This is a genomic window from Rhizobium sp. AN6A, assembly GCF_900215635.1.
Taxonomy (GTDB): Bacteria; Pseudomonadota; Alphaproteobacteria; order Rhizobiales; family Rhizobiaceae; genus Agrobacterium; species Agrobacterium tumefaciens.
Window position 1 is genome coordinate 1,915,328 of the sequence record NZ_OCNC01000004.1, and the last position, 53,809, is coordinate 1,969,136.

Consider the following 53,809-nt stretch of genomic DNA (forward strand, 5'->3'; position numbering starts at 1 on the left):
CCCTTAAATCGCGATCGATTTGAAGATGGTCATGTCCGAATTGAACTTTTACGGCACCCTCTGGCCGTTACTGCCAAAGCGGCCTTTTCATAGTATGGTTGTGATGATCTTATAAGGACAGTTTCAAGGCGCAACAACTGCTTGATGGCGATGAAGAAAAACCGCTTCATGAAAGTTGCCGCACCCGTCTGCCGCCCGCTTGAATGCGGCATGAGATTGTTTTACGTTGACGTTAACGTCAGTTATTCGGTGTTGGCGTCGTTTTTCAACAGGAGGCAAGAATGAACGAAGTCGTTGACCAGATCGCCGCAAAGGCGGGCATAGACCCTGCGCTGGCCGAAAAGGCTGTTGGCATGATTCTGGGTTTTCTCCAGCGCGAGGCGGCAGATGGTCCGATCGCCCGCATGATCGAAGCCATTCCGGGTGCCAGCGATCTCGTGGCACAGTATAATGGCGAGGGCGCCGGTGGCGGCGGTCTGCTGGGCGGCCTGATGAGCGCGATCGGCGGCGGCGGCATCATGGGTCTCGGCCAGCAACTGATGAGCCAGGGCATCGGCATGAGCGAAATCACCACGCTCGCCAAGGAAACCATCGCCGTTGCTCGCCAGCACGCGGGCGATGAGACTGTCGATCAGGTGATCGCTTCGGTTCCGGGCCTCAGCCAGTTCGCGTAAGGCGACATTTTATTCCATAACGGGGCGCGGCGGCTGTTCATTGAACCGGCGCCGCGCCTCTTCTATTTCCGCATGGTGGGTTTCCGCCCATATCCACACGCCGCAAAAGGCGCTGCCAAGGGTCTCGCCGAGAGACGTGAGGCCATAATCCACATGCGGCGGAATGACGGGGTGCACGGTGCGGCGCACCAGTCCGTCGCTTTCCATCTGCCTCAGCGTTTTCGTCAGCATCTTCTGGCTGATGGTGCCGACCAGCCTGCCGATCTGCGTAAAGCGAAGCGTGCCATGCTCTTCCAGCACCTCAAGGATCAGCATCGTCCATTTGTCGGCCACTTTCGCGATGATATCCTCAACCAGCGCCTCGATGACCGGATCGGTTTCCGTGGGCGGCGGAGACTTGCGCCTGTTCTCGATCATGGGATCGGCGGCATACCGTTTCATCTCACACTCTCCTTTGGGTAAGTATAATTCTTTTGGGTGCCTACTTACGAATGGAGAGTATAGCCGCTAATTTCCTGTCATCCAACAGGCAAAGGATTTTTCGATGAAAACGACAGGCAACACCATTCTCATCACCGGTGGCGGCTCCGGCATCGGGCGGGCGCTGGCGGAAGCATTTCACCGGCTGGGCAACAAGGTCGTCATTTCCGGCCGCCGCCAGAATGTGCTGGATGAGGTAACGGCCGCCAATCCCGGCATGGCCGCGATGGTCATGGACGCGACCGACGCTGAAGGCATCCGCTCTTTCGCCGACAATCTCATCAAGACACATCCGACGCTCAACGCCGTCATCAACAATGCCGGCATCATGCGGCCGGAGGACATCTCCTCGGCCCCGAACTATCTGGACACGGCGGAGGAAACTATCGCCACCAACCTTCTAGCGCCCATTCGCCTGACGGCGGCGCTGCTGCCGCATTTCCTCAAGCAGCCCGAAGCGACGGTGCTGACGGTATCCTCCGGCTTGGCCTTCGTGCCCATGGTGGTCACCCCAACCTACAGCGCCACCAAATCGGCCATCCATGCCTATTCCGTCGCACTTCGCGAACAGTTGAAGGAAACCTCGGTTGAGGTCATCGAAATCGTGCCGCCATATGTGCAGACGACGCTGATGGGGGAAGGCCAGGCAAGTGACGAAAGAGCCATGCCGCTCGAGGCCTTCATTTCGGAAGTGATGGACATTCTTGGCGGTCGCCCGGATGAGAAAGAAGTGGTTGTGGAACGCTGCAAGCCGCTGCGTTTCGCCGCGCAGAACGGCAATTTCGATCAGGTGTTTTCGATGGTCAACGGCATGCATCCGTAAAGGCCCGGCCCTGTCTCGGACGCACCGTTTGTGATAGCGTGACGCTCTTTAAAGGGAGCGCCAGCTTTTCATGGGCAGCCGTCAATTCCTCATGCCGAAAACCGCCATGCCGGGTATTGCTGCCGTGGTTGCGGATAGCGACCGCTCTTTTCCACGTCACATGCACGACCAGTTCGGCATCGGCCTTGTGGAGCGCGGCGCGCAGAAATCGCTGAGCGGGCGCGGCATGGTGGAGGCTGAAGCCGGCCATGTCATCACCGTCAATCCGGGTGAGGTGCATGACGGCAGTCCGCTGGGAGAGGGTGGGCGCGCCTGGCGGATGATCTATCTCGACATCGATATCGTGCAGGCCGCCATTGCCGATATCATCGAAAAGGATCACGGCACTTTCGAGTTCGCCTATCCCGTCGATACAAGGCCTCTGGCGGACCGGTTCCGCACGGTTTTTTCGGCCATGACGGCAACGGATCGGCCGGGGGATACCCTTCATTGCGACGAGACCCTGCTGATGCTTCTGGCGGGAGCGATGGAGACTGCGACAACGCGGAGCGAACCGGCGGCAACCGGCAGCGCAAGACGGGCGAAAAGCAGGATCGATGACGATCCCGCCCGGCCGTTCCGCCTTGCTGATCTGGCGCAGGAGGCCGGTATCAGTCAGTTTCGCTTCCTGCGCTCTTTTGCCAGGGCCACGGGGCTGACGCCGCACAGCTACATTCTCCAGCGGCGCCTGCATCTGGCAAGGCGTGCACTGGCCGAAGGCGCACCGCCCGCCGAGGTGGCCTTTTCCGCAGGCTTCTCCGACCAGAGCCACCTGAACCGGCTTTTCGTGCGGCAGTTCGGGGTGACGCCCGCGGCGTATAGGGCAGCCGTTTCGTAGCGCAGGTTGGGGTAATAGGGCTACAGACGCGAGCCTCCAAGCATCAACGCTGCAATTTCATCCAAGACCCCCGCGCCGGACACAGTCATGCTCCTGTCCTCCATTCAACGGGACTTGCAGCATCCATGACGCCCGAATTCCTCATCACATCCCTGATCATCGCCGCTTCTCCCGGAACAGGCGTGGTTTACACGCTGGCCGCTGGCCTATCCCAAGGGGCGAGGGCGAGCGTCGTCGCGGCTTTCGGCTGCACGCTCGGTATCGTGCCGCATCTGCTGGCCGCCATCACCGGACTTGCCGCCATTCTGCACGCGAGCGCCCTGGCCTTCGGCGTGATCAAATATCTGGGTGTCGCCTACCTGCTCTACATGGCGTGGAACACGCTTCGGGAAGATGGGGCGCTGAAGATCGACGACAAGCAGGAGCACCGCAAGGCGGGGCGGGTCATCGGAGAGGCTATCCTCATCAATCTCCTGAACCCGAAACTGTCGATCTTCTTTTTTGCGTTCCTGCCGCAATTCATCGCGCCGGAGGAGGTTTCTCCGACGTGGCGCATGGTCGATCTCGGGCTGATCTTCATGGCCATGACGTTTCTGGTCTTTGCGCTTTACGGCTGTTTTGCCGCCTCGGTCAGGCGGCAGGTTGTGGCGCGCCCGGCCGTGCTCACCTGGCTGAGACGCAGTTTCGCCGCCGCGTTTGTGGCGCTAGGGGCGAAACTGGCGTTGACGCAGCGGTGAGACCGGACCGGGTTCACGCAGTCAATCGTCCCAGTCGGGCGCGAGGTGACCGGGGTTGACGATGCGGCCATCGGGTTTGGCAAGCGCGTGGATCGCCTGCATTTCCTCTTCCGAGAGCGCAAAATCGAAAATGTCGAAATTCTCCTTGAGGCGGCTTTCGGTCGCGGTCTTGGAGAGCGCCACGACATCAGGCTGCTGCACGGCCCAGCGCAGCGCCACCTGTGCGGCCGTCTTGCCGTGCCTTGCACCAATATCCTTCAGCACCGTATCATCAGGCACCTTGCCATCCGCCATCAGATAATAGGCGGTGACCGAGAGCCCGTGTTTGCGCGCGGCCGCAATCACCTTCGTCTGGTCCAGATAGGGGTGGTATTCGATCTGGTTGGTGGCAAGCGGCGTGTCGGAGAGTTTGACCGCCTCTTCCGTCAGCGCCACGTTGAAGTTGGAAATGCCGATATTGCGCACCTTTCCGGCCTTGCGCACGTCGTTCAGCGCGCCGATCCTTTCCGCCAGCGGCACATCGCTTTTCGGCCAGTGCAGCAGCAGGAGATCGACATAATCCGTCTTCAGCTTTTGCAGGCTTTCATCGACGGAGGCGAGAAAATCAGCGTGGCGATAGCGGTCCACCCAGACCTTGGTGGTCAGGAAAATATCGTGCCGGGAAATGCCGGACTTTGCGATCACGTCGCCAACCGCACCTTCATTCTTGTAGATCTGGGCCGTATCGACATGGCGGAAACCTAGTTTCAGCGCCTCCGGCAAAATGCGCCTGATATCCTCTTCCGGAATGCGGAAGGTGCCGAAACCGAGGGCGGGAATGTTCGCGCCATTCGCGTTGACGTCATACATGCATGTCTCTCCTGTTTATTTCAAACATGGCCGGCAAGGACTGCCGGATGGGGAAGCGGTCTTTTATTAACTGGTGTCCGCGCCATTGGTTTCAAGCATCTCGCCATTGCGAGGCGCTGTGCGCGAGGCTACCAGTCGATGGTGAAACTTCGTAGATGGCATGATCGGAATGTAGAGGAACCACGCGTGTCGCGCTCACAACGGCTTCTTGATCTGTTGCAGATCCTGCGCGCCCACCGCATGCCGGTCAGCGGTACGGCGCTGGCCGCACAAACCGGCGTCAGCCTGCGCACGCTTTACCGCGACATAGCAACGCTTCAGGCGCAGGGTGCTGACATCGAGGGCGAGGCGGGTGTGGGTTATGTGCTGCTTCCCGGTTTTCTGCTGCCGCCGCTGATGTTTTCGCAGCAGGAGATCGAGGCGCTTGTGCTCGGGTCGCGATGGGTCGCGGGCCGTGCCGATGAGGGGTTGGCGCAGGCCGCCCGCGCCGCACTCGTCAAGATCGCCGCCGTTTTGCCCGATGCCCTGCGCGAGGAACTCGATAATTCCACCCTGCTTGTCGGCCCCGGGCAGGCCATGGCCACCATCCACGTCGATCTCGCCGCCATTCGCGATATTATTCGCAAGGAGAGCAAGGTCGTGATGACCTATCGCGACGAAAAGGGAGAATTGACGGAGCGGGTGATCTGGCCCTTCGCGCTCGCTTTTTTCGATCTGGTGCGGGTCGTGCTGGCATGGTGCGAGACGCGGCAGGATTTCCGCAGTTTCCGGGCCGACCGCATCGAGAGCGTCAACCCTCTGGACATGCGTTATCCCCGCCGCCGCCAGTCCCTGCTGAAGGAGTGGCGCGAGCGGGAAAAACAGCGAAGGCAACAAAATCATGCTGACAAAAACTGACAGCATGGGAGGCTAGAACCTGTTCATCCGCAACTCAAGGAGAACAGCCATGACCCACCCCGATTTCACCATTCTGTACGTCGACAACCCGCCGGCCAGCACGGAATTTTATAAAGCCCTGCTCGACGCAGAGCCGGTCGAAGCCTCTCCGACATTCTCCCTGTTCGTGCTTCAAAACGGCATGAAGCTCGGCCTCTGGTCAAGGCATACCGTGGAGCCGAAGGCATCGGTAACGGGCGGTGGCGGCGAGCTTGCCTTCCGCGTCGAAGGTGATGCGCAGGTGGATGAAGCCTTCGCCGACTGGAAGGCAAAGGGCATCGCGATTTTGCAGCAGCCCGGCACGATGGACTTCGGCCACACATTCACTGCCGCCGACCCCGACGGCCATCGTCTGAGGGTCTATGCCTTCGCGGGTTAGAGATAATGCGTTGAGGCCGATTGGCTAAATAGTGCCGTAGCCATGTCGTACTCTAAGCTCTCCTCATCCCTGTGCTTGTCACAGGGATCCAGCCGCCGCGCGTCTGCGCGGCGAGAGAGCCTTTTCAGCCCAAGGACTTGGGCTGGCTGGATTCCTGTGACAGGCACAGGAATGAGGGGAGGCGAAAACTACGCTACTTCTTCACCGCCACCACGAACAGGCGCGGAAAACGCAACAGCAGCCGGCCGTCCGCCATGGGCGGATAGGCGGCTGCGATGCGCCTCGTATAGTCGTTGAGGAAGGCCTCGCGGTGTTCCTCGCCGGCGGCGGCAAGATAGGGGCGCAGACCCGTGCCCTTCACCCATTCCACAATGCTTTCCGCATCCTTCATGGGGTGGTTGTAGATGGTGTGCCACACATCCACCCGCGCGGATTTCGGTGTCAGCGCATCGAAATAGGCTGATGGCGCGGGCAGGGGTTTGCGGCGCAATCTGCCATCCGCAAACGTGTCCTTCCAGGGGCCGTCTGCTCCCGTTTCCTCCATGGCGCGATGTGTCGGCTCCTGCAGATTGTCAGGCATCTGCACGGCAAGCACGCCGCCGCTTTCCAGCTCGTCCATCAGCTGCGAAAGAACGGCAAGATGATCCGGCACCCATTGGAACACCGCATTGGCATAAAGCAGGTCCGCCTTCTGGCTGGGCCGCCAGTTGCCGAGATCGGCCTTGCCGAAACGGGTGTTGGGCAGCCGGTCCGCCGCCTTTTCCAGCATGTCGTCGTCGCTGTCGATGCCGGTGATGACGTTGACGCCGTAACGATCGGTCAAAAGCTCGGTGGAATTGCCCGGGCCGCAGCCCAGATCGTAACCGTTCAGCACGCGCTCCAGCGGCACCTGCGCCAGAAGATCCCTTGCCGGGCGTGTCCGCTCGTCTTCAAATTTCAGATATTGCTGGGCGGACCATACCATGATTTTCTCCTGCTGACGTGTCGCATTCGGATGGGCGAACAAGAATGGTAAAGGGCGTTGCAAGCGCCGTCAGACTGCCAGCATCGCATGGGCGAAATCGCCCCGCCATCATCCAATGCATGAATTATTGTGATGGATCTATTCATCAACCTTTTGTTTCGCCTCACAAAACGTCTTTGTCAGGGCATGCATTTGTTATTTTCCATCAAAATAAGACATGGCGGCAATTAAAACTTGACCTCACCCGGTCAGAGGCATTCACTCCCGCCGATTTCAGAGCATTGCCAGCAAAAGTGCGAAGCGGTTTTGCGTGCGGCAATGTGGCAGGACGAAAAAGATGGAGCTCTTTCGCTTTTGCAGAAAGGCGGAGATGCTCAAGACAGGAGACAGTCATGACCGTCGATACCGCACCCCGATCAACCACCTGGACCTATGTTGATGGTCAATGGCTGCCCGGCAATCCGCCGCTCATCGGCCCGACCTCGCATGCCATGTGGCTGGCCTCCACGGTGTTTGACGGCGCGCGCTGGTTCGATGGCGTGGCTCCCGATCTCGATCTGCATTGCCAGCGCGTCAACCGCTCGGCCACCAACATGGGCATGAAGCCGACCATGACGGCGGAAGAGATCGAGGCATTGGCGCTGGAAGGCATCAATAAATTCGACGGCAAGACCGAAATCTACATCAAGCCGATGTATTGGGCAGAACACGGTTCGCCAGGCAGCGTCGTCGCGCCCGATGCCAATTCCACCCGTTTTGCGCTGTGCCTTTTCGAAGCGCCGATGAATGCCGGCGCATCGCTGACACTCACTGTCTCGCCGCTGCGCCGTCCTTCACCGGAAACCGCGATGACGGATGCCAAGGCCGGTAGCCTTTACCCCAATAGCGGCCGCGCCATTCTGGAAGCCCGTGCACGCGGTTTCGACAACGCCCTGATGTGCGACATGAACGGCAATGTTGCTGAATCGGCATCGTCCAACGTCTTCATGGTCAAGGACGGCGTCGTCTTCACCCCGGTTCCGAACCGCACCTTCCTTGCCGGCATCACCCGTTCGCGGGTGATGGGCCTTCTGCGCCAGGCCGGTTTCGAAGTGCGCGAAGCGACCTTGTCGGTCGAGGATTTCCGCGGGGCCGATGAAATCTTCTGCTCGGGCAATTATTCCAAGGTTTCCCCTGTTGTGAAACTGGATGACCGCGCATTGCAGGCAGGCCCGGTCGCCCGCAAGGCGCTCGATCTTTACATGGATTGGGCACGTCTCGGCGCAGACGTCTAGAGCGCCGTGCGTCCTGCCGGACGCTCTGACTCTCTTTAATCTGCCCATCGTTACGGACGAAAATCGAGTGTGATTTTCTGTCTGGTGGGCAAAGCTGACAGGTATTTCGATCAGGGCCATGGCAGGCGTTCGGCTTGCCGTGGCCTTTTGTTTTTGCAGTGCAGTATTTTCCCACGAAAACTGAGGGGAATTTAATCCAATTTTAGACAAACCGCCCGTAGTTTGCAGCATCTTCCCTTCCGGCTAACGAGGGCCGCCAGATGTCTTTCAGCATTCGTAATGTACTTGTAGGATTTTTTCTTACCATCAGCCTCGCGCTGGCCGGTTTGGTCGGAAACGAGTTGTGGCGGTCGGCCAATCGCGCCGGCACCTTTTCAGAGGTTGCGCAACTCGTCTCGCTCGACAAGCTTCTTTTCAACGCTCTTTTGAATTTCCGCAGTGAACGCGGCGACAGCGCCACGGCACTGACGCTCGATCCGTCGAAATCGACGGGCAGCGTCGCCAGCGTGCAGGCCGCACGCCAGAAGGTGGATGCTGCCATGACGGCATTCCTCACGCAGTCTTCATCGCTTGAAGACACGCAGCTTCAGGCACCGCTGAAGCGCGTGAAAGATGTCTACGCGCAGTTCGTCGAATTGCGAAAGAAGGTTGACGCCAATGTTTCGCTGCCGCTCGACCGGCGCGAAGGCGGGCTCGACAAAACGGTCATGGCGCTCGGTGGCGATTTCCTCGCCTCGCTCGAGGCGGGCTCGACGGCGCTTGAAGGCACCGTTCGCTCTCTCGATCAGGGCCAGACCGGTTTGATCCAGTTGCGCTCCTACGGCTGGTCTGCCCGTGCCCTTGGCGGCAGCGCCACCGTCATTCTCAACGCTGCCGTTGCCCAGAACCGTCCACTGACGGCGCAGGAAATGCAGCAGCTCGGCGCATTCGATGCCGGTGCGGCTTTCGCCTGGAAAGCGACCGGCGATCTGGCAGCGCATGAATCGACGCCGCAATCGCTCAAGGATATCTACGCCACGGCGGACAAGACTTACTTCAAGGGCGATTTCAGCACGCAGCGCGCCAAGCTCATCGACGATCTCATGAATGGTCGCACGCCTGCCTTCACCATGGACAGCTGGCGCACCACCGTCACCGAAAACCTCGGCACGATCGCGAAAATCGCCTCTGCCGCCATGGATGTTCTGGACGCAAATGCCGCACAGGCCAAACAGGACGCCTTCATCGATGCGATGATCTATCTTTTCGTCTTCATCGCGACATTGGCGCTCTGTATCCTCTCGCTTGCCGTCATCGTCGGCCGCGTCACCCGGCCGATCAGCCGCCTGACCAACGCGATGATGGAGCTTTCGGGCGGCAATCTTTCGATCGATGTCGCCGGCGCAAAACGCGGCGACGAGATCGGCGAGATGGCCCGCGCCGTGGAAATCTTCCGCGAGGCGGCAATCCGCAACAGGCAGCTGGAATCCGAAGCCCTGGCCAACCGCGAGCGGGCCGAGCGGGACCGTATCGAGTTGCAGCAGCGCGCCGAGGCCGAGGCCGAAGAACGGCTCAATCAGGCCACGGGTTCACTGGCGGGCGGTCTTCGCCGTCTCGCTTCCGGCGACATGGTCTGCGAGATCGCCACGCCGTTCGCACCGCAATTCGAGGCGCTGCGGCACGATTTCAACAGCTCCGTCGTTCAACTGCGTGAAGCGCTGACAAGTGTCGGCCAATCCGTGCAGACGGTAAATGGCGGCGCTCACGAGGTTTCGTCGGCATCCGACGATCTTTCCCGCCGCACAGAGCAGCAGGCTGCCTCTCTGGAGGAGACCGCAGCCGCGCTGGAAGAGATCACCGCCAATGTTTCGGCCACCTCCAAGCGGGCAGGCGATGCGCGCGACACGGTGCGTGAGGCAAGGGCAAAGGCCGATCTTTCCGGCAAGGTGGTGCGCGATGCCGTCTCGGCCATGGAACGCATCGAGCATTCCTCGCGCCAGATCGGCCAGATCATCGGTGTTATTGACGAAATCGCCTTCCAGACCAACCTTCTGGCGCTGAATGCGGGCGTCGAGGCGGCGCGGGCGGGCGATGCGGGCAAGGGTTTTGCAGTCGTTGCACAGGAAGTGCGCGAACTGGCCCAGCGTTCCGCCAAGGCCGCCAAGGAAATCAAGCAGCTCATCAACACGTCAGCCGTCGCGGTGGGTGAGGGCGTGAAGCTTGTCGCCGATACTGGCGTCGGGCTTTCCGAGATCGAGCAGCTCGTACTGTCCGTCAACACCCATATGGACGCCATCGCCACCGCGGCGCAGGAACAGTCCGCCGGTCTCTCCGAGGTCAACACCGCCGTCAACCACATGGATCAGGCCACGCAGCAGAACGCCGCGATGGTCGAGGAAATGAATGCGGCCGGTGCGGGTCTTGCGCAGGAATGCGCCAATCTCCAGGCTTTGTTGGCGCAGTTCCAGCTCGGCCAGCAGACCTCCGCATTGCGCGAGACGGCAAGGCACATGCGAGAGGCCGCAAGCCCCGCACGTGCACCCGTCGCCCAGCCGTCCAGATCCCGCCCGGTCACTGCTTCGCGTGGCAATGCCGCGCTGGCCGTGAAGGGTGATGACTGGACGGAGTTCTGAGTTTTGCAAGCGTTGCTCGCGTCATCGGATGGCGCGAGCAATGCTGGTGACGAAGCATCCGACACACTCAACGTCGTGCTCTGGCCTGCCGCTCCGAACCGGACACCAAAAGAAAAGTAGCGTCATCAGATGGGAAGGCAAGTCGGGCCAACCACGCCGACGTCATCCTCGGGCCTGTCCCGAGGATCTGCAACGTATTGATTTTATTCGACGTGTTTAGATCCTCGGGACGGGCCCGAGGATGACGTCGCGAGAATGTTGACCCTCCACGACTGACTTCAAAAGGGGGGCTGCGGGTCGTCCGGAATTTAAACCGGACAGCAGTGGGACAAGCCCAAGGATGACGCTGAGGCGGGCGCACTATTCGCCATCAGAGGCGATGGCTGGCTTGCCCTCGCAACCCGGCGCAGGCCTCACCGTTTCCGCACATCCGGCAATGCGGCAGCGAGCGCCCTTAGTGGCGCGGTCATGTGCTTGTCGCGTCTGAGGGCAAGGGCGATCCGCCGTTCGAGCGGCGGCTCGAGCGAGCGCCATTCAAGCCCCGATGCAGCACCTTCATGCTCCATCGCCATGCGTGGCACGATGGCAAGGCCAAGGCCCGCGCCTGCCAGTTTCTTGATGGCCTCGACGCTGCCCAGTTCCATGGCGGGTTGCACGGTGCGGCCGGTTGCCGAAAACCATTGATCCACGAGCTTGCGCGTATTGCCGCCCTCGTAAAGCAGCAAAGGCTGTGTCGAAAGCGTCTCGGCATTCAGGATTGTTGCGTCGCTGATGGTGCCATGCGGGAAAACCGCAACCAGTTCATCGAGATGGATGTCGCTGATGTCGAGGCTGCGGCCGCTGGCCGGCAGGGCCACCACCGCCGCGTCGATCGTATTAGCTTCGAGAAGCCTCAGTATATCGTGGGTATTGCCGGTCTGCACGACGATGTCTATCCCCGGCATCACCTGGCGGATTTTGCCCAGCACTGGTGGCAGAAGATAGATGCAGGCGGTGGCGCCCGTGCCGATGCGCAGGCGTCCCGTCACCCCGCTGCGATGAGGGGCTACGGTGTCGATGGCATGCGCCACTTCTTCCGCAATCCGTCTTGCATGGATGAGAAAGTCCCGGCCTGCCGCCGTCGGCTGCGCGCGCCTGCCGACCCGTTCGATCAGCCGCACGCCGAGCTGCTTTTCCAGCAGCCGGATGTGCAGGCTGATGGCCGGCTGCGTCAGCCCCGCCTTGTCGGCTGCGGCGGAAAAGCTGCCGAGATCGGCGACATCCATGAAGCTGCGCACCTGCCGCAGATCGAGGTCCATCATCAAAGAAAACCTTATCGTTTGTATAAGACAGATAATCTTTATTTTGACTGAGCCGCAATGCACAATAATGCCGTGAATGACCACAGGACACGAGAATGACCCTTCCCACAATTTCCAGCCTCACCATCCGCCCCTGCGAGGAGGCGGATATTCCAGCCATTACCGAAATCTACCGGGATGCCGTGCTGCATGGCCGCGCCAGCTTCGAGATCGATCCGCCAAGCGTGGATATGATGCTTGAGCGCCGCCGACTGCTGGTGGAAGGCAATTACTCCTATCTCGTCGCCGAAATCGACGGAAAGATAGCCGGATATGCCTATGCCGGCGCCTATCGTCCGCGCCCGGCCTATGGTGCTGCTGTGGAGAATTCCGTTTATATCGATCCGGCCATGAAGGGCATGGGAATTGGCCGCAAGCTGCTCGATGCGCTGATCGAGGATGCGACTTCGCGCGGCTTCCGGCAGATGATTGCGGTCATCGGCGATAGCGCCAACGCCGCCTCCATCGGTGTGCACCGCGCCGCCGGTTTCGAGCATGTCGGCACATTCAAGTCCATCGGCTGGAAACACGGCCAGTGGCTGGACACGGTGCTGATGCAGCGCGCGCTGGGCGATGGCGACACCACGCCCCGTTTCTGAAACCTCAGGGCTTGGTGGAGCCGGGGATTTCAACCTTCAGCGTATCGCCGGCTAGCTCGCTGCCGAGTTCGACGGCCTTGGTCTTCTTGTCGTAAACGCAGATATGGCTGATCGTCGCATCCGCGCCCCCATTCTGACCGGTGAATTTGGCCTTGCCGGTGAGGACGGCGAGACCATAATTCTCGCTGCCCACCGGATCGACCACCACCTTGGCGTCCTCGATCATGTCTTTGCCGGCGCCAAGGCACGCCGTCTGCACATCCGCCACGAATTCCTTCCACGCATCGTCAGACGATGCCACGGCGGGTAGCGCCAGCGAGGAGAAGGCGGCGAGAAGCAGCGCGCGCTGGATCATGGGGCGGGTCATGGAATTTCCTTCCTGCAATTTCATCAAAAGCGAACCGATAGGGTGGAAAACGGTACGCCAGGGTTGTGAAACAAATGTGGTGGCGGCTGGCTTGAGAGGAATTTTCTCTTTTGTCGGAACATTTTGATATTTCACAGGTTGCCCAAACAGAGGTTCGCTCCTATGGTCCGCTCACAAGGTTTCTAGGAGCGGTAACCCGCTGCAAAAAGGAGTAAAAAACCATGGCCTTCGAACTTCCTGAACTCCCATACGACTACGACGCGCTTGCACCATACATGTCGCGCGAGACGCTCGAGTTCCATCACGACAAGCACCACAAGGCATATGTCGACAACGGCAACAAGCTGGCGGCGGAAGCCGGTCTTTCCGACCTTTCGCTTGAAGAAGTCGTGAAGAAGTCCTTTGGCACCAATGCTGGTCTCTTCAACAATGCTGCCCAGCATTACAACCACGTCCATTTCTGGAAGTGGCTGAAGAAGGACGGCGGCGGCAACAAGCTGCCGGGCAAGCTGGAACAGGCATTCGCCTCCGATCTCGGCGGTTACGACAAGTTCAAGGCTGATTTCATCGCTGCCGGCACCACGCAGTTCGGCTCCGGCTGGGCATGGGTTTCCGTCAAGAACGGCAAGCTCGAAATCTCCAAGACCCCGAACGGCGAAAACCCGCTGGTTCATGGCGCAGAACCGATCCTCGGCGTCGACGTATGGGAACACTCCTACTACATCGACTACCGCAACCTGCGTCCGAAGTACCTCGAAGCCTTCGTCGACAACCTCATCAACTGGGACTACGTCCTGGAGCGTTACGAAGCCGCTTCCAAGTAAGTTTTGCGGATTGTAATTTTCTGAGCACCCGGCCCCCCAAAGGCCGGGTGTTCTGCTTTTGAGGTCGACAATCCAGCGTGTCGCTCCTACTTGTCACAAGCCTGTCATCCGCCCGGTTTATCGCGGCGCATCATGACTGAAAAAACCACACCGCTCTTCTCATTCGGCATCGTTGCCGATCCCCAATATGCCGATGCCGAGCCCCGCCCGGATATGGGCCGGTATTATGCCGAAAGCCCGAAAAAGCTTGGCGAAGCGATCGACGCCTTCAATCGCGAGGAACTGGCCTTCGTGGTGACGCTGGGCGATATCATCGATCGCGGTTTTGAAAATTTCGATGCGATCCTTGGCGTCTACGAGCAGCTTCGCCACCCTTCGGTGATGCTGCCGGGAAATCACGATTTCGCCGTTGCCGCCGAACACCTGTCCGCCATCCATGCCCGCCTCGGCATGGCGTCGCCCTGGCACGATTTCACCATCGGTGAGATACGTTTCGTGGTGCTTGACGGCAACGAGGTCAGCCTGTTTGCCCCGCCGCCCGGCGATCCGCGCCGCACGCTGGCGCAAGAGCGTCTGAAGCGCCTGCAAGAGGTGGGTGCGATCAATGCGCAGGACTGGAATGCGTCGCTCAGCGACGAACAATTCGAATGGCTGCGAACCGTTCTGCAAAAGGCGGATGCGGCGGGTGAAAAAGTGGTCATTTTCTGCCACTATCCGGTCTATCCGGACAACGCCCATAATATGTGGGATGCGCCCCGCATCCTTGATCTTCTGGATGTACACCCTTCGGTCGTCGCATGGTTCAGCGGCCATAATCATGAGGGCAATTACGGGGTGCAGGGCAACACTCACTTCGTAAACTTCAAGGGCATGGTGGATACGCCCGACCAGAACACCTTCGCCATTGCCGATGTGTTTGCCGACCGAATCGTCATCCGCGGTTTCGGGCGCGAGGACGATAGGGTGCTGGAGCATTTGCGGCATAACGCTGCCGTGCTTTGAAGCGAGCACAACCCTCTCAACCGTCATTCCTGTCTCTGTCACAGGAATGACGGTTGAAAGAGGGTCGCCGACACAGAACGAAGGTTGAAAGACGCGCTAAATCAGTTGCTTTTACGCGCCGGCTTGATTCGTCGTTCGTTCCGAAGTCCCCAGCTGATTGCTCTGCCAGCCGCTCATCCACAATTGCCGCAACCTTTCGCCTTCCATCTTGAAAAAGCTGCCGGTTGTCTTGCAGGTCAGAACGCGGTCGGAGCGGAAATTGCGGATCGCTTGCCTGAGCTCGCACCATGCGACGATATTGGTCGTCTCCGAATAATAGATCATGGCGATGGGCCGGATCTGTCGCCGGGTCTCCGCGCCGGTTTCATCGCCATAGGTTATGTCCAACCGCTCCTCGTCGCGCACCGCCCGCCTGACCATGGCAAGATCGACGCCGGCGGGTGAGGGCGCGATGCTGCCCCAGGCGTGCAGGGCATTGGCCGACAGGGTTTTCGACAGGGGTTCGGGCAGGGATGCGGCAATCTTGTCGCTGACCTTTTTGGCCGCCTGCCGCAATTCGGTATCGCCAGTGCGCGCGACCATGGCGAGTGCAAGCACGATCGCCTCCGTCTCCTCGATGGAAAACATCAGCGGCGGCAGGTTGAAGCCGGGACGCAGGATGTAACCGACGCCGCGTTCGCCTTCGATCGGCACGCGCATGGTCTGAAGGGCCGAAATATCGCGATAGACCGAGCGCACCGTGACCTCCAGTGCCTCGGCAATGGTCTGCGCGGTGATCGGCCTGCGCGCCACCCGCAGGATCTGGATGATCTCGAACAGTCTCGATGCCTTGCGCATTGCCGTTTTTCCCGGTGGTTTCCCAACGCAACTGACACAACGCTGTCAGTTGGCTTTTCCTATAAGCAGCAAAACACATTGAGAAACATGAGTTTTCCCGAATGTGTCGCAAACTGTCTTGGGAGATACTGACATGAGTTACGCCGAAAATCTCTGGCTTTTCTTTCTGGTCCTGTTCGGCATCATCATCCTGCCGGGCATGGATATGCTGTTCGTGCTGGCAAGTGCGCTGACGGGTGGAAAAAGAACCGGGCTTTCCGCCGCAAGCGGCATGAGCGCCGGCGGCATGGTGCATTCGCTTTACGGTGCGTTGGGCGTCGGCATGCTTGCCGCCTGGATGCCGTCGCTGTTCCTGCCGCTGCTGGTCGCCGGCGCCGCTTACATGGTCTGGATCGGCGTCGGCCTGATGCGCAGCGCTATCACCGTCAATGGCGATGAGGCGCAGGCGAGCGCCTCTGTCAGAAAGGCGTTCTGGCGGGCCGTGCTCACCTGCCTTTCCAATCCGAAAGCCTATCTCTTCATGATGGCGATCTATCCGCAATTCCTCAAACCGGACTATGGTCCAATCTGGATGCAGGGGCTGGTAATGGGCGCGATGGTGGCCATCACGCAGTTCACGGTCTATGGCGCTCTGGCGCTGACGGCGGATAAAAGCCGGGCATGGCTCGTTTCCTCGCCTGCCGCGACGATTTTCATCGGCCGCGCCGCCGGTTTCATGCTGATTGCCGCAGCCCTGGTTACGCTTTGGGAAGCACTCTCCTAGACTTCTGTTTTCTTGGGGAAATTCACTGCAATGTGACTTCTTTTCGCCATGCGGAAAGGGCATCCTCGCGCCGTTATCGCGCGTTCGGCATCTGCCGGAATCAAGGAGAGAGTGTATGAAACTGAAAACCATCGCGGCGGCCATGCTTTTCGGCTGTCTTTGCGCCGGAGCGGTCTACGCTGCCGGCGAAGTCGAAAAACGTGAAGGCATGATGAAGCAGATCGGCGGCTCCATGGGTGCGCTTGCTGCCATCTCCAAGGGCCAGAAGCCTTATGACGCCGAAGTCGTAAAGGCTGCCGTGACGACCATCAGCACCAACGCCAAGGCTTTCCCCGACCAGTTTCCCCCAGGCAGCGAGACCGGCAGTGCTGCGGCACCCGCGATCTGGGAAAATTTCGATGACTTCAAGTCCAAGGCCGCCAAGCTCGGTGCCGATGCGGACAAGGTTCTTGCCAGCCTTCCGGCCGATCAGGCAGGTGTGACCACCGCCATGCAGACCCTCGGTGCCGATTGTGGTGCCTGCCACCAGACCTACCGTCTTAAGAAATAATCCTATTAAGAACGCCGCTTCCCGGCGGCGTTTTTTCAGCGGGAATGACGCCTGATCTCATCAGGTGATAATGGGGAGAGGGGTCATGGCCTCCATTTGGACGAAGCTCGCGGGCGGGATCGCGGTGGCGGCCATTGCCGGTTTCGGCATTTTCGCCTGGGTCACTGCGCCTTTGCGTCAGGCACCCAGCCACTGGGTGAGCCTTGGCGAGCCGGACCTTGCCAATGGCGAAACGCTGTTCTGGGCGGGCGGCTGCGCAAGTTGCCATGCGGCACCAGATGCCAAGGGCGATGCGCTTTTGACGCTCTCGGGCGGGCAGGCGCTGAAAAGCCCCTTCGGTACCTTTCATGTGCCCAATATTTCCTCCGATCCTCAGCATGGCATTGGCGGCTGGACGCTTTCGGAATTCGGCGATGCGATGACGCGCGGCGTCGGCAAGAACGGCGAACATCTCTACCCGTCCTTCCCTTACGCCTCCTATGCCCGCATGACGCAGAAGGACATCAACGACCTCTTCGGTTATTTGCGGGTTCTGCCCGCCAGCCAGAATGATGCGCCGGATCACGAACTGCCGTTCCCCCTCAACATGCGCATGGCATTGGGCGGCTGGAAATTCCTCTATTTCGATACATCCGCGCCACCCCGCGTCGAGCTTGCCGATGCCAATGCCGAATTGCTGCGCGGCCAATATCTGGTGGAAGGCCCGGGCCATTGCGGCGAATGCCACACGCCGCGCAATGCGCTTGGCGGTTTTCTGGATGGCAAATGGCTGGCCGGTGGTCCCAATCCCGAAGGCGAGGGCCGCATTCCCGATATCACCCCCGGCTCGCAGAGCGTAGGAAGCTGGGAGGCGGCCGATATTGCCAACTATCTGGAAACCGGCTTCACCCCGGAATTCGACAGCGTCGGCGGCTCCATGGTCAAGGTCCAGCAGAATATGGCGCATCTGACCGCCGATGACCGCAATGCGATCGCCGCCTATCTGAAGGCCATCCCGGCGCGGTAGCCCTTTGCCGTCATGCCTGACTTGATCCGGCATCCAGCAACAGTGCGCAATTCTCACGCCGGCCTGCCATTGACTCCCACCCGCACCCATCGGATAACGATCCTGTGATGGTTCCTTCCGGGCGTTCCGGAAGGTGAAAAGGGAACACGATAGGGAGACATCCTCATTCGTGGCTGCCCCCGCAACTGTGAGCGGAGAGCCTGAAACGAAATGCCACTGGTAAGCATCTCGCCGGATATGGGCGAGGGCAATGCCGGGAAGGTGTTTCAGGTTTTGACCCGTAAGCCAGGAGACCTGCCATCACAGAAATGTCCATGCCGGCGGGGTGTCCGGAAGAGCGGAATTTCAGGGTGGTGGCGCTTGAACGTGCCGCCCTGTGTCAGTCTCGTATCCCCGTGGTGAAGTGTATCGCATGCGGCTGCACGGCGTTTTGCCGTTCCGCCGCGTCTAAAGGCGCGGGGTCGCGCCGTAAGAGGGGTCACCATGTCCATCAACCAGAATACGGCAAATGCCGCCGTTTCAGCAAAAACGGGCAGCTTCGCGCAATCGCTGACGGCGATCGTGCTTGGCCTGTTCGTCGTCGGTTTTGTCGGCTTTTCGCATGTGGAAGCCGTTCACAACGCCGCGCATGACACACGTCATGCCAATGCTTTCCCTTGCCATTGAGGGGGAAAGCATGTCGTTCTTTCGCAATATCGTTTTTACCGCCGTCCTCGTCGGCATCGTTGGCGGCTTCGCCGTTTCGGCCATGCAGGCTTTCGGCACCACGCCGCTGATCCTGAAGGCGGAAACCTATGAAAATGCCGGTGGCGAAGCGCCCCACAGCCATGATGCTCCGGCCACGACCGGCGCTGCCATTCCCGCGCACGAACATAATGAGGAAGCCTGGTCTCCGGCCGACGGCTTCGAGCGCACCGCCTATACGGTCGCCGCCAACGTGCTGACCGCCATCGGTTATGCGCTGGTGCTGACCGGCCTCATCTCGCTGCGCGGCACCAATGCCGGCTGGCGCGAAGGCCTTTTGTGGGGTGTGGCCGGTTTTGCCGCCGTCATGCTTGCGCCGATGATCGGCCTGCCGCCGGAACTGCCGGGCAGCCCGGCCGCCGCGCTTGAGGCGCGGCAGATCTGGTGGCTTTCGACGGTTGCGGCAACCGCAGGCGGCATTGCGCTGATCGCGTTCCGGCGCGAACCCTGGACAATCGTGCTCGCACTGGTGTTGATCGTTGCACCCCATGTGGTGGGCGCGCCCCTGCCGCCGGAAGGTGAACATGCGCTGGCACCGCTGCCGCTGGAACGCCAGTTCATCGTTGCCGCCACCGTGACCAGCTTTGTCTTCTGGGCCCTGCTCGGAACATTGAGCGCGTTCTTCCTGAAACGCTTCCAGTCGGCTTGAAACCATGCAGGACGCAGCCGAATGGAGTGACGAACTCGATGCGCTGCGTTTTGCCGTTCCCGGTCACGGCGCTTCCTGCGCCGTGCATCGCCTTGCTTTCAAGGCAGTCCTCGGCGTCAGCCCGGAACGGGAAGCGGCGCTCGCCTATTTTCATGAGAATGAGGCTGCCTTTACGGCCGCAGCCCTTGCCAAGATAAAACGCTCGGCTTTGCCGGCCGGTCGCAGTCTGCATCTCAACAGCCGCGATATCCGCCGTGCGATTGCGGGGGAGGGAGCGGAGCCTGCGCCCCGCGCGTGCAGGGTGCTTGATCGCGGGTAATGCGCGATATTGTCTGGACGCTCATGCTTTGCGCGCCGTCATTCCTGTGACAGGCACAGGAATGACGATGAGAGGATCTGCAAAACTCTCGACACCAAGGTGAGCTTCACCGGTGTTCCGCCGTAAAAACCTGAAGTTCCGCCTCGGCTTCCGGACCAAAGAGGCCGAGGTGTTTCAGAATTTCCACTGCGAAACTGACCGGTGCACTGCCGGCTGCGGTTACGATGCCGCCATCGCTGACCGCCTTCGGCTGGTCGCGATAGAGCGCTTCGCCGCGATAGGACGGATAGGCCTTGTGAGAGGCGAGCGAATTGCCGGTATGGGCGACGTCATCAAGGGCGCCCGTGCCTGCAAGCGCGCTGGCAGCCGCGCAGATGCCGGCAACCAGTCGGCCCTTCTCGCGAAACCGCTGTACCAGCCCGCCAAGATCGGCAGCCGTTCCCTTTTCCCAGCTGAGGCCGCCGGGAATGACGAGCGCATCGATGTTAGCAGGATCAAGCGCGTCATAGGATGTGTCGGGCGTAACGCTGAGCCCGCCCATTGAAACCACGGGCTGGCCGTCCGGGGTTGCGTAAACGATCTCGACGCCGAGATAGCCGCGCGCGGCGGCAGCAAGCAGCGCCGGTTCCCAGTCCGCAAAATCCTGCGCAAGCGCAATGGCAATCCGTGTCATGGCCGTCTCCGAAGGTTGCAATCAGGCGATAGACTGCATGTAGCGCATGCCGGTGACCGGGCGCGGCGCGAAATCCATGCTTTCGTAGAAACGATGCGCGGCGACATTGCCGGTCGTGGCGCTGACGGAAAGATAGTCGCAACCGAGGCGCTTGGCGATATCGCGGGCGCGGGAAACCAGGTGCTGGCCGGTGCCATGGCCGCGGTGACCGTCACGCACGAAAAGATGGTGCAGCTCAAGCCCGCGGCGGCCTTCCTGCGCCTTGTAGAGCGGCAGCATCAGGGCGTAACCGATCAATGCGCCGTCGGCTTCCGCCACCAGCCCATGCACCCAGGGAAGCGGGCCGAACAGGTCGCGTTCCAGTTTCGCCGGCGTAATCGCCGCCGCATCGCCATGAAAGGTGGCAAGCAGGGTGATCATCTCATTGAGCTCAGGCAAATCGGTCTTGCGTGCGCCACGAATGATGACGACGGGCGGTCTTTCCAATGTAAGGGAACTATCTTCGGTCATTTTTCTGGTCCTTCGGTTTTATCGGTGCCGTCAGGACGCTTGAAAAACAACAAAGCCGCCTGACGGCGGCTTGTTGACAAAATGATCTGTCGAGCCGCCCTTTACAGGTAGGCCCAAAAGTACGAGCAGGAGATGGGTGCGCGTTCGTTGATCATGTCCATGCAATGCGCTCGAATCTGAAATCTGTCAAGCCTGCTCTTCAGCATCAATGCTCCCCTTCGCACATGCCATGGTCGGAAAGCGCGCGGATGACATAACAATCCTCGATCGAATGACCATGGCAATGGGAGACGATACGTTCCAGCTCATGCTCGAGCTTTTTGAGGCTGGTGATTTTTTCGCGGACATGGGCGAGGTGTTCGGCGGCAATGCGATCCGCACCCTCGCACGGCATTTGCCGGTGCTGGCTGAGCGCGATCAATTCTCTGATGGCGTCGATATTGAGCCCGATATCGCGGGCATGGCGGATGAAAGCCAGCCTTTCGAGATCGGATTTTTCGTAACGGCGCTGGTTGCCTTCCGAGCGGTCTGCCTCGCGGATGAGGCCCATCTGCTCATAATAGCGGATCGTCGGAACCTTCACGCCGGTACGTTTGGACAATTCACCGATGGACAGCATTGCCTTCTCCATATCCTCAAGAGCAGCCGGGACAAGAACGAACCGGATGCTCTAGTCTCTAGAGATATAGCTTTTCAGCCTGCCGTTCAATGGGTGTCAGGCGGCGGCATCCACGCCGAGTGCCTGCGCCAGGGCTTTGAGAACTTCTGTCTCGATGCTGGCGGCGGCGTCAGGCTGCACGGATGCGGCGATATCTACCGCCGGTTCGGTTCTGGCCTGTGCGCCGCTGTCGAGGTTCCAGAGTGCTGCGGCAAGGCCGGCGGAAACGCTGGCGGCAGCGGGTGCGGCGGAAACGGCAACGCTCTCGGCGCTGGAAATCGCGCGGTGTGCCGCCCGTGTCAGTTCCAGCAGGGCCTCGGTGGTTGCATTGGTTTCCCTGGTCTTTGCCGGCTCAAGGGTCCGGACCGGAGTTGCGTAGCTGCTGGTTGTTGCTGCGATAGTCGTCATGACTGAGTCCCCTAAGTTTCATGGGGTATTTTTAGGGGTCGAAACATTCGCGAAGATTGCGTCGCGCAGGGCTTGAACCAAAAAACATCGCAATATAGTATACCCCCCTATAGTATATGAGGTACTCATGTCCCATACGATCCGCAACAAGGAGAAGCTTCTCGCTCGCATCCGTCGCCTCAAGGGGCAGATGGAGGCGGTGGAGCGTGCCCTGGACGATTCCAAGCCCTGCGGCGAGGTGCTGCAATTGCTGGCCTCGGTGCGCGGTGCGCTTTCCGGCCTGACGGGGGAGGTGATGCAGGAACATCTGCATGAGCACGTCGTGCACGCCGAAAATGAAGACGAGCGGGCGCGTGCGGCGGAAGAGTTGGCCCAGGTGCTGAAGACCTACATCCGCTAACCTCTCTCCCAAAAGTGTCCGCGGCTTTGGGAAAAGACATGCGTGAAACAGAATATTCCAGGATCGAACAGGATTAGCGACATGACGACGACATCCGAATTTTCCGCAGCGTCCGGCCACGACCATGTTTTCCTAGGCCGGAACCATGAGCGCAATGAAAAGCGCGTGTGGATGGTGATTGCGCTGACCACAGTCATGATGGTGGCGGAGATCGTCGCCGGCCACTGGTTCGGTTCCATGGCGCTGACGGCGGATGGCTGGCACATGTCCACCCATGCGGGCGCAATGCTCATCTCGGCGCTGGCCTATCTCTATGCCCGGCGCGAGGCGCGCAATCCGCGCTTCACCTTCGGCACCGGCAAGTTCGGTGATCTCGCCGGTTTTGCCAGCGCCATCGTGCTGGCGGTGGTGGCGCTGCTCATCGCCGTTGAAAGTGCGATGCGGCTTTTCAATCCTGTCCAGATCGACTTCAATCAGGCGATCCTCGTCGCCCTCATCGGTCTTGCCGTCAATCTCGTCAGCGCCGTGCTGTTGAAGGATGACCACGATCACGGCCACGGGCACGCACATGGTTCGCATGCCCATCACGGCCATGGCAGCCACGCCCATCACGATCACGGCTCGCACGCGCATCACGGCGAGCACGGTGCGAAGGGCGGCAGGGACAATAATCTGCGCGCAGCCTATCTGCATGTACTCGCCGATGCGCTGACTTCCGTTCTCGCCATTGTCGCGTTGCTGCTCGGCAAGTGGAACGGCTGGTCCTTCCTCGATCCGTTGATGGGTATTGTTGGCGGTGTGGTGATTGCCCGCTGGTCATGGGGACTCATTCGCTCCACGGCAACGACGCTGGTTGATGCGGTTCCGCTGACGGAGGACTTGCCGCAGGAAATCCGTGAAAGCGTGGAAACGGAAGAAGATCGCATCACCGACCTGCACGTCTGGCAGGTGGGGCCGGGGCATCACGCCGCCATTGTCGCCATCCACTCGCAGGTGCCGAAGGCACCGGCTTTCTACAAGCAGAAGCTTGCAGCCATACATGAACTTTCACATGTAACGGTGGAGGTCAGCCCGGCAAGGGCCTGATCGGAATCAACTATTCGTATTCGGAATAGGCGCTGCGCACCCATTCGGCCTGCGCTTCTGCCTTGTCCTCGTCGGAGGTTGCAGCCGGCGTGTGGGCCGGCGCGCCGCCATTGCCGACGGCCCACAGCACGTTGGCCAGCGAACGGGAAAGAACGGTGCTGGAAACGGTCGGGTTGCCGGGCCCGCGTTTTACGGCCTGTTCCTCGGGCGCGTTCTGCGCGCTGCCGGGCTTTTCGATGTCGCGGACACGAGCCTGATAGTTGTATCCGCCAATATTGCTTTCGATCTGCATGCCAGTGATTCCGCGTTCAAAAGTTAACAAATGGTTAACGGCGGCGGCTTGCCCGAAGCTTGCGCTTGCTGCATTGCAATGTCGTTCCCGGCTTGACACGTGGCAAAGGGGTGCTTCGTTTTTGCATGGCTGGACGGGAAGGCGGGCATTGCCGGCCTTGCCCCACACTTCGCGTCGTGCTCGCCATTGCGACCCTGTTGTGCCGCTCAAACTCTGGCGCCAAACACCCCACTCCCGTCATACCGGCTCTAGGCCGGTATGACGAAAGAGCGTTTGGACGCGGCCAGACAGCGCCGACGTCTTTTGCGCAGCGGGGCGGGGGCAGTTTCGGTCCTCTAAAAGAAAGGCAAATCCTGTTGGTGCCGGATTACGCAGTTTCCTTCTCCACCGGCGCCGCCGGTTCCGGGATTTTTGCCACTTCCTCCACGACTGCCAACCTGGCCTCCGCCTCCTGAGGTGCCGGCGTGACCATCGCCGCCACCAGCGTGTCGAGGCCGATGGCGCCGACTGGCTTGCCGTCTTCATCCACCACATGGGCGCTGGTTTCGTTCGCCTCCGACATATCGCGGGCGATGGTTTCCAGTGTCGCGTTTTCCGGCACCGACATGCCCTCGGGTTTCGCCGTCAGCGGTTCCATCACTGTGGTCGCCTGAAGCACGCGGCTGCGATTGACGTCACGCACGAAGTCGGTGACGTAACCATCCGCAGGGGAAAGGATGATGCTCTGGCCGTCGCCCTGCTGCACCACTTCGCCGTCTTTCAGAATGGCAATGTGGTCGCCGAGCCGCAAAGCCTCATCCAGATCGTGGGTGATGAACACCACGGTCTTTTTCAGCTCCTGCTGAAGGTCGAGCAGCATCGTCTGCATATCGACACGGATCAGCGGATCGAGAGCCGAATAGGCCTCGTCCATCAGGAGAATATCGGCATCGTTGGCAAGCGCGCGGGCAAGGCCGACGCGCTGCTGCATGCCGCCGGAAAGCTGGTTCGGATAATAATCCTCATAGCCGGCAAGACCGACACGCTCCAGCCAGTAACGGCCTTTCTCTTCGCTTTCCTTGCGTGGCATGCCCTGAATATCGAGGCCGTAGACACTGTTTTCCAGGACGGTGCGATGCGGCAGAAGGCCGAACTTCTGGAACACCATCGCCGTTTTGTGACGGCGGAATTTCCGCAGCGCCGAAGTGCTCATGCCGCAAATGTCCTCGCCGTCGTAGAGAACCTCACCGGCGGTCGGGTCGATCAGCCGGTTGATGTGGCGGATCAGCGTCGACTTGCCGGAACCGGAAAGCCCCATGACCACGGTGATCTTGCCGCCCGGCATGGTGATGTTGATGTTGTTGAGGCCAAGCACATGGTTGTGTTTGTCGTTCAGCTCGACCTTGTCCATGCCTGATCGCACCGCTTCGAGATATTTCTCGGGATGCTTGCCGAAGATCTTGTAAAGATTCCTGATTTCGATGCTTTTAGCCATGGGAGACCTCGCGGTATTTCTGCAGGCGCTTGCCGAAAGCCTGGCTTGCCCGGTCGAACATGATGGCGATGGCGACCAGAGCGAAACCGTTCAGGAAGCCCACCGTGAAAAACTGGTTGTTGATGGCCTGCAGCACATTCTTGCCGAGACCGCCGACGCCGACCATGGAGGCGACGACGACCATGGCGAGTGCCATCATGATGGTCTGGTTGATGCCGGTCATGATGGTGGGCAACGCCAGCGGCAGCTGCACATTGAACAGCTTCTGGCCGTTGGAGGAGCCGAAGGCATCGGCGGCTTCCAGCACTTCCCGGTCCACCAGGCGGATGCCGAGGCTGGTCAGACGGATGACGGGCGGAATGGCGTAGATCACCACTGCGATCAGGCCCGGTACCTTGCCGATGCCGAAAATCACCACCACGGGGATGAGATAAACGAAGCTTGGCAGGGTCTGCATCACGTCGAGCACCGGATTGATGATACGCTGCAACCGTTCGGAGCGTCCCATCAAAATGCCGAGCGGCAGGCCGATGACGATGGCGATCAGCGTGGCGATGGCGACGATGGAAAGCGTCGTCATGGCGTCGCGCCAGAGGCCGACTGCGCCGATCATGAGCAGGGAGATGGCCGTGCCACCGGTGATCTTGAAGCTGCGCCCGGCCAGATGCACGATCGCCAGAATGACCAGCATGGTGACGATCCACGGGGTCTGGATGAACAGCCGCTCCGAGGAGTTGAGGAAGAGCTGCAGCGGATGCACGATCACATCGATCGCATCGCCGTAATTGCGCACGATATCGCGAAAACCGTCATCGATGGTCTTGCGTGCTACACGCATCGTGGAGTTGTCGATTGCCGGGAATTTGCAGAGCAAATCCGGCAGGTAGTTGCAGAGGGCCATTATTGTTGTTTTCCCTTTGGGTTATGGGCGGAGGTTGGAGTGCGCGGGGCACCCCCCTCTGTCCTGCCGGACATCTCCCCCACAAGGGGGGAGATTGATCCGAGGCAAAGTCTCGCCCATCAAACAGGTTGCGGATTTGTGAGAAGGGTGCGCCCAGCCGATCTCCCTCCTTGTGGGGGAGATGCCCGGCAGGGCAGAGGGGGGTAGGCGGCTTGCGCCGACTCCCCCATCAACCAACCAATCACATCGAAGCCTTGATCTTCTCCGCCACCTCGGGCGAAACCCACTTCGTCCAGATATCTTCGTTGTTCTCGAGGAAATATTCCGCGCCGTCTTCGTTGGTGCCCTGGTTTTCATCCATCCAGGCCAGAACCTTGGCGACGGTCTCGTTGTCCCACTGCCGCTTGCGGATATAGTCGATGGAAGGACCGGCCTTCTCGGCGAAGTCCTTGGTGACAACGGTGAATACCTCTGCCACCGGATAGGCGTTTGGCTTGGGATCGGCGCAATCAGGCTTGGCGATGCAATTGTCGTAGGCCTCGCGGTCGAGTGCCACGCCATCGTCCAGCTTCACCATGTCGTACTTGCCAAGAATGGCCGTCGGGGACCAGTAATAGCCGAGCCAGCCCTGCTTTTTCTCATAGGCATTGGAGATCGAGCCATCGAGACCTGCAGCGGAGCCGGTGTCGATCAGGGCGAAGCCTTTCTCGTCGGCCTTGCGTGCCTTGAAAAGGTTGGCGGTCGTTGGCTGGCAGCCCCAGCCCGGCGGGCAGCCAAACACGGCACCCTTGCTGGCGTCTTCCGGCGCCGGGAAAAGCTCGGGATGCTTGAGTGCGTCCTCAACTGTCTTGATATCAGGGTGTTCGTCGGCGAGATATTTGGGAATCCACCAGCCTTCAACGCCACCTTCACTCAGGATTTTGCTTTCCTGGATCAGGTTGCCCTTCTTGACGGCGTCCTCATAGGGGGCGCCAAGGGTATTCACCCACATTTCGGGCGCCATATCCGGCTGGCCCTTCTCGTTCATGGAGGTGAATGTGGGAGTGGTGTCGCCGCTGATGACGTTGACCGTGCAATCATAGCCGTTTTCCATGATGAACTTGTCGACATAAGCCGCAACACCGGCGGATGCCCAGTTCATTTCGGCGATGGTGACGCTGCCGCATGTTTCTGCGGCGTTGGCGGAATTTGCTGCACCGGCAGCGATGGTAAAGCCCGTTACGAGAATGGTCGAGGCCAGGAGTTTCTTCATGGGAGACCTCCAAGTCTGATGCAGTGTTTTCAGTTGGCAAAGCGGGAGCACTGCAAAGCCCGGATTGCCAAGGGCGAACTGACATGGCGCATGAAAAAGCCGAAAAAATCCGGCGATAAGATTATCCGCAAGACGTGCTGCAGGATTGCCGCGAGAAAGGCGGCGAAAAGGCGCATGAATATGTCAACGGCCCGGATAATACGGCCGAAAAGTGATATTGCAATGCGAAATGGCGCAACGCAGCCATGCGTTCGATTTCCGGAACATTTTTTCCGGTGACGCAATACATGGGAATTATTTGCGTTTGCGGAAGATATATTGTGAGTTGCAGCAACTGGAAATAAAAATTTAATGTCGGTGAAGATGCTATTTAAATAAAAGATACGTCTGATAATTTGTGGAAAAAATATTCGATAACGAGATTTTTGCAGGTATTTTCGTCCAAAATAAGATCGGGCGACGATTGGATCGCCGCCCGTTTCTGCATTCAGCGTGTCAGACGGCGTCCTTGCCCGCGACCTTCAGTGCGAAGGCATATTCGAAGGCAATTTCTTCCAGCCGTTGGAAACGGCCCGACTTGCCTCCATGGCCAGCGGCCATGTTGGTCTTGAGCAGGATCGGGGCTTCCCCAGTCGTCTTTTCGCGCAGTTTCGCCACCCACTTGGTCGGTTCCCAATAGGTCACGCGCGGGTCGGTGAGGCCGGAAAGCGCAAGCAGCGGCGGATAGGGCTTTTCCCCGACATTGTCATAGGGGCTATAGGCGGCGATCCACTGATACTCCTCTTCCGATTCCAGCGGATTGCCCCATTCCGGCCATTCCGGCGGGGTTAGCGGCAGCGTGTCATCAAGCATGGTCGTCAGCACGTCCACGAATGGAACCGCAGCGATGATGCCGGCAAATTTTTCCGGGGCCATGTTGGCGACGGCGCCCATCAGCATGCCGCCGGCGGAACCGCCTTCGGCAATGATGCGCTCATATGACGTGAACCCTTCCTGTACAAGATGATCCGCGGCGGCGATGAAGTCTTTGAACGTGTTCTGCTTATGCTCCATCTTGCCGGTTTCATACCATTCGAAACCTTTGTCCTTGCCGCCGCGAATGTGGGCGATGGCATAGATGAAACCCCGATCCGCCAGAGACAGCGTCGTGGTGGAGAAGGAGGCGGGAATGGTAATGCCGTAAGCACCATAACCGTAGAGCAGGCATGGGGCAGAGCCGTCGAGAGGCACGTCCTTGCGATAGAGCAATGAAACCGGCACCAGCTCACCATCATGGGCAGGGGCCATGATGCGGCGAGTGATGTAATCATCGGGGTTGTGCCCCGAGGGCACTTCCTGCGTCTTCAGAAGCGTGCGCTCGCGCGTCACCATATTGTAGTCGAACAACTGGCTCGGCGTCGTCATCGAGGAGTAGGAGAAGCGGATGACATCGGTGTCGTATTCTGCAGCGCCATGCAGGCCAAGCGAATAGGCTTCCTCGGCAAAGGCGATGGAATGTTCCTCGCCCGTGCGGCGATCGCGGATGACGATGCGCGGCAGGCCGTCGCGGCGCTCCAGCCAGATCAGATGGCGGGCATAGGCATCGACGGAGAGAATGAGGCGACCCGGCTCATGCGGCACGACCTCCTTCCAGTTTTCCTTGCCCGGCGCGTTAACCGGCGCTTCCATGATGCGGAAATCCTTGGCATCGCCTTCATTGGTGAGGAAGTAGAAGACATCGCCGCCTTCGCACATCGAATATTCGATACCTTCCTCGCGCTCCGCAACCACGACAGGCTCGGCCATCAGGTCTTTGGTGGAAAGAATGCGGTATTCGCTGGTCTCATGGTCGTGAATGTCGATGAAGATGAAGTCGTCGAGCACGGACGCGCCAACGCCCATGAAGAAGCCGGGGTCCTTCTCCTCATAGACCAGCCGGTCGGCCGACTGCGGCTCGCCGATAATGTGGTGGAAGACCTTCGAGGGGCGGTGGTTTTCGTCCTGCAGCGTATAGAAGAAGCTCTTGCCGTCAGGCGCCCATGCCCCGCCGCCGCCGGTATTTTCCACGACATCGGCAAGGTCTTCACCGGTTTCGAGATTACGGATGCGCAGCGTGAAATATTCCGAACCCTTGTCGTCATAACCCCAGATGCCGTGACTGTGATCGGAGGACTGGTCGAGACCGGCAAGGCGGAAATAATCCTTGCCTTCCGCTTCCCTGTCGCCATCAAGCAGCACGTGCTTGTCGCCGCCATCACGCGGGGTGCGGAAATAATGCGGCTGCTCGCCGCCGGTCACGAACAGCGTGCCATAGGCATAAGGTCCATCATTGACCGGAACAGAGGAATCATCCTGCTTGATACGGCCTTTCATCTCCTCGAACAGCTTTTCCTGAAGCGCCTTGGTGTCGCCCATTGCGGCTTCCATATAGGCGTTCTCGGCCTCCAGATGGGCGCGGATGGCTGGGTCGAGCAGGGTAGGGTCCTTGAACATGGCCTGCCAGTTATCGGCCCGGAACCATGCGTAGTCGTCGGTGCGGGTGATGCCGTGATGCGTATCCTGGACGGGCCGTTTTTCGGCGGTCGGGGCGGCGGGCAGGTTCTTGAAAATCGGCAAGGGAAACTCGCTTTCGTATGATGAACGGCGCTAGGAAAGATTCGTCGGCGACGACCCTAACATTTTTTTCCGCCCCGCCTCACCTCAGATTGGTACTTGTGGTGTCTCGGGTTCTGCTCATCACGAATGGCCGTGTTAGTCTTTCCCTCTCGCAATGTAACCAATACCCACCCTGGGTCCATATTCCGAACTTCGAACCTCGATGCGCATTAGCCAATGCTCCGGCTTGGCCGGCCCGGAAGGCACGCATTTTATCAATATACCGGCCCGCTTTGTTACAGGATCGTAGAGCGGAACAGGGTCATCAAATAGCTTTACAAAAACGTGTAGATCCGGGCAAAGCCGCTTGGCATTGAGGTACATATTGACTTGCTTGGTCAGTCCAACCTGATTTATGTCGCCAATATCTGGATTTTGCTCAATGTTCTTCAACTCCACAACATAATCGCCCAGTTTTCCGAATGTCTTGTCGGCCGGTCGGTGAGAAATGGGGTAGGTTGTCGCGATCGCCTTTATATAGGCCTTGTTGAGATTAAGTGCTTTGTATTCAGTATCTGCCGCCGACACCTGCGTGGCGAGGTCTGCACCGAGAGTGACGTTGGCAACGGTCCTTAAAAGCCGAGATTTAGCGTTCTCTTTATCTGTCTGGGTACAGCCGGAAAGCAAAGCGGCGATAATCGTGAAATTAATAATTGTATTTTTCATAATTTACCGAAATTTAAATTAATATAGGAATTTTATTTATTCGAAAAATAAATTTGTTTCTCAAGTTATTCTTTAAATTTTGGGGGATGGCAAGATTTTTAGACGGTTACTTCAAAAGAATCCCAACCGATATTCCTCTCCCAGCCGATCAAGTTTCAAATCTCCACAGGCTTGATGGCGTTCGGGCACAATTTCGTCAGTTTTCGATCACATTTTGGCAATATCCGGCAAATCAGCGATGATACGCGCCTGCCACCGGCCTGCCGTGCATCGATAAGAACAAACGAAAACTGACAGGATCCCATGCGAAAGTTTCTTCCCGCTGCCCTTTCTGCGTTTTTCCTTGCCTTGCAGGCATCTACACCCGCTTTCGCAATAGACGCCAACGTCATGCGGCAGCTGAACGTGCTTGCCCCCGAGGAGCGTCTGGAGCAGCGTTGCGACATAGAGGCGATGGAGCGGATCGCGACCGAGCAGAAGGGCATGAAGCCGGATAAGGTCATTGCCTATACCTTCGGTGATCCAGAGGTTGGCAAGAATTCGATCAAGGCGTCGGGTGCAGTCTTCAGAAGCGCCGGCGAATGGTACAAGCTCAAATACAAGTGCCAGCTGAAAAGCGACAGCCTCTCCATCCAGTCCTTCGATTACCGTGTCGGCGACAAGATTCCCGAAGAGCAGTGGAAGAAGTTGTATCTTTATGACTGATCAAGGAATTCTTCGTCCGCTGTCGCCGGTTTAAACCCCGCTTTTCTTGCCGCCCTGCCAATGGGTCTGTAACGCTGTCCTTCGATCGAAGTGAGGGGCGAGAACATGGCGAAGCAATTCAAGGGACTTTCGGCTTTTCCGATCACGCCCGCTGACGAGGCCGGGCAGGTGGATAGCCAAGCCTTTTCCGCCCTCGTCGAGCGGCTGGATGCGGCGGAGGTCGATTCCATCGGCATTCTCGGCAGCACCGGAACCTATATGTATCTGTCGCGTGCCGAGAGGCGGCGGGCGGTTGAGGTAGCCCATGCCGTCCTCAAGGGCAGGCGCACGCTGATGGCAGGCGTCGGCGCGTTGCGCACCGATGAGGCCGTGGCGCTGGCGAAGGATGCCGAAGCTGCCGGTGCCGATGCGCTGCTTCTGGCACCCGTTTCCTATACGTCGCTGACTCAGGAAGAGGCCTATCACCATTTCGCCGCCGTCGCCGGCGCAACCGATTTGCCGCTTGCCATCTACAACAACCCGACAACGACGCGATTCTCCTTCAGCGATGAGCTTCTGGTCAGGCTCGCCTATATCCCGAATATCTGTGCCATAAAGATGCCGCTGCCGGCCGATTCCGACTATGCGGGAGAGCTTGCGCGGCTGCGGCCGAAACTGACGGATGATTTCGCCATCGGTTACAGCGGCGACTGGGGATGTGCCGAAGCAACGCTTGCCGGCGGCGATGCCTGGTACAGCGTCGTTGCGGGCCTGCTGCCGGTTCCGGCATTGCGGTTGATGCGCGCCGCTCAGGCCGGGGATGCGGAGGAGACGCGCAGGCTCGATCTGGCGTTCCAGCCGCTCTGGGCGCTCTTTAAGGAATTCGGCAGTATCCGCGTGGTCTACGCCGCTGCCAATGCTTTGTCGGTAACGGCATGTGAGCCGCCCCGGCCAATCCTGTCGCTCACCAGCGCGGAGCGCCAGCGGGTGGAAGAGGTGCTCAACGCTCTGTCCACGCTGGAAGCCGCGCCATAATTCGGGCGTTTTGCAGGCGGATTGCCACATCTTACCCTTCGGAAACTGAAAAATGCTGCGTAGCCTGCCCTTTGCCGTTCTCTTCCTGTCGCTCTCGACTGCCGCCTTCGCGGGGACGGGTCTCGTCGAGCCGACGCTGAAAATGACGCCGAGGCATGACGGGAAGGTGCGGGTGGCGATGACTCTGGACGCCTGCATGGGCAAGACCGACCATCGCATTCTCGATACGCTGGTGCAGGAAAAGATACCGGCAACGATCTTCGTCACTGCCCGCTGGCTGAAGCACAACAGCGACGCACTTGCCGTAATGATGGCGCATCTGGATCTGTTCGAGATCGAAAACCACGGCGAAAACCATGTGCCCGCGGTGGATAAGCCCGTTGCCATCTACGGCATTGCCGCTGCCGGTTCGGAAGCGGCAGTCGAGCAGGAGGTCGAGGGCGGCAGGCTGGCAATTGTCGCGATGACCGGTCTTCAACCGCAATGGTTTCGCGGTGCCACGGCGAAATACACCACCTCGTCCATGGCCACCATCAACAGGCTCGGCATGCGGGTGGCGGGTTATTCCGTCAATGGCGATGGCGGCTCGCTTCTGGGCGCGGCCGCCACGGCAAAGCACATCGCTTCGGCCAGGGACGGCGACGTCATCATCTCCCACATCAACCAGCCCACCCACGAAGCGGGTGAGGGCGTGGTGAGGGGCCTTCTGGCGCTGAAGGCGCGCGGCGTCGTGTTCACAAGGCTGGACGACCCGTCGTTTACGCCGCCGGGCAATTGAGCCGGGCGGCTCTCTCCTCATTCCTGTAACAAGCACGGGAATGAGGAACTGCGCATCCCACATCCACGCCCGTTTTTCGGCGGCATACCGCTCAAATTTGCGCTAGCATCCTCCCATGCTGTTCAAACGCCCCGACACCGAAACCTTATATTCCGCCCTTGTGAACAAGGACCCCGCCTATGAGGGCGTGGCCTATGTGTGCGTGACCTCGACGAAGATTTTTTGTCGCTTTACCTGTACGGCGCGAAAGCCGAAGATCGAAAACTGCCGGTTTCGCGAAACCATCGCCGAATGTCTGGAAGCTGGCTTCCGCCCCTGCAAGCGCTGCAAGCCGATGCTTTCCTATGGCACGGCGGATGAAACCGTCACCACGCTTCTGATGGCGCTGGAAAACGAACCGGCGCGGCGTTGGCGCGAGGAGGATGTGGTGGCGATGGGCCATGACCCTTCCACCGTGCGTCGCACCTTCAAACGCCGTTTCGGTATGAGTTTTCTGGAAATCGCAAGATTGCGGCGGCTGGGAGATGCGGCGACGAGCCTTGCATCAGGAGAAGCCGTGATCGGCGCGCAGATCGATGCCGGATATGAATCCGGCAGCGGTTTCCGCTCGGCCATCAACCAGTTCTTCGGCACCTCTCCCGCCGCCATGAAGGGCAAGGGGTTCCTGAAGGGGGACTGGATCGACACGCCGATCGGCCCGATGCTGGTCGTTGCCGATGATCACGCCCTGCATCTTCTCGAATTCGCCGACCGGCCAGCGCTTCCGGCCGAATTGAAGCGGCTGAAGGCCCGCACCGGCGCGGATATGGTGCTGGGCAGGACGCCGGTCACCGGCCAGATCGCAGCAGAACTCGCAGCCTATTTCGCCGGACACTCGGCTGACTTCGAAACCCGGCTTGCCGGACACGGCACACCCTTCGAGCGCGATGTCTGGCACGCATTGCGAGAGATACCGGCGGGAGAGATCGTCAGCTATTCTTCGCTTGCGACGTCGATGGAACGGCCATCCGCCGTGCGTGCCGTCGCCCGCGCCAATGGCGCCAACCAGATTGCCATCGTCGTTCCCTGCCACCGGGTGCTGGGCGCAGATGGCAGCCTGACCGGTTATGGCGGTGGGCTGTGGCGGAAGAAATGGCTGATCGAGCACGAGCGGCGCATGGCCGATAAGCTCCGCATCCCTCTCGCCTCCTGACCGGCCTTCAGGCCGGCAGGTTTGGAACGATGCGACGTGAGGGAAACAGCTCGCGCGTTACTGTCATGGCGATCAGCGACAGCGGCAGTGCCAGCATGGCGCCCGCAGCACCCCACATCCACGTCCAGAAGATGATCATCACGAACACGAGGAAGGGGTTGATCTCCATGTTGCGACCCACCACCGCCGGAAAGGCCAGGTTTTCCATCAACAGGTGAATGGTGAAGAAGATTGCGGATGGCAGCAGCGCCAGCATCATGTTGTCATGCGTGATGATGCCTGCCACCGCGAGCGACACCGTCATGGCGGTGATGCCGAGAAACGGCACGAAGCTGGAAAGGAAGGCGAAAAGCCCCCATAGAAGCGGCATGGCCAGCCCACCGAAATAGGCGATCGCCACCATCGTCACGCCCAGCGCCGCATAGATCAGCGCTGCCGTGGCAAAATAGGTGCCGAGCACTTCTTCCACCGAAGCGATGATGCGAATGGCCCTCAGACGCTGGTGCCGGGCCGGAAAGGCCATGATGATCGCCTTGCGCAGCCGCAGGCGGCTGTAGAGGAACATCAACAGCGCGGCGAGGAAGATCATGCCCTGAACGACTGCGGGGGTGACGTTGGAACCGAGCAGGGAAATGATCTCGCCGCTGCGCGAAATCAGCGACTCCATCGAAATCGACCCCATGCTGAAGGTCGCTGCCGAAATGTTCAGCCATCGGATGCTTTGAAGATAGGGCAGGAAGCGGTCCATACTGCGTTCGATCAGCGCCGGTCCTTCGGAGGCGAGCTGCGACAACGGGTCGATCAGCGAATTGATCACGAAAAACATGACGGCAGCGACAAGGCCGGAGAGAATGACCGCCACACCGGCACCGGGAATGCCATATGAACTGAGCTTTTCCGCCGCGATGCCGAGGATCATGCCCACGACAATCGCCAGCACCACCGGTATGAGGATCAGCGACAATTCGTGAATGACCGCCATCATCACGACGAGAAAAATGCCGATAACCGACCATGCGACGGCCACATCAAGCGCTTCGCGGCCGAGCGGTTGCTGGCTGCGCGCGTCGTCACGGTGCGACCCGGACGCCAGACCCTCGAAAGGGTCGGCCCTCGTCGACGGAGCGTTTGCGGCGCGCCGCCCGATATTGCCCAATATGCCGGTTTTTTCCGGCCTGGCATTTTCATTCATCGAACTGTCCCCCAATAAGACGTCAAACGTTCGAAAAATGAGGCGGTTCCGGAGCGGCAAAAATTTCTGCCGCCCCGTCGTCTTTACGCGGAAAGCTTTAGGCCTATGCCCCACGGATCTTTGAGAACGATACCGTCGCTCTGCTGTTCCGTAGCTATTTCCAGCCGGTCGAGAGCGGCCATTGCCGTATCGAGCGCCGCACTGTCGTTGAACTTCAGCGAGTAGCCCGAAAGGCCGGTCATATTGTCCTTGCGGGCCGTGGCGCCACGGCTGTTCCAGATATTGGCGGCCACATGGTGATGATAAGCGCCCGAGCCGAAGAAGCTGGCACCCGGATAACGCGCCATGATCTTCAACCCCAGCACATCCTGATAAAACTCATCCGCCTGCGGAATATTGCCGACCTGCAGATGCATGTGGCCGATGGCCGTTCCATCGGCGGTGCCCTCGAACGCCGTTTTCGGCGCACTGTCATACAGCGCCTGTAGGTCGAGGCGGAGCGTGGCCATCTCCACCGTGCCGTCCTGCTGGTAGGTCCATTCCGACGGCGACCGGTCGCGATAGACCTCGATGCCGTTGCCTTCGGGATCGGCGAGATAGATCGCTTCACTCACCAGATGGTCGGATGCGCCCTGAAGCTGGATATTGTTGTGCGCGGCATGGGCCAGCCAATGGGCCAGATCCTCGCGGCGCGGCATCAGGAAGGCGGTGTGGAACAGGCCTGCGGCATTGCGCGGCGCGCGTTCAACCGTGCCGGAGGTGGAAAGCGTCAGCAGCGGCTGGCCGTTGACACCAAGAACCTCGCCGCTCGGGCTTTTCTCGATGACGGAAAGACCGATGATTTTCTGGTAGAATTCCGAAATGCGCGGCAGATCGTGAACGACAAGATGAGCCTGACCGACATAAGCCGGCCGCGTCAGGGCGAATTGTTTGATTTCACTCATCATAATCTCCATATTGAATCCGGCGTGCTGACGACGCGGATTTGCGCGTCTGCATCAGCCGGCGCCGCTTTGCGGCGTTCATTTGTGGTGAATATGGGCGGGTTTTGTCGTTCAGCAAAGATCGCCATCTGGCGATTGACCGTCCACTATTCGTTGACAATGCCCCTGTTGCTGCCCCGACGCGGCTTTGACTTCAATCAAGGCGAAGGGCGCATCGGCAGGGAAATATGAGCCCGACACGTGAACGGCAGATTACGCCAAAGGAGATAGCCATGTACAAGAAAATCATCGTACCGGTAGACCTCAGCGCCATCGACAAGGGAGAGAAGATTCTCGCCAAGGCTAGGGCGCTGCTGGATGCCGATGGCGAGATCGTCCTCATCAATGTGGTTGAGGAACTGCCCGGCTATATGGCGATCGACCTGCCCGTCGACCTCATCGAAAATGCCATCAAGGATGCCAAGACGAAACTTGCGGATATTCAGGCGAAGGCCGGCTTCAAGGGCAAGCACGAAATCAGAAGCGGCGCACCGGCGCGTGAAATCATTGCCGCCGCCGAAGAGCACAAGGCTGATCTCATCATCATCGCATCGCATATGCCTGATTTTACCAATTATTTCATCGGCGCCACCGCCGACCGCGTGGTGCGCCATGCCAAGTGCTCGGTGCTGATCGACAGATAAAGTGAGTTGAAATCTTGGGGTTGCGGGCGATTTTCGCCCGCACCGGCTGGAGGAGAAGACCATGAATGTCGAAGGTTATGAGAAAATCCTGCGCGACCGCCAGCGCGAGCTTTACAGCCGCCTGCACAAAATCGAGGCGGATTTCGAAGAACCGCGCAACCCCGATGACGACGACCGCGCCGCTGAACGCAGCAATGACGAGGTGCTGGATGAAATAGGGCAGGTGGGCCAGGACGAGTTGCGCGCCATCGACGCCGCACTCGACCGCATCGCGAACGGCACCTACGGCACCTGCGTCAAATGCGGCAAGAAAATTTCGGAAGACCGCCTGAAAGCCGTGCCCTATACGCCGTTCTGCCAGGAATGCGCTGCGGCCTTGTGAGGGCGCTCCTTTTTCCCTCCTCATTCCTATAACAAGCGCAGGAATGAGGGAAACGGCGAGGCCGCCACTCAACCTCTCCTTTCGCAACAGCCCGGAACGCAATTTGATCGCCGTTAACACGCTGCTGTCTTGTTCCTGTCTAATATTGCCGTCATGCTTCAGCCGAAGCAGGCAAATGGATATGGACTATGAGTAACGTGTGGCGGTTTGGGCGCCAGTATGATTTTCATGAGATCGTCGCCGACGGCATCGTGCACGGCGTCGGCATTGTGTTCGCGCTGGTCGGCGCCACGGCGTTGATTTTTTACGCGACCGTCTGGGGCAGCCTCAGCGCCATTGCGGCGGCCTGGATTTACGGTCTTGGCCTCGTCGCCTGCCTTTCCGTGTCCTTCACCTATAATATCTGGCCGCATTCGAACGTAAAATGGTTCCTGCGCCGGCTGGATCACTCGGCGATCTTCATCCTGATAGCCGCCACCTACACGCCGTTCCTGATGCGCGGTATCCACGAGCCGCTGATTGCCACCATGCTGGGGCTGATCTGGCTTGCAGCCATCTGCGGCATATTGCTCAAATGCGTGTTTCCCGGCCGTTACGACCGGGTCGCCATCGGCCTTTATCTCGCCATGGGCTGGAGCGGCATCATGGTGGTGCAGCCGCTCTCGACGCATCTGGCCCCCGTCACGCTCTGGCTGATTGTCGCTGGCGGTGTCATCTATTCGCTCGGCGTGGTCTTCCATGTCTGGGAAAAGCTGCGATTCCAGAACGCCATCTGGCACGGTTTCGTCGTTGCCGCCGCTGTTGTCCACTATTTTGCCGTGGTCACTTCCTTCAGCCTCGTTCCCATGTCTTCCTGAGCTAGAGAGCACTGGACAGCCGTCCGCGTCATCGCCTAATGCTCACCTGAAGGTCGTGTCCCGGAACGTCAGGCGCGCGATGCAGACAGGAAAGAGGGCGAACGATAATGAGTTTGGAACTGCGCGATGCCACCGTGGACGATCTTTCCGGCATCATGGAGATTTACAACGACGCGGTCCTGAACACGACGGCGATCTGGAACGAAGTGCTGGTCGATCTGGAAAACCGCAAGGAATGGTTTTCCGCCCGCAAGTCCCGCGGCTTTCCTGTGATCGTCGCCATTCTTGACGGCAAGGTCGCCGGCTATGCTTCCTATGGCGACTGGCGCGCCTTCGACGGCTATCGCCACACCCGCGAACATTCGGTTTATGTCCACAAGGACGCGCGCGGCCACGGCATCGGCAAGCGGCTGATGCAGGCGCTCATCGACCACGCCTCCGGTAACGATGTACATGTGCTGATCGCCGCGATCGAATCGGAAAACGCCGCCTCCATCCGCCTGCACGAAAGCCTCGGTTTCACCGTTGCCGGCCGGTTTTCGGAAGTGGGCACCAAGTTCGGCCGCTGGCTGGACCTTACCTGCATGGAGCTTAAACTGAACTAGGACGCAGGCCGGGATTTCTCTCAGGCGGGGCGCCGGGCGAAGGCCAGCATGACGCCGAAAGCCATCATCATCGAGCCGCTGATCCGGTTGACGCGCTTCAGGGCGCGCGCATTGCGCATAAGACCGGACAGTCGCGAACCGACAAAGGCATAAACGGTGATCGCCACCACCTCGAGCAGCAGGAAAATTGCGCCGAGCGTGGCGAAGCTCTGCCAATAGGCGTCCTGCTGGATGAATTGCGGGAAAAAGGCCGTGAAGATCAGGATGGCCTTCGGATTGCCGGAGGCGACAAAAAACTCCTGCCGCAGATAGGTCTTGAGAATATTTCCGTTATCCGAGGAGATATCGGGAGCGGTGACATCCGCCCTTGAGCGGATGAGCTTGAAGCCGATCCACAGCAGGTAGAGAACGCCGATCCATTTGATCAGCGAAAACATCATTTCGGAAGCCATCAAAAGTGCGCCGAGGCCCAAAGCGGCGATCGCGATCATGCCCGCAAACGCAACCAGCCGGCCGCTCGCGGCCATCACTGCCGTTGCCATTCCGTATCGCGCACCAACCGTCATCGACAGGAGATTGTTGGGCCCGAACGCCATGTTCAGGGCAAAGCAGGCGGGAATGAAAATGAGGATGGTTTCGAGCGCCATGATGGTGATCCGGAAGGAGTGAGATCGCGATAATCTCACTCTCCGGTCCGGCTGTCGAGACGGTCATTTTCTTCGCAACAACGGTCGGCAGGCAGCCGGCCGTTACCCGTCTCTCATCAGATCGGTTCGAACACCATCGAATGGCCGTTGATGCAATAACGCAGGCCGGTGGGCGGTGGGCCGTCCGGGAAGACGTGGCCGAGGTGGCCGCCGCAATTGGCGCAGCGGATTTCGGTGCGCACCATGCCAAGCGTCGCATCGCGATGTTCCGTTACCGCACCCGGTTTCACCGGTTCGAAATAGCTCGGCCAGCCGCAACCTGCATCGAATTTGGTATCGGAGAGGAACAGCGGTTCGTCGCAGGCGGCGCAGCGATAGAGGCCTTTCTGGAACGTGTCCCAGTAGGGACCGGTAAATGGGCGCTCGGTGCCGTGTTCACGCAGGATGCGATATTGCTCCGGCGTCAGCTGCTCGCGCCAGTCGGCATCGCTCTTGTTCACTTTCGGGGATGTCAGATCGCTCATGGAATGATCCTTTCTGTTCCTGCCAGAAATAGGCATCGCCGCTGCCGATTGAAAGAGGGCAGCTGTCATAACGAGTACGTTATGGGCAGGTGTGAGAGTCGATTTGGGTTGAGATGCCGGTGTCTATGCCTTAACTGAAAAATACGATTTGAAAAGAACGCCATTGATGGGCGTACAGGGGTAGGGGAAGCCCTGGGAGATGTGAATGACACCCGATGTCACGCAGCTGACATTCCTGTCGCTGTTTTTGCCGTTTCTGGCAGCGCTTGCCGCACCGATGCTGGTGAAAAGATTAGGTCACAATGCCGCGTGGATATTGGCGATCGCGCCCGCGCTGGCTTTTGTCCATTTCGCACTGATGCTGCCGCAGGTGGCGGCTGGCGGTGTGGTCACGGGCGGTTACGTCTGGGTTCCAAGTTTCAACCTCAGCTTTTCGTGGTTCATCGACGGCCTGTCGCTGACCTTTGCACTTCTGATCACCGGTATAGGTCTGCTGATCGTGCTCTATGCCGGCGGTTACATGAAGGGGCATCCGCAGCAGGGCCGCTTCCTGTCTTTCCTGCTTCTGTTCATGGGCGCGATGCTGGGCGTCGTGGTGTCCGACAGCCTGTTGATGCTGTTCGTTTATTGGGAACTGACCTCGATAACCTCGTTCCTGCTGATCGGCTTCGACCATGCGCGCCCGGCCGCACGCCGTGCCGCCTTGCAGGCGCTGGTGGTAACGGGTGGCGGCGGTCTGCTGCTGCTCGCCGGGTTGATCTTCATCTGGGACATGAGCGGCATGACGCAATTGTCCATGCTGGTGCGTGGCGGCGATATATTGCGCGACAGCCCGTTCTATCTGGCTGCGCTGCTGCTGGTGCTCGGCGGCGCCTTCACCAAATCGGCGCAGTTTCCGTTTCATTTCTGGCTGCCCAACGCGATGGAGGCACCAACGCCGGTTTCGGCCTATCTGCATTCGGCGACCATGGTGAAGGCAGGCGTCTATCTTCTGATGCGCCTCAACCCCGTTCTCGGCGATACCGCTGCCTGGCAGATCCTGCTGCCGTTCTTCGGCGGGTTGACCATGCTGACCGGCGCGCTGCTGGCCGTGCGCCAGACCGACCTGAAGCTGATGCTGGCCTATACCACCATGTCCTCGCTCGGTCTGCTGGTGATGCTGACGGGCTTCGGTTCGGACCACGCGATCGAGGCGGCTGTGCTTTATCTGGTGGCGCATTCGCTGTTCAAGGGCGCACTGTTCATGGTCGCCGGTATCATCGACCACGAGACCGGAACCCGCGATGTGACGAAGCTCGGCGGCTTGCAAAAAGCCATGCCGATCACCTTTGCGGCAGCACTTGCTGCGGCCATCTCCATGGCCGGCCTGCCGCCCTTTTTCGGCTTTCTCGCCAAGGAAGAGATTTATTATGCGCTGGCGCATGGCAATCCGCGTGCCGTGCTGTTCACCGGCATCGCCATTCTCGGCAATGCGCTGATGTTTGCCGTCGCTTTTGCCGTGGCGCTGAAACCTTTCCTCGGCAAGCCCGTGAAAACCCCGAAACACGCGCATGAGGGACCACTGCTGCTGTGGCTCGGCCCGGCGCTGCTGGCGATAAAGGGGCTGACCATCGCTCTCTTCGCTGGCCTTTCGCATTTCTACATTTCGACGCCGATGGCAAGCGCGATCGCGGGTGAGGCGCGCCCGGTGGAAATCTCGCTCATTCCCCATATCGGCGTGCCGCTCGGCCTGTCGCTGCTGACGATCGCGCTCGGCATCGTCCTCTATACGCAGCTTTCCGCCGTTCGCGGCCTGATGGTGCGCACCTTCAAGGCGCTGGGTGCGGGGCCGGACAGGGGCTTCGATGTTTTCATCGAAACGCTGGTCAAAATCTCGTTCCATGTGGTCAGGCTTATCCAGCCCGGCCGGCTGGAATTTTACGTCACCGCCACTTTCGCCGTCATTGCCGTGGTGCTGCTTGCGCCGCTGTTTCTCTACGGCGAACTGCCGTCCATGCCGGCGTGGCCGCACGACATGAAAATCCATGAGCTGACCTTCATTGGCATCGCGGTTGCGGGCCTTGTAGCGGTGCTCACGGCGTCCAGCCGGCTTACGGCCATCATCGCGCTCGGCATTCAGGGGTTTGCGGTGGCGGTCATCTTCCTGCTGTTCGGCGCGCCCGATCTGTCGTTTACGCAATTCATGGTCGAAACCCTCTCCGTGGTCATTCTGACGCTGGTGATGACACGGCTTCGCCTGTCGCCGTCAGACCACCGCGGCCCTGGCCAGAAGCTTCTGGACAGCACCATCGCCATTGCCTGCGGAACCGGCTTTGCCCTGTTCCTGATGCGGGCGACGGAAGCGTCGTTCGATAATCGCCTCACCGATTTCTACAACACCTATTCCAAGGTCATCGCCCACGGGGCGAATGTGGTGAACGTCATCATCGTCGATTTCCGCGGCACGGATACGCTGGGCGAGATTGCGGTGGTGATGATAACAGGCCTGGCCATTCTCGCGCTCATCCGCATCCGCCCGGCTGCTGCCATCAAGGGACCAGCAAAAATAGCGAAGAAGAAGGGAGTGCGGGCTTGAACACGCTTATCCTGCGCACCGTCGCCCCCGTAGTCACCAGCCTCATGGTGCTGTTTTCCATCTTCGTATTGCTTCGCGGCCATAACGAGCCGGGCGGCGGTTTCATCGGCGGGTTGATTGCGGTCTCGGCGCTGGCGATCTACGGCATCGCTTATGGTGTGGCCGCAGTCAGGCGCGCCATCGTGTACCATCCGCTGTCCATTGCCGGCGCAGGGCTGCTGTTGGCGATGTTGTCTGGTCTGGTGTCGATTGCAGCGGGCGTGCCCTTCATGACCGGGCTGTGGGTCTATCCGAGCCTGCTCGGTGTGGAAGTGCCGCTCTCCACCGTCATGTCCTTCGATATCGGCGTTTATCTCGTGGTGGTCGGTGCCATCACCTCCATTGCGCTGGCTCTGGAAGAAAGGGATAGCGACTGATGGAAGCGGTTTTCTCCATTCTCGTCGGCATCTTCTTTTCGGTGGCGATCTATCTCATGCTCTCGCGTCACAGCATCCGCATGCTGCTCGGCATCGCCATTCTCGGCAACGCAGTCAACCTCCTGCTGTTCACGGCGGGAAGGCTGACGCGCGAAGTGCCGCCGATCATTCCGCCCGGCATGGACACGCTGCCGGCCGGTGCCGCCAATCCGCTGCCGCAGGCGCTTATCCTCACGGCAATCGTCATTTCCTTTTCCTTCTTCTGTTTCGTGCTGGTGCTGACCTGGCGCGCGTTCCAGGAATTGCAGACCGACGACACCGACGAAATGCGCACCGCAGAACCTGCAGGCGAGCCTTTGCCGCCGCTCGGTTATTGAGCGGGGCGGGGCACAGACACATGGCTTCATCCACCACTTCCGCAATATCAGATCTTTCCGCAGCGCTGGTCACGGCACCCGTGCCGCTATCCGACTGGCTGATCATCCTTCCCGTCGCACTCTCAATCGGCGCAGGTGCGGTGCTGATGATGCTGCGCCACACCATGCGTCTGCATGCGCCCATCGCAATCACGGCACTTGTTCTGCTGGTACTGCTCGATGCCGCGCTTCTGTGGAAGGTGGTGACCCAAGGGCCGTTCACCATGGTCATGGGCCGCTGGCTGCCACCCTTCGGCATTGCCTTTACGGCTGATCTGACCGGCACGCTGCTGTCGCTCGCCGCCGCCATCGTAGCGCTGGCCGGTGCCATCCATGCCAGCGCCGATATAGACGCCAGCGGCAGGCGATACGGTTTTTATCCATTCCTGATGCTGTTGATGGCGGGTGTCACCGGTGCGTTCCTGACCGGCGACCTCTTCAACCTCTATGTCTGGTTCGAGGTGCTGCTGATCTCGTCCTTCGGCCTCATCGTGCTGGGCTCCACACGCGAGCAGATCGATGGCGCGCTGAAATACGCCATCCTCAACCTCATCGGCACGACGCTGTTCCTGATCACGGTCGGTTATCTCTATGCCATCTTCGGCACGCTCAATATGGCCGATATCGCGCTGAAGGCGACGCAGTTGCGCGGCACGGCTCCGCTGATGACGCTTGCCAGCCTGTTTGCTCTCGCCTTCGCCATGAAGGCGGCGGCCTTTCCGGTGAATTTCTGGCTGCCCGCCTCCTATCACACGCCGCGCATCGTCGTCTCCGCCCTGTTCGGCGGCCTGCTCACCAAGGTCGGCATCTACGCGCTGCTACGCGTCATGGTCATGCTGTTTCCGGTCGAGCGGGAGGAGCTGAGTATCGTCATCGCCATCTCTGCGGCGCTGACAATGGTGCTCGGCGCCATGGGTGCGCTGGCACAGAACGATATCCGCCGCATGCTCGGTTACATCGTCATATCAGGTATCGGTTACATGATGGCGGGCATCGCCATCGGCACGCCCTCCGGCGTTGCTGGCGCGATCTTTTACGCGCTGCACTCCATGGTGCTGATGACGGCGCTTTATCTCGCCGCCGGCCACGCTGCCCGCCTTGGCGGCAGTTTTACCCTGACTTCGCTCGGTGGCCTTTATCGGCAGGCGCCGTGGTTTTCGGGCCTTGCGCTCGCCTTGTTTTTCGCCGGTTCCGGCCTGCCGCCGTTTTCCGGCTTCTGGCCGAAGGTGGTTCTCGTCAAATCGGCGATCGATATCGGCGCCTGGTGGCTTGCCGCCGCCCTTCTCCTGTCCGGCTTCATCGCCACCATCGCCTTCGGGCGGGTCTTCCTCTTATGTTTCTGGCGCCCGGCAGTGGCCTCAACCGGCCAGGCGCCGTCGCTGCCTGCGTCGCCTCTGGCGGCCCCTTCTTTCGTCCCGCTGGTCGGGCTGACATTGCTGGTGGTATTCTTCGGTCTGTTTCCGGAAAGCCTGCTCAATCTCAGCCAGCAGGCGGCGGCGGGGCTTGGCAACCCCGAAGCCTATATCCAGTCGGTGTTTTCCGAAGGGAGCAGACCATGAGCCGCTACATCCTGTTACTGCTCTTCGTTGGCGTATGGCTCTCCGTAAGCGGCAGCGTCACGCCGGCGAACATTCTCTTCGGCCTCATCGTCTCGGCGCTGGCGCTCGGCCTTATCCGTCACCAGATCCCCAAGGGCGGCCGTCATCGGCTGCGTCCCCTCCGCGTGCTGTCGCTGCTGCTGCTGTTCTTCAAGGAGCTGGCGCTGTCGGCCTGGAAAGTGGCGGTGATGGTGACGCGGCCGAAGCTCGATGTGCAGCCCGGTATCTTCGCCTATCCGCTCAGGCTCACGACGGATTTTGAGATCACGCTGCTTGCCAATCTCATCACGCTGACCCCCGGCACACTTTCGGTCGATGTTTCCGAGGATAAAACAACGCTCTACGTCCACGCGATCGATTGCAGCAATATCGAAGCCGCCAAGAATGACATCAGAAACGGCTTCGAAAAAAAGATCATGGAGGCGTTTCAGGGATGACGCCGGAACTCATAGTTTCATTTGCAACTGTACTTGCCACGGTTGTACTGTCCGCTGCCTTTTTGCTGACAGTATATCGCGTCGTCGTCGGTCCGACCTTGCCGGACCGAATCGTCGCGCTCGACATGCTTGTCGGCATCGCCATCGGCTTCATAGCGGTCATCGCCATCCGCACCGGCGTCGATCTTTATGTCGATATCGCCATTGCGCTCGGACTGGTGGGTTTTCTCGCAACGGTGGCCTTTGCCCGCTTCGTCCTGTCGCGTGGTGCAGATGGCAGGCGCAGGACAAAGGCTGTTCTGGACGGCGAGCGGGCATCGGAAGTCGTTGAAAAGCCTGAAAAACAAGTATCCAGGCGTGGAAAAAGAAGGGGCGGGCGATGATGGGCTGGATCGTGGCTATTCTGGTTGCGGCACTGACGGTCTCAGGTGCCGCCTTCTCGCTGATTGCGGCAATCGGGCTTAATCGCCTGCCGGATGTCTACACCCGCATGCATGCGGCTTCCAAGGCGGGAACGGTGGGCTCAGGCCTGTTGCTGCTGGCTGTCGGCATTCATTCCACGGAAATATCGACGCTGGCACGGGCACTTGCCGGTTTCTTTTTCTTTGTTCTGACAGCACCGGTCTCCGCACATCTTCTTGCAATGGCTGCACACAAGGCAGGTTATCCACTTGCTGATAAATCGGTAGTTGATGACCTAAAGAAAATTTGAAGTTGAATTACCCCCTAATAATGGGGGGTCTTCGTTTTCCATTACTACTTGGCATAGTATTTTATTACCCGTGATTTTTTGTATTCCAATTAGACTGTTTTGAACTGAAAAAATCATAATAGGAATTTGACTTTTGCTGTTTTGATGCTATCCAAATTAAGTGTAAAATTGCTTATTGCGATTTGCATCTAGCCTCTTCATGGTCGGCATAGGCATTTTATTAATGTCTAATCTATGGTTGATCAGACCTTTGTTGGCCATGTCGCGGGCTACAAGTTGAATCTCGGATCAATTCGTTTCCGGTTTCGCTTGAAATCTAGGGGTAGATTTCACGTTGGTTTCAACAGGGCGAAGGAGGGGCACCGGGTAACTTCACATCGCTCGATGCGGCGTTCATCCGTGTCTGGAGATAAATAACAGGAGATACTTAAATGACGGAAACTGCATACGGTAACGCCCAGGATCTGCTGGTCGAACTGACGGCGGATATTGTGGCTGCCTATGTTAGCAACCACGTCGTTCCGGTAACTGAGCTTCCCGGCCTTATTTCGGATGTTCATACGGCACTCAGCGGAACATCGGCACCGGCATCGGTGGCGGTCAATGTTGAAAAGCAGAAGCCTGCTGTGTCCGTTCGCAAGTCGGTTCAGGACGATCATATCGTCTGTTTGGAATGTGGTGGCTCGTTCAAGTCGCTCAAACGCCACCTGACGACGCATCACAGCATGACGCCGGAAGAATATCGCGAAAAATGGGATCTGCCGGTCGATTATCCGATGGTTGCTCCCGCCTATGCCGAAGCCCGTTCGCGGCTCGCCAAGGAAATGGGTCTCGGTCAGCGCCGCAAGGCGAACCGTTGATTTTCTAAGACGGATTGTGTCGCGGCTGTATTTTCTCCCCGTCCGGGGAAAGATGGCCCGAAGCGCCGGATAAAGGGGACCTTGGCAGCATATTGCTGGCCTTGCCCCTTAACTCGCCGCCGTGACCTTTTCCCTTAGCAGGATGGTGGCAGGGCGCGCATGCCCGCTCCATACACATCCTGCACTTAGTGTTGTGTCCAGCTGGTCCTTCGACCGGCTTTTTTATTGCCGCGCGCAATTTCGACAGAGGAAAAAAATCCTTGTCCGGGCGTCACCTTTATTCAAAAACAAAGCGAAATCAATCGCATGTTTTTCGCCGCCAAATTTGCGCTTCCCCGCGCCCATCCTCAGGTGTATGAATTAATTCCTATTCGTAGAGGAGTTGCATATGCCGCCGGACATATCGTCTTTGCCTGCCCCCTTTCGGCCCTGCGTGCAGGTTGCCGATAGCAATTTCCGCCGTTTTCCGCCTGCTGCCGGGCGGGATGAGGTTTCCCGGATTTGCCGGCTGGTCCGGCAACTGGCCGGGGAAATGGTGCAATTGACCGGCGATCGTGTGGCTGCGCGCCGGGACAGGCGGCGCACCGAATGCCATATCCGCCAGATCGCCATGTATGTGTGCCATGTGCAGCTCGGTATTCCGATGTCAGATATCGGACCCTGTTTCGGCAGGGACAGAACGACAGTCGGCCATGCCTGCCAGGTGGTTGAGGATCGTCGCGACGAACCCGCCTTTGACGAGTTCGTCGCCACACTCGAGCGGCTTTCCGGCAGCATTTTCAACGTGATAAAGGGTGTTCGGGATGAGTGAGACAAAAAGCGCTCCAGCCATGCCTCCCGATCCTATCCTGTTGCGGCTCCTGCGCTGCATTGCTGCGGGCACGGCTGAGATATCGGAGGATCGCGGCAATATGGTACTGCGGCGACCGGAGGCCGGCAAAGGCAGGACAGGGCGTCCGGCGTTGCGGTTTCCGGCCGCCACGGTGCAGCTCGCCCTCTCTTCGGGGCTGATCGAGAGACGCGAAAACACGCTCTCCGCCGCGCCGCCGCTCGCCTCCTATTTGAAGCGCGCTATAGCCAAGGATCGCGACGAGATTTTTCAGGAACAGCACTGGGATTTGCAGACGGTGGTTCTGGATGTCGGCAAGGACAGGCAGCCGGCCCGGCGCAACCTCAATAGCTCGCCACTGACAGGCCTTTCACGGCTGAAGGAAAAGGATGGCACCGCATTTTTTCCGAGTGACGCCTTGCAGGCGGGCGAACGCCTCGCCGCCGATTTTCACCGCGCACAATTGAACCCGAAGGTGACGGCAACGTGGGAACCGAAAATTGCAAGCCGCACGAAGGGGGAGGCGGGTGGCAGGCACGATCTTACCGATGCGGCGATTTCCGCCCGGGCGCGGTTTTCCCGCGCGGCCGATGCTATGGGGCCTGAACTTTCAGGTGTCGCCATCGATATCTGCTGTTTCGAAAAGGGGCTGGAGGCCGTGGAGCGCGAGCGGCAATGGCCGGCGCGTTCGGCAAAACTGCTGCTACGGGCCGCTCTGCTATCGCTTGCCCGGCATTATGCGCCGCAAGCGCAACGCAGCAGAAGGACAAGCCACCATTGGGGCGACGAAGGTTATCGCCCGCCGATGGCGCCAACGATGGCAACAGAATGAAGGCTCAGGCGGTCAGAAGTCTCGCTTCCTCGCGGATACGTTTGACCATGGAACGCAGGCCATTGGCGCGCTGCGAGGACAAATGTTCCACCAGCCCGATCTTGTCGAACACCTCAATGGCGTCGAGACCGGCGATTTCGGAAGCTTTTTTACCGGAATAGACGGCAAGAACGATGGCGACGAGGCCGCGCACGATATGCGCATCGGAATCGCCCTCGAAGGTCATGAGAGGATCTTCAGCACCATCGCTGTGGCTGACGAGCCAGACCTGGCTTGCGCAGCCCTGCACCTTGTTCTCAGGCGTGCGCTTGTCTTCCGCAAGGTCGGGAAGCGCCTTGCCGAGTTCGATGACGTAACGATAGCGATCCTCCCAGTCGTCGAGGAAGGCAAAATCGTCAAGGATCGTATCGAGAGAGGCCATGTTGCGCGCCGTATCGTTCGTTATTGCCATGCTTTGCTACGATATAGGGCAAGTGCAGACGGTTTTGAACCATGCGGACCATGAAAAAGCCCACGGAAAACAGGTTTCCGTGGGCAAGTTTGGCAGGCAGTCACGCAGGCGGACATATCCGGCTGCAGAGAAGGGGCGGCGCGGCGTCAAGCGGCGGCGCAAAATATCAGGGGGTGGGGCGCTTCTGCGGCAGGGGAATGATGGTGCCGGTCTTCAGCATGTCGGCATTCCCAGGGAATTCGACGCTGATCGCCGGTGCTGCGGCCAGTTTTTCGCTCTCGCTGGCGAGTTCGGCTGCGGGTGCCGTTTTATCACCGGAAGCAAGCTGCGCGTCGAGCAATTCATAGGCGACCTTGGCGCCTTCCTTTGCCCGTTCACCGAGCGCGTGAAAAGTTTCGGCGCCCTTGACGCAGACGTCGGGTTTTTCGATGCAGATGGCGCTGACATAACGATAGGCCTCACCGGCTGCCGAAACGGCGCTGGGAATATCGAATGCCGAAGGTTCCTTGGTCGGATCGTTGCTGCTGCCGAAATAGGACAGCGCGACCAGCACCAGCGAAAACCAGAATGTTCCTTTGATCAGAAACCACATTGTCAGACTACCCTGCCAGATGATCTTTGTTTTGAAGCCCCGCCCGTTTTGGGTCATCGGCCTTTGTCCCGTTTTTCGGGCTTGGAGAGAAGCTACAGGCGACCGGCGAACAGCCAATTGCAAAAAGCCGCGCAATTTAATTCAAATTGTATCTATTCTCCTCGCATCGGGACCGGCTCCAGCAATTCCGTCGCATTTTAACAGTCCATGTTAAGCATAATTGCGACAGATGCCGTCTGTTCCGGGCAAAAGTGGTCGCCCGTGCTGCCACAAAGGTTAACGCGATGGCAAAAATAAAGCGAAATCCGTCGCTTACCCGTCATTAACCATGATTGGCAAAGCTTGGTTGAAATGCTCCGTAATGGGACTGCGGCGCATTTCGCGGCTGTTTGGCGCCGTTCTTTTTATCCATTCCTTAAGCCGCGGGCTTCTATTGTCGGAGCCGTTAGATCCGTCTCAGGGATTCAGGTTTGGTATTGCGTAATATGAGAGAAAAAGCGGTCGCATTGGTCGACCATGCCGCAGGCAGATGGCTTGCGCGTATGGAGGAGGACGCCGAAAGGCGCGCCGGCACCGTTGCGCGCCTGCGCCGCCTGTTTGCCTTCAGCGCCGTCGGCTTTCTGGTCGTTCCCGCCCTGTTCAGCCTCGTCTTCAGCCCCGCCATCGCGCTTCCCATCGGCGCCGCTCTGGTACTGGCGCTCTATCTGGCGGCAGCCGCCCTGTTGATCGCCTTTTCGCGTCCTGCCCGTGGCGCAGCGTCCCTGTCCGCTCAAGCCGGCGACGATGACCTCGTTGCGGCATCGCAGGTGCCCGGCCTCGTACTCACCATCAATGAAAACGGCCTCGTCGAGCGTGTCTCCGGCCGCGACCTTGAAACCTTTCCAGCCGATCTTCAGGCCTGCAAGGGCCATGTCTTTGCCGAATATGTCTATGTTTCTGATCGCATCGAGCTGATGCAGGCTTTCGACCTTCTGCGGCAGGGCGAGGAAAAGTCCAGCGTGGAACTGCGGTTCGAAACCGGCGCGAAATCGCGGCAGGCGCAGTTCATTCACGCGCGTATGGAAATGACGGCGATCCGAAATGCGGCCGGCCGGCTGCGCCGCGTCGTCGCCCAGCTCTCCGACGTCACCGAGATGGAGCTTCTGCGTCGTGATGTCGCCCGCAAGGCGGCGGAGGCGGAATCGGCCAACGACGCCAAGTCGCGGTTCCTAGCAGCCGTCAGCCACGAGCTGCGCACCCCGCTCAACGCCGTCCTCGGCTTTTCCGACATTCTGGCGGGCGAATATTTCGGCCGGCTGGAAAACGACCGCCAGCGAGAATATGTCGGCTTGATCCGCCAGTCCGGCGCGCATCTCCTGTCGGTGGTCAACACCATGCTGGATATGAGCAAGCTGGAAGCGGGCCGTTACGAGCTGATGATGGAAAGCTTCCCGATCGGCGAAACCATCTCGTCCTGCGAGGCCATGCTCGGCTTGCAGGCGAAGGAAAAAGGTCTGACATTGACCAGTCGCATCCAGCGCGGTATCGGCGAAATCTCAGCCGACCAGCGCGCCATCCGCCAGGTTCTCATCAATCTGGCCGGTAACGCCATCAAGTTCACCGATGCCGGCGGTGTGGTGTCGATCGATGCGGCGCGTGAAGGCAGGATGCTGAAACTGACGGTCAGCGATACCGGCATCGGCATCGCATCCGACAAGATTGAACTCCTGGGCCAGCCTTTCATGCAGGTCCAGAATGAATATACCCGTCGCTATGAGGGCACGGGTCTGGGATTGTCCCTGGTCAAGGGTCTGGTGGCACTGCATGGCGGCACTTTCGCCATCACCAGCCAGCCCGGCGCGGGGACGGTCGTAACGATCATGTTGCCTGCCGACGGTTCCGGCATGGCAGGTGGCGAAAACGCTGAAACCGAATGCATGGTGGAGTTTCCGCCGCGCATCAAACGGCTCGGCGAAATGGCCGCGATTATGAAGAAGGATGGTGACGATGGCCCCGCGAAAGCGAAAATCGCCTAAGAAAACAACGGCCCAGATTGGCGCCGGGATTGTTTCCTTGGTGGTTTCGGCCATCGGGCGCGAACTCCTGCGCCGTCCGAAACTGGTGGGCGGCTCAGGCGCCTTCGTGGTCGTCTTCGGTTTTGTCGCCGCTAACGCGCTCTGGTACCAGCCGGGCGTTCACCCGTCTCCTTTCCTGCGTACCCGCGATGCGGCAAACCCGAACGGCATTGCCGGCTATCGCGCGGCAGAGCCGCTCGGCACGCAGGGTCATGTCACGACCTTCCGCATAGAACGCCCGAGCGAAACCGAAACGGCACAGCAACCGGCGGCCGCAACGGCGACGCCTGCGACATCGGTTGCGGCGGAAAACCAGAAGCCGCAGCAGATCGTTGCCGATATTCAGGCCGAACTTAAAAAACGCGGGCTTTACGAAGGCGAGGCGGACGGCAAGATGGGACCGCGCACGGCTGCCGCCATCATGTTCTTCGAAGAAACGCTTGGCATGGAACAGACCGGCGAACCGACGACACGGGTGCTGGCGGCGCTCAAGATCGACGGCGCAACCGTCGCCGCAATCCCGAAGGATCGGCCTTCCGACGCCAACACCGGCGGCGGCGTCGAGATCGACCCGGTCGCGGCCGCAATCCGCAAGGCTGAAGCACCGCGTCCCAAGGCCGAACCGGTCTCCTTGAACAGCGCTAGCGCCGCTTCAAAGCCGGTGAGCCGCGATCTGATTGCAAAGATCCAGCAGGGACTGATCAATATCGCCTATGCCGATGTGAAGGTGGACGGTGTGGCCGGCGAGCAGACCCGCAACGCCATCCGACATTTCGAAAAACACTACCGCCTGCCAGAGACCGGTGAACCGAGCGAAGCCGTGCTGAAGAAGCTGAAATCGATCGGGGCGCTTTAGGGAGCTAGGTCTCAACTCTCCTCATTCCTGTGACAAGAGCAGGAATGAGGAAAGAAGAGAGCATAACAACACGGACAGGCAGCGGCCTGCCGCCTCCATCGAAAGCACCCCCAATGCGCCTCAAATCCGAAATCTTCGTATCAGCCCTTATCCGCCGCGTGTTTTCCGCTGGTGGCTTTGCCGCTGTCGAAAAGAAGGGTGCGGAAGAGGCCGGTGCGATCTTCATCCGCCAGCGCCTTCGTGATGGCCGCGAAAACCTCTATGGACCCGCGCCGCAGAGTTTTGCCGAGGACGAGGAAGTCCGGGCCGAACGCCGTTTCGAGACGCGCCTTGCGGGTGTGGAGGGGGAGGAAAGTGCTGCTCTTCTCGAAAGGGAGCGGCGCTTCGACAGCGATCTATGGGTCGTCGAGATCGAAACGGACGAGATCGGCACTCTCCTGACGCTGGTGGACCAGCCGAAGATTTAAAGCCTGCAGCAGCTTCGCGCCCGGAATTGCTCCGGGCAAGGGGTGGCCGCCTTAACCCTCACGTCCCCGTTCTGTGAATGACAGGTGCGCTGTGGTTCGGTCGTTCGCGGCCGTGGGTGTAGCTGTCGGCGCGCCGCCAGCTTTCCACCCGCTCTTCGCATTCAATGATTTCGAGGCGCTCGAGCAGGGCCTCGGCGCGGCTCATGTCGCCTTCTGCGGCGGCAAGATGCGGATAGAAGCATTGCAATATGAAGGCGGCTTCGGAAAATTCCATGCCGAGCCCGATCAGGGTGGTGGCGAGCTGCGTGCCTGATATGTCGAGCATGATGCGCTCCGACAGCCAGTAGCTGGACGACAGCGAATCCGCCAGCGTCACCGCAAACTGCCGCGCGTCACGCTCGCGGGCGAACCGCACGAGCAGCGCTTCCTGCACGTCGCTCAGGCGGCGCAGGCCAAGAACGTCGCTTTCCGGGCGGCTGAGCTGATGCGCCATCCGTTTGATGCGCTGGCGCATTTCCTCTTCCACGGCGGTGGACTTGATCTCGACGTCTGCCGGCTGCGCAATGGCGGGCTCCGGCATGGCGGGAGGCGTTGCGTCATCGGGTCGCTTCAGGTCTTCCATGTGCCGCAGG

The 53,809-nt window shown here is 59.5% G+C and carries 63 protein-coding genes and 1 riboswitch (1 of these 64 only partly in view); of the genes, 40 read left to right on the plus strand and 23 right to left on the minus strand.

Translation table 11 applies throughout. The annotated features are described in order from the left end of the window. The first annotated feature begins 281 nt into the window (after nt 1-281). Nucleotides 282-674, plus strand: a complete 393-nt coding sequence (locus CRO62_RS21905) for a hypothetical protein (protein ID WP_003511926.1) — start codon at nt 282-284, stop codon at nt 672-674. A 9-nt stretch (nt 675-683) separates the two neighbouring features. Here the strand turns inward: CRO62_RS21905 and CRO62_RS21910 are convergent, their stop codons facing one another. Beyond that, nucleotides 684-1,115, minus strand: a complete 432-nt coding sequence (locus tag CRO62_RS21910) for a winged helix-turn-helix transcriptional regulator (RefSeq protein ID WP_097101842.1) — start codon at nt 1,113-1,115, stop codon at nt 684-686. Nucleotides 1,116-1,218: 103 nt separating this feature from the next. Between CRO62_RS21910 and CRO62_RS21915 the strand changes: the two genes are divergently transcribed. The 3 genes from CRO62_RS21915 (at nt 1,219) to CRO62_RS21925 (ending at nt 3,591) form a co-directional block, all read left to right on the plus strand. After that, nucleotides 1,219-1,977 (plus strand): SDR family oxidoreductase, encoded by a 759-nt coding sequence (locus CRO62_RS21915; RefSeq protein ID WP_097101845.1) that lies wholly within the window; start codon nt 1,219-1,221, stop codon nt 1,975-1,977. Nucleotides 1,978-2,047: 70 nt separating this feature from the next. Continuing rightward, nucleotides 2,048-2,854, plus strand: a complete 807-nt coding sequence (locus CRO62_RS21920; RefSeq protein ID WP_097101847.1) for an AraC family transcriptional regulator — start codon at nt 2,048-2,050, stop codon at nt 2,852-2,854. Nucleotides 2,855-2,979: 125 nt separating this feature from the next. Further along, nucleotides 2,980-3,591, plus strand: coding sequence for a LysE family translocator (locus CRO62_RS21925; protein ID WP_097101849.1), 612 nt, complete (start codon nt 2,980-2,982; stop codon nt 3,589-3,591). A gap of 21 nt (nt 3,592-3,612) precedes the next feature. Here the strand turns inward: CRO62_RS21925 and CRO62_RS21930 are convergent, their stop codons facing one another. After that, on the minus strand, nt 3,613-4,440 hold the full coding sequence (locus tag CRO62_RS21930; RefSeq protein WP_097101851.1) for an aldo/keto reductase: 828 nt from the start codon (nt 4,438-4,440) through the stop codon (nt 3,613-3,615). Nucleotides 4,441-4,626: 186 nt separating this feature from the next. On the opposite strand from CRO62_RS21930, the gene CRO62_RS21935 reads away from it, so the two are divergent. After that, nucleotides 4,627-5,337 carry a helix-turn-helix transcriptional regulator gene (locus CRO62_RS21935; RefSeq protein WP_097101853.1) on the plus strand — a complete coding sequence of 237 codons (711 nt, stop codon included), beginning with the start codon at nt 4,627-4,629 and terminating at the stop codon, nt 5,335-5,337. A gap of 49 nt (nt 5,338-5,386) precedes the next feature. Then, entirely contained in the window at nt 5,387-5,755 is a 369-nt protein-coding gene (locus CRO62_RS21940) for a VOC family protein (protein WP_097101855.1), read from the plus strand. A 193-nt stretch (nt 5,756-5,948) separates the two neighbouring features. Here CRO62_RS21940 and tam read toward each other — a convergent pair whose 3' ends face one another. Further along, nucleotides 5,949-6,719 carry a trans-aconitate 2-methyltransferase gene (gene tam / locus CRO62_RS21950; RefSeq protein ID WP_097101857.1) on the minus strand — a complete coding sequence of 257 codons (771 nt, stop codon included), beginning with the start codon at nt 6,717-6,719 and terminating at the stop codon, nt 5,949-5,951. Between the two features lie 392 nt (nt 6,720-7,111). On the opposite strand from tam, the gene CRO62_RS21955 reads away from it, so the two are divergent. Then, the gene (locus CRO62_RS21955) at nt 7,112-7,993 is read left to right on the plus strand and encodes a branched-chain amino acid aminotransferase (protein ID WP_097101859.1); all 882 of its coding nucleotides are present in this window, start codon (nt 7,112-7,114) and stop codon (nt 7,991-7,993) included. Between the two features lie 260 nt (nt 7,994-8,253). Then, complete coding sequence (locus CRO62_RS21960) at nt 8,254-10,605, plus strand: methyl-accepting chemotaxis protein (RefSeq protein ID WP_097101860.1); 2,352 nt, start codon at nt 8,254-8,256, stop codon at nt 10,603-10,605. A 413-nt stretch (nt 10,606-11,018) separates the two neighbouring features. Here the strand turns inward: CRO62_RS21960 and CRO62_RS21970 are convergent, their stop codons facing one another. Then, nucleotides 11,019-11,906 (minus strand): LysR family transcriptional regulator, encoded by an 888-nt coding sequence (locus CRO62_RS21970; RefSeq protein ID WP_097101864.1) that lies wholly within the window; start codon nt 11,904-11,906, stop codon nt 11,019-11,021. 95 nt (nt 11,907-12,001) lie between these two features. Between CRO62_RS21970 and CRO62_RS21975 the strand changes: the two genes are divergently transcribed. Further along, entirely contained in the window at nt 12,002-12,544 is a 543-nt protein-coding gene (locus CRO62_RS21975) for a GNAT family N-acetyltransferase (RefSeq protein ID WP_019564126.1), read from the plus strand. 4 nt (nt 12,545-12,548) lie between these two features. Here CRO62_RS21975 and CRO62_RS21980 read toward each other — a convergent pair whose 3' ends face one another. Continuing rightward, entirely contained in the window at nt 12,549-12,911 is a 363-nt protein-coding gene (locus CRO62_RS21980) for a hypothetical protein (RefSeq protein WP_174001519.1), read from the minus strand. Nucleotides 12,912-13,132: 221 nt separating this feature from the next. Here CRO62_RS21980 and CRO62_RS21985 point away from each other — a divergent pair, with 221 nt between their 5' ends. After that, complete coding sequence (locus CRO62_RS21985; RefSeq protein ID WP_003511955.1) at nt 13,133-13,735, plus strand: superoxide dismutase; 603 nt, start codon at nt 13,133-13,135, stop codon at nt 13,733-13,735. A 132-nt stretch (nt 13,736-13,867) separates the two neighbouring features. Further along, nucleotides 13,868-14,737, plus strand: a complete 870-nt coding sequence (locus CRO62_RS21990; protein WP_097101868.1) for a metallophosphoesterase — start codon at nt 13,868-13,870, stop codon at nt 14,735-14,737. 111 nt (nt 14,738-14,848) lie between these two features. On the opposite strand, the gene CRO62_RS21995 is transcribed toward CRO62_RS21990, so the two are convergent. Beyond that, the gene (locus tag CRO62_RS21995) at nt 14,849-15,574 is read right to left on the minus strand and encodes a helix-turn-helix transcriptional regulator (RefSeq protein ID WP_097101871.1); all 726 of its coding nucleotides are present in this window, start codon (nt 15,572-15,574) and stop codon (nt 14,849-14,851) included. Nucleotides 15,575-15,707: 133 nt separating this feature from the next. Here CRO62_RS21995 and CRO62_RS22000 point away from each other — a divergent pair, with 133 nt between their 5' ends. The 6 genes from CRO62_RS22000 to CRO62_RS22025 all read left to right on the plus strand — a co-directional run bounded on the left by CRO62_RS22000 (nt 15,708) and on the right by CRO62_RS22025 (nt 19,605). Next, the gene (locus CRO62_RS22000; RefSeq protein ID WP_003511960.1) at nt 15,708-16,337 is read left to right on the plus strand and encodes a LysE family translocator; all 630 of its coding nucleotides are present in this window, start codon (nt 15,708-15,710) and stop codon (nt 16,335-16,337) included. A 115-nt stretch (nt 16,338-16,452) separates the two neighbouring features. After that, a complete protein-coding gene (locus tag CRO62_RS22005) occupies nt 16,453-16,887 on the plus strand; it encodes a c-type cytochrome (RefSeq protein WP_174001522.1) in 435 nt (144 codons plus the stop codon). 85 nt (nt 16,888-16,972) lie between these two features. Further along, complete coding sequence (locus CRO62_RS22010; RefSeq protein ID WP_097101873.1) at nt 16,973-17,893, plus strand: c-type cytochrome; 921 nt, start codon at nt 16,973-16,975, stop codon at nt 17,891-17,893. A gap of 91 nt (nt 17,894-17,984) precedes the next feature. Next, a riboswitch (cobalamin riboswitch) is annotated at nt 17,985-18,210 on the plus strand. Between the two features lie 166 nt (nt 18,211-18,376). After that, nucleotides 18,377-18,559 (plus strand): CbtB domain-containing protein, encoded by a 183-nt coding sequence (locus CRO62_RS22015; RefSeq protein ID WP_003494386.1) that lies wholly within the window; start codon nt 18,377-18,379, stop codon nt 18,557-18,559. 10 nt (nt 18,560-18,569) lie between these two features. Next, nucleotides 18,570-19,286, plus strand: coding sequence for a CbtA family protein (locus CRO62_RS22020; protein WP_097101875.1), 717 nt, complete (start codon nt 18,570-18,572; stop codon nt 19,284-19,286). A 4-nt stretch (nt 19,287-19,290) separates the two neighbouring features. Then, nucleotides 19,291-19,605 carry a hypothetical protein gene (locus CRO62_RS22025; RefSeq protein WP_097101877.1) on the plus strand — a complete coding sequence of 105 codons (315 nt, stop codon included), beginning with the start codon at nt 19,291-19,293 and terminating at the stop codon, nt 19,603-19,605. 106 nt (nt 19,606-19,711) lie between these two features. Here CRO62_RS22025 and CRO62_RS22030 read toward each other — a convergent pair whose 3' ends face one another. From CRO62_RS22030 to CRO62_RS22045, 4 genes are all read right to left on the minus strand, one after another. After that, nucleotides 19,712-20,278, minus strand: a complete 567-nt coding sequence (locus CRO62_RS22030) for a type 1 glutamine amidotransferase family protein (RefSeq protein ID WP_097101879.1) — start codon at nt 20,276-20,278, stop codon at nt 19,712-19,714. Nucleotides 20,279-20,299: 21 nt separating this feature from the next. Continuing rightward, nucleotides 20,300-20,788, minus strand: a complete 489-nt coding sequence (locus tag CRO62_RS22035) for a GNAT family N-acetyltransferase (RefSeq protein WP_097101881.1) — start codon at nt 20,786-20,788, stop codon at nt 20,300-20,302. A 205-nt stretch (nt 20,789-20,993) separates the two neighbouring features. Continuing rightward, entirely contained in the window at nt 20,994-21,407 is a 414-nt protein-coding gene (locus CRO62_RS22040; protein WP_003511977.1) for a MerR family transcriptional regulator, read from the minus strand. A gap of 96 nt (nt 21,408-21,503) precedes the next feature. Beyond that, the gene (locus CRO62_RS22045; RefSeq protein WP_097101883.1) at nt 21,504-21,854 is read right to left on the minus strand and encodes a hypothetical protein; all 351 of its coding nucleotides are present in this window, start codon (nt 21,852-21,854) and stop codon (nt 21,504-21,506) included. A 127-nt stretch (nt 21,855-21,981) separates the two neighbouring features. Between CRO62_RS22045 and dmeR the strand changes: the two genes are divergently transcribed. Further along, nucleotides 21,982-22,254 (plus strand): Ni(II)/Co(II)-sensing transcriptional repressor DmeR, encoded by a 273-nt coding sequence (dmeR, locus tag CRO62_RS22050; protein ID WP_003494395.1) that lies wholly within the window; start codon nt 21,982-21,984, stop codon nt 22,252-22,254. Nucleotides 22,255-22,335: 81 nt separating this feature from the next. Next, nucleotides 22,336-23,340: a CDF family Co(II)/Ni(II) efflux transporter DmeF gene (gene dmeF / locus CRO62_RS22055; RefSeq protein ID WP_097101885.1), complete on the plus strand. Its 1,005-nt coding sequence runs from the start codon at nt 22,336-22,338 to the stop codon at nt 23,338-23,340. Nucleotides 23,341-23,350: 10 nt separating this feature from the next. Here the strand turns inward: dmeF and CRO62_RS22060 are convergent, their stop codons facing one another. The 6 genes from CRO62_RS22060 to CRO62_RS22090 form a co-directional block, all read right to left on the minus strand. Next, nucleotides 23,351-23,632, minus strand: a complete 282-nt coding sequence (locus tag CRO62_RS22060; protein WP_097101887.1) for a hypothetical protein — start codon at nt 23,630-23,632, stop codon at nt 23,351-23,353. A 367-nt stretch (nt 23,633-23,999) separates the two neighbouring features. Continuing rightward, on the minus strand, nt 24,000-25,106 hold the full coding sequence (locus CRO62_RS22065) for a quaternary amine ABC transporter ATP-binding protein (protein WP_097101889.1): 1,107 nt from the start codon (nt 25,104-25,106) through the stop codon (nt 24,000-24,002). Further along, a complete protein-coding gene (locus CRO62_RS22070) occupies nt 25,099-26,007 on the minus strand; it encodes an ABC transporter permease (RefSeq protein WP_097101891.1) in 909 nt (302 codons plus the stop codon). Before CRO62_RS22070 ends, CRO62_RS22065 begins: the two co-directional genes overlap by 8 nt. 241 nt (nt 26,008-26,248) lie before the next feature. Next, on the minus strand, nt 26,249-27,259 hold the full coding sequence (locus tag CRO62_RS22075) for an ABC transporter substrate-binding protein (RefSeq protein ID WP_019564115.1): 1,011 nt from the start codon (nt 27,257-27,259) through the stop codon (nt 26,249-26,251). A 495-nt stretch (nt 27,260-27,754) separates the two neighbouring features. Further along, a complete protein-coding gene (locus CRO62_RS22085; protein ID WP_097101895.1) occupies nt 27,755-29,854 on the minus strand; it encodes a S9 family peptidase in 2,100 nt (699 codons plus the stop codon). A gap of 135 nt (nt 29,855-29,989) precedes the next feature. Next, entirely contained in the window at nt 29,990-30,559 is a 570-nt protein-coding gene (locus tag CRO62_RS22090) for a hypothetical protein (RefSeq protein WP_097101898.1), read from the minus strand. Between the two features lie 303 nt (nt 30,560-30,862). Here CRO62_RS22090 and CRO62_RS22095 point away from each other — a divergent pair, with 303 nt between their 5' ends. The 4 genes from CRO62_RS22095 to CRO62_RS22110 all read left to right on the plus strand — a co-directional run bounded on the left by CRO62_RS22095 (nt 30,863) and on the right by CRO62_RS22110 (nt 34,248). After that, the gene (locus tag CRO62_RS22095; RefSeq protein WP_003511997.1) at nt 30,863-31,264 is read left to right on the plus strand and encodes a DUF930 domain-containing protein; all 402 of its coding nucleotides are present in this window, start codon (nt 30,863-30,865) and stop codon (nt 31,262-31,264) included. Nucleotides 31,265-31,369: 105 nt separating this feature from the next. Further along, nucleotides 31,370-32,278 carry a dihydrodipicolinate synthase family protein gene (locus CRO62_RS22100; RefSeq protein ID WP_097101900.1) on the plus strand — a complete coding sequence of 303 codons (909 nt, stop codon included), beginning with the start codon at nt 31,370-31,372 and terminating at the stop codon, nt 32,276-32,278. 52 nt (nt 32,279-32,330) lie between these two features. Next, a complete protein-coding gene (locus CRO62_RS22105) occupies nt 32,331-33,056 on the plus strand; it encodes a polysaccharide deacetylase family protein (RefSeq protein ID WP_097101902.1) in 726 nt (241 codons plus the stop codon). 115 nt (nt 33,057-33,171) lie between these two features. Next, nucleotides 33,172-34,248 carry a bifunctional transcriptional activator/DNA repair enzyme AdaA gene (locus CRO62_RS22110; RefSeq protein WP_097101904.1) on the plus strand — a complete coding sequence of 359 codons (1,077 nt, stop codon included), beginning with the start codon at nt 33,172-33,174 and terminating at the stop codon, nt 34,246-34,248. Between the two features lie 7 nt (nt 34,249-34,255). Here the strand turns inward: CRO62_RS22110 and CRO62_RS22115 are convergent, their stop codons facing one another. Both CRO62_RS22115 and CRO62_RS22120 read right to left on the minus strand, forming a co-directional pair. After that, a complete protein-coding gene (locus CRO62_RS22115) occupies nt 34,256-35,440 on the minus strand; it encodes an AI-2E family transporter (RefSeq protein WP_097101906.1) in 1,185 nt (394 codons plus the stop codon). 83 nt (nt 35,441-35,523) lie between these two features. Next, nucleotides 35,524-36,384 (minus strand): VOC family protein, encoded by an 861-nt coding sequence (locus CRO62_RS22120; protein WP_097101908.1) that lies wholly within the window; start codon nt 36,382-36,384, stop codon nt 35,524-35,526. A gap of 272 nt (nt 36,385-36,656) precedes the next feature. Here CRO62_RS22120 and CRO62_RS22125 point away from each other — a divergent pair, with 272 nt between their 5' ends. The 4 genes from CRO62_RS22125 (at nt 36,657) to CRO62_RS22140 (ending at nt 38,911) form a co-directional block, all read left to right on the plus strand. After that, entirely contained in the window at nt 36,657-37,067 is a 411-nt protein-coding gene (locus CRO62_RS22125) for a universal stress protein (protein WP_003512003.1), read from the plus strand. Nucleotides 37,068-37,128: 61 nt separating this feature from the next. Further along, nucleotides 37,129-37,449: a TraR/DksA family transcriptional regulator gene (locus tag CRO62_RS22130; RefSeq protein ID WP_097101910.1), complete on the plus strand. Its 321-nt coding sequence runs from the start codon at nt 37,129-37,131 to the stop codon at nt 37,447-37,449. Between the two features lie 188 nt (nt 37,450-37,637). Then, nucleotides 37,638-38,306 (plus strand): PAQR family membrane homeostasis protein TrhA, encoded by a 669-nt coding sequence (gene trhA, locus CRO62_RS22135; RefSeq protein ID WP_013635699.1) that lies wholly within the window; start codon nt 37,638-37,640, stop codon nt 38,304-38,306. A gap of 107 nt (nt 38,307-38,413) precedes the next feature. Further along, nucleotides 38,414-38,911, plus strand: a complete 498-nt coding sequence (locus CRO62_RS22140) for a GNAT family N-acetyltransferase (protein ID WP_003512007.1) — start codon at nt 38,414-38,416, stop codon at nt 38,909-38,911. 20 nt (nt 38,912-38,931) lie between these two features. Here the strand turns inward: CRO62_RS22140 and CRO62_RS22145 are convergent, their stop codons facing one another. Together CRO62_RS22145 and msrB are read right to left on the minus strand one after the other, a co-directional pair. Continuing rightward, nucleotides 38,932-39,558: a LysE family translocator gene (locus CRO62_RS22145; RefSeq protein ID WP_065688115.1), complete on the minus strand. Its 627-nt coding sequence runs from the start codon at nt 39,556-39,558 to the stop codon at nt 38,932-38,934. Between the two features lie 116 nt (nt 39,559-39,674). Beyond that, complete coding sequence (gene msrB, locus CRO62_RS22150; RefSeq protein ID WP_003512009.1) at nt 39,675-40,082, minus strand: peptide-methionine (R)-S-oxide reductase MsrB; 408 nt, start codon at nt 40,080-40,082, stop codon at nt 39,675-39,677. 205 nt (nt 40,083-40,287) lie between these two features. On the opposite strand from msrB, the gene CRO62_RS22155 reads away from it, so the two are divergent. From CRO62_RS22155 to CRO62_RS22200, 10 genes are all read left to right on the plus strand, one after another. Next, the gene (locus tag CRO62_RS22155; protein ID WP_097101912.1) at nt 40,288-42,657 is read left to right on the plus strand and encodes a putative monovalent cation/H+ antiporter subunit A; all 2,370 of its coding nucleotides are present in this window, start codon (nt 40,288-40,290) and stop codon (nt 42,655-42,657) included. Next, nucleotides 42,654-43,073 carry a Na(+)/H(+) antiporter subunit B gene (locus CRO62_RS22160; RefSeq protein WP_003512013.1) on the plus strand — a complete coding sequence of 140 codons (420 nt, stop codon included), beginning with the start codon at nt 42,654-42,656 and terminating at the stop codon, nt 43,071-43,073. Before CRO62_RS22155 ends, CRO62_RS22160 begins: the two co-directional genes overlap by 4 nt. Continuing rightward, nucleotides 43,073-43,450, plus strand: coding sequence for a Na+/H+ antiporter subunit C (locus CRO62_RS22165; RefSeq protein WP_097101914.1), 378 nt, complete (start codon nt 43,073-43,075; stop codon nt 43,448-43,450). The genes CRO62_RS22160 and CRO62_RS22165 overlap by 1 nt, the downstream gene beginning before the upstream one ends. Nucleotides 43,451-43,470: 20 nt before the next feature. After that, nucleotides 43,471-45,048, plus strand: a complete 1,578-nt coding sequence (locus CRO62_RS22170) for a Na+/H+ antiporter subunit D (RefSeq protein ID WP_097101917.1) — start codon at nt 43,471-43,473, stop codon at nt 45,046-45,048. Next, the gene (locus CRO62_RS22175) at nt 45,045-45,524 is read left to right on the plus strand and encodes a Na+/H+ antiporter subunit E (RefSeq protein WP_097101919.1); all 480 of its coding nucleotides are present in this window, start codon (nt 45,045-45,047) and stop codon (nt 45,522-45,524) included. The genes CRO62_RS22170 and CRO62_RS22175 overlap by 4 nt, the downstream gene beginning before the upstream one ends. Beyond that, nucleotides 45,521-45,907, plus strand: coding sequence for a cation:proton antiporter (locus CRO62_RS22180; protein ID WP_003512027.1), 387 nt, complete (start codon nt 45,521-45,523; stop codon nt 45,905-45,907). The genes CRO62_RS22175 and CRO62_RS22180 overlap by 4 nt, the downstream gene beginning before the upstream one ends. Next, nucleotides 45,904-46,236 carry a monovalent cation/H(+) antiporter subunit G gene (mnhG, locus tag CRO62_RS22185; protein ID WP_003512029.1) on the plus strand — a complete coding sequence of 111 codons (333 nt, stop codon included), beginning with the start codon at nt 45,904-45,906 and terminating at the stop codon, nt 46,234-46,236. Before CRO62_RS22180 ends, mnhG begins: the two co-directional genes overlap by 4 nt. 431 nt (nt 46,237-46,667) lie before the next feature. After that, entirely contained in the window at nt 46,668-47,096 is a 429-nt protein-coding gene (gene ros, locus CRO62_RS22190; RefSeq protein WP_003512037.1) for a MucR family transcriptional regulator Ros, read from the plus strand. 388 nt (nt 47,097-47,484) lie between these two features. Then, entirely contained in the window at nt 47,485-47,907 is a 423-nt protein-coding gene (locus CRO62_RS22195; RefSeq protein WP_097101921.1) for a helix-turn-helix domain-containing protein, read from the plus strand. After that, nucleotides 47,900-48,757, plus strand: a complete 858-nt coding sequence (locus CRO62_RS22200; RefSeq protein ID WP_097101923.1) for a DUF6456 domain-containing protein — start codon at nt 47,900-47,902, stop codon at nt 48,755-48,757. Before CRO62_RS22195 ends, CRO62_RS22200 begins: the two co-directional genes overlap by 8 nt. A 4-nt stretch (nt 48,758-48,761) precedes the next feature. On the opposite strand, the gene CRO62_RS22205 is transcribed toward CRO62_RS22200, so the two are convergent. Together CRO62_RS22205 and CRO62_RS22210 are read right to left on the minus strand one after the other, a co-directional pair. After that, the gene (locus CRO62_RS22205) at nt 48,762-49,178 is read right to left on the minus strand and encodes a SufE family protein (RefSeq protein WP_025592801.1); all 417 of its coding nucleotides are present in this window, start codon (nt 49,176-49,178) and stop codon (nt 48,762-48,764) included. A gap of 196 nt (nt 49,179-49,374) precedes the next feature. Further along, entirely contained in the window at nt 49,375-49,800 is a 426-nt protein-coding gene (locus CRO62_RS22210; protein ID WP_025592804.1) for a DUF5330 domain-containing protein, read from the minus strand. A 485-nt stretch (nt 49,801-50,285) separates the two neighbouring features. On the opposite strand from CRO62_RS22210, the gene CRO62_RS22215 reads away from it, so the two are divergent. The 3 genes from CRO62_RS22215 to CRO62_RS22225 all read left to right on the plus strand — a co-directional run bounded on the left by CRO62_RS22215 (nt 50,286) and on the right by CRO62_RS22225 (nt 53,177). After that, nucleotides 50,286-51,815, plus strand: coding sequence for a sensor histidine kinase (locus CRO62_RS22215; RefSeq protein ID WP_097101925.1), 1,530 nt, complete (start codon nt 50,286-50,288; stop codon nt 51,813-51,815). Beyond that, complete coding sequence (locus CRO62_RS22220) at nt 51,787-52,710, plus strand: peptidoglycan-binding protein (RefSeq protein WP_179784595.1); 924 nt, start codon at nt 51,787-51,789, stop codon at nt 52,708-52,710. Before CRO62_RS22215 ends, CRO62_RS22220 begins: the two co-directional genes overlap by 29 nt. Before the next feature lie 113 nt (nt 52,711-52,823). Next, entirely contained in the window at nt 52,824-53,177 is a 354-nt protein-coding gene (locus CRO62_RS22225; protein ID WP_003512046.1) for a DUF1491 family protein, read from the plus strand. 58 nt (nt 53,178-53,235) lie between these two features. Here the strand turns inward: CRO62_RS22225 and CRO62_RS22230 are convergent, their stop codons facing one another. Continuing rightward, nucleotides 53,236-53,809 carry the 3' portion of a DUF2336 domain-containing protein gene (locus CRO62_RS22230; RefSeq protein ID WP_179784596.1) on the minus strand. Its footprint extends 335 nt past the window's final position, so only the last 574 of its 909 coding nucleotides appear in the window; its start codon lies beyond the right edge, outside the window; it ends in the stop codon at nt 53,236-53,238.

Coding starts and splice junctions, on each gene's coding strand:
- CRO62_RS22210 (WP_025592804.1), bottom strand. CDS start 49,800: ATGTGGTTTCTGATCAAAGGAACATTCTGGTTTTCGCTGGTGCTGGTC.
- CRO62_RS22195 (WP_097101921.1), top strand. CDS start 47,485: ATGCCGCCGGACATATCGTCTTTGCCTGCCCCCTTTCGGCCCTGCGTG.
- dmeF (WP_097101885.1), top strand. CDS start 22,336: ATGACGACGACATCCGAATTTTCCGCAGCGTCCGGCCACGACCATGTT.
- CRO62_RS21960 (WP_097101860.1), top strand. CDS start 8,254: ATGTCTTTCAGCATTCGTAATGTACTTGTAGGATTTTTTCTTACCATC.
- ros (WP_003512037.1), top strand. CDS start 46,668: ATGACGGAAACTGCATACGGTAACGCCCAGGATCTGCTGGTCGAACTG.
- CRO62_RS22145 (WP_065688115.1), bottom strand. CDS start 39,558: ATGGCGCTCGAAACCATCCTCATTTTCATTCCCGCCTGCTTTGCCCTG.
- CRO62_RS21985 (WP_003511955.1), top strand. CDS start 13,133: ATGGCCTTCGAACTTCCTGAACTCCCATACGACTACGACGCGCTTGCA.
- CRO62_RS21910 (WP_097101842.1), bottom strand. CDS start 1,115: ATGAAACGGTATGCCGCCGATCCCATGATCGAGAACAGGCGCAAGTCT.
- CRO62_RS22045 (WP_097101883.1), bottom strand. CDS start 21,854: ATGACGACTATCGCAGCAACAACCAGCAGCTACGCAACTCCGGTCCGG.
- CRO62_RS21970 (WP_097101864.1), bottom strand. CDS start 11,906: ATGATGGACCTCGATCTGCGGCAGGTGCGCAGCTTCATGGATGTCGCC.
- CRO62_RS22000 (WP_003511960.1), top strand. CDS start 15,708: ATGAGTTACGCCGAAAATCTCTGGCTTTTCTTTCTGGTCCTGTTCGGC.
- CRO62_RS22115 (WP_097101906.1), bottom strand. CDS start 35,440: ATGAATGAAAATGCCAGGCCGGAAAAAACCGGCATATTGGGCAATATC.
- CRO62_RS21955 (WP_097101859.1), top strand. CDS start 7,112: ATGACCGTCGATACCGCACCCCGATCAACCACCTGGACCTATGTTGAT.
- CRO62_RS22065 (WP_097101889.1), bottom strand. CDS start 25,106: ATGGCTAAAAGCATCGAAATCAGGAATCTTTACAAGATCTTCGGCAAG.
- CRO62_RS22155 (WP_097101912.1), top strand. CDS start 40,288: ATGACACCCGATGTCACGCAGCTGACATTCCTGTCGCTGTTTTTGCCG.
- CRO62_RS22060 (WP_097101887.1), bottom strand. CDS start 23,632: ATGCAGATCGAAAGCAATATTGGCGGATACAACTATCAGGCTCGTGTC.
- CRO62_RS22140 (WP_003512007.1), top strand. CDS start 38,414: ATGAGTTTGGAACTGCGCGATGCCACCGTGGACGATCTTTCCGGCATC.
- CRO62_RS22090 (WP_097101898.1), bottom strand. CDS start 30,559: ATGAAAAATACAATTATTAATTTCACGATTATCGCCGCTTTGCTTTCC.
- CRO62_RS22030 (WP_097101879.1), bottom strand. CDS start 20,278: ATGACACGGATTGCCATTGCGCTTGCGCAGGATTTTGCGGACTGGGAA.
- CRO62_RS21905 (WP_003511926.1), top strand. CDS start 282: ATGAACGAAGTCGTTGACCAGATCGCCGCAAAGGCGGGCATAGACCCT.
- CRO62_RS22040 (WP_003511977.1), bottom strand. CDS start 21,407: ATGCTGTCCATCGGTGAATTGTCCAAACGTACCGGCGTGAAGGTTCCG.
- CRO62_RS22110 (WP_097101904.1), top strand. CDS start 33,172: ATGCTGTTCAAACGCCCCGACACCGAAACCTTATATTCCGCCCTTGTG.
- CRO62_RS22020 (WP_097101875.1), top strand. CDS start 18,570: ATGTCGTTCTTTCGCAATATCGTTTTTACCGCCGTCCTCGTCGGCATC.
- trhA (WP_013635699.1), top strand. CDS start 37,638: ATGAGTAACGTGTGGCGGTTTGGGCGCCAGTATGATTTTCATGAGATC.
- CRO62_RS21940 (WP_097101855.1), top strand. CDS start 5,387: ATGACCCACCCCGATTTCACCATTCTGTACGTCGACAACCCGCCGGCC.
- CRO62_RS22035 (WP_097101881.1), bottom strand. CDS start 20,788: ATGACCGAAGATAGTTCCCTTACATTGGAAAGACCGCCCGTCGTCATC.
- CRO62_RS22070 (WP_097101891.1), bottom strand. CDS start 26,007: ATGGCCCTCTGCAACTACCTGCCGGATTTGCTCTGCAAATTCCCGGCA.
- mnhG (WP_003512029.1), top strand. CDS start 45,904: ATGATGGGCTGGATCGTGGCTATTCTGGTTGCGGCACTGACGGTCTCA.
- CRO62_RS22015 (WP_003494386.1), top strand. CDS start 18,377: ATGTCCATCAACCAGAATACGGCAAATGCCGCCGTTTCAGCAAAAACG.
- CRO62_RS22165 (WP_097101914.1), top strand. CDS start 43,073: ATGGAAGCGGTTTTCTCCATTCTCGTCGGCATCTTCTTTTCGGTGGCG.
- CRO62_RS22205 (WP_025592801.1), bottom strand. CDS start 49,178: ATGGCCTCTCTCGATACGATCCTTGACGATTTTGCCTTCCTCGACGAC.
- CRO62_RS22225 (WP_003512046.1), top strand. CDS start 52,824: ATGCGCCTCAAATCCGAAATCTTCGTATCAGCCCTTATCCGCCGCGTG.
- CRO62_RS22175 (WP_097101919.1), top strand. CDS start 45,045: ATGAGCCGCTACATCCTGTTACTGCTCTTCGTTGGCGTATGGCTCTCC.
- CRO62_RS22125 (WP_003512003.1), top strand. CDS start 36,657: ATGTACAAGAAAATCATCGTACCGGTAGACCTCAGCGCCATCGACAAG.
- CRO62_RS21990 (WP_097101868.1), top strand. CDS start 13,868: ATGACTGAAAAAACCACACCGCTCTTCTCATTCGGCATCGTTGCCGAT.
- CRO62_RS22075 (WP_019564115.1), bottom strand. CDS start 27,259: ATGAAGAAACTCCTGGCCTCGACCATTCTCGTAACGGGCTTTACCATC.
- CRO62_RS21930 (WP_097101851.1), bottom strand. CDS start 4,440: ATGTATGACGTCAACGCGAATGGCGCGAACATTCCCGCCCTCGGTTTC.
- CRO62_RS21975 (WP_019564126.1), top strand. CDS start 12,002: ATGACCCTTCCCACAATTTCCAGCCTCACCATCCGCCCCTGCGAGGAG.
- CRO62_RS21925 (WP_097101849.1), top strand. CDS start 2,980: ATGACGCCCGAATTCCTCATCACATCCCTGATCATCGCCGCTTCTCCC.
- CRO62_RS22105 (WP_097101902.1), top strand. CDS start 32,331: ATGCTGCGTAGCCTGCCCTTTGCCGTTCTCTTCCTGTCGCTCTCGACT.
- msrB (WP_003512009.1), bottom strand. CDS start 40,082: ATGAGCGATCTGACATCCCCGAAAGTGAACAAGAGCGATGCCGACTGG.
- CRO62_RS22220 (WP_179784595.1), top strand. CDS start 51,787: ATGGCCCCGCGAAAGCGAAAATCGCCTAAGAAAACAACGGCCCAGATT.
- CRO62_RS22025 (WP_097101877.1), top strand. CDS start 19,291: ATGCAGGACGCAGCCGAATGGAGTGACGAACTCGATGCGCTGCGTTTT.
- CRO62_RS22130 (WP_097101910.1), top strand. CDS start 37,129: ATGAATGTCGAAGGTTATGAGAAAATCCTGCGCGACCGCCAGCGCGAG.
- tam (WP_097101857.1), bottom strand. CDS start 6,719: ATGGTATGGTCCGCCCAGCAATATCTGAAATTTGAAGACGAGCGGACA.
- CRO62_RS22120 (WP_097101908.1), bottom strand. CDS start 36,384: ATGAGTGAAATCAAACAATTCGCCCTGACGCGGCCGGCTTATGTCGGT.
- CRO62_RS21920 (WP_097101847.1), top strand. CDS start 2,048: ATGGGCAGCCGTCAATTCCTCATGCCGAAAACCGCCATGCCGGGTATT.
- CRO62_RS21980 (WP_174001519.1), bottom strand. CDS start 12,911: ATGACCCGCCCCATGATCCAGCGCGCGCTGCTTCTCGCCGCCTTCTCC.
- CRO62_RS22100 (WP_097101900.1), top strand. CDS start 31,370: ATGGCGAAGCAATTCAAGGGACTTTCGGCTTTTCCGATCACGCCCGCT.
- dmeR (WP_003494395.1), top strand. CDS start 21,982: ATGTCCCATACGATCCGCAACAAGGAGAAGCTTCTCGCTCGCATCCGT.
- CRO62_RS22005 (WP_174001522.1), top strand. CDS start 16,453: ATGAAACTGAAAACCATCGCGGCGGCCATGCTTTTCGGCTGTCTTTGC.
- CRO62_RS22170 (WP_097101917.1), top strand. CDS start 43,471: ATGGCTTCATCCACCACTTCCGCAATATCAGATCTTTCCGCAGCGCTG.
- CRO62_RS22215 (WP_097101925.1), top strand. CDS start 50,286: ATGAGAGAAAAAGCGGTCGCATTGGTCGACCATGCCGCAGGCAGATGG.
- CRO62_RS22095 (WP_003511997.1), top strand. CDS start 30,863: ATGCGAAAGTTTCTTCCCGCTGCCCTTTCTGCGTTTTTCCTTGCCTTG.
- CRO62_RS22180 (WP_003512027.1), top strand. CDS start 45,521: ATGACGCCGGAACTCATAGTTTCATTTGCAACTGTACTTGCCACGGTT.
- CRO62_RS22200 (WP_097101923.1), top strand. CDS start 47,900: ATGAGTGAGACAAAAAGCGCTCCAGCCATGCCTCCCGATCCTATCCTG.
- CRO62_RS21915 (WP_097101845.1), top strand. CDS start 1,219: ATGAAAACGACAGGCAACACCATTCTCATCACCGGTGGCGGCTCCGGC.
- CRO62_RS21995 (WP_097101871.1), bottom strand. CDS start 15,574: ATGCGCAAGGCATCGAGACTGTTCGAGATCATCCAGATCCTGCGGGTG.
- CRO62_RS22010 (WP_097101873.1), top strand. CDS start 16,973: ATGGCCTCCATTTGGACGAAGCTCGCGGGCGGGATCGCGGTGGCGGCC.